Source organism: Azospirillum sp. VT-I1 (assembly GCF_055698305.1).
In genome coordinates, this window is record NZ_CP168802.1 from 532,111 (window position 1) to 589,781 (window position 57,671).

The window sequence follows — 57,671 nt, forward strand, 5'->3', positions numbered from 1 at the left end:
CCGCCACTGTCTGGCCGCGGCCGAGGCTTACGGGATGACGGCCGGGGACCGGCTGCTGCATTTCGCCTCCTTCGGCTTCGATGCGGCGAGCGAACAGATCCTGATGCCCCTGTTGGCGGGGGCCGGCGTCGTCCTGGGCGCCATGGCCGATACCACGCCGGAGCGGCTGGCGGCGCTGATCCTGCGCGCGAGAGTCACCATCGCCGACCTGCCGCCGGCCTATCTCGCCCACCATGCCGAGGCTCTGGCCGCGGCCATGCCTTGGCACTGCCTTCGCGCCTGCATCCTGGGCGGCGAGGCCTGGGACCTGTCTCTCGCCGGCCGGATCGCCGGCTGGACGGACCGGATCTTCAACGCCTATGGGCCGACCGAGGCGGTGATCACCCCGCTCGTCTGGCAAGCCGGCGGGGAACGCCAAGCCGGAACCGCCCCCATCGGCCGGCCGATCGGCGAGCGCCGGGCGCTGGTGCTCGACGCTTCGCTGAACCCGCTTCCGGCCGGCGCGGTGGGGGAACTGTATCTGGGCGGGTCCGGTCTGGCGCGCGGCTACCTGAACCGCCCCGGCCTGACGGCGGAGCGCTTCATCGCCGATCCCTTCTCCACCGACGGCGGGCGGCTCTACCGCACCGGCGACCTCGTGCGCCAGCGGGCGGACGGTGTGATCGAGTATGTCGGGCGCATCGACCATCAGGTGAAGATCCGCGGCTTCCGCATCGAGCTTGGCGAGGTGGAGGCGGTCTTGCGCGGCCATCCGGCGGTGCGGGACGCGGTGGTGGTGGCCAAGGAAGGGGCGGGCGGCAAGCGTCTGATCGGCTATGTCGTTCCCGCTGGTGAGGCAGACGGCGGCCTAGTCGAGCGGCTGCGCGCCGGACTGAAGGCGGCCCTGCCGGACTACATGGTTCCTGCCCACATCGTGGTGCTGGATCGCCTGCCGCTGACCCCCAACGGCAAGCTCGACCGCAAGGCCCTGCCGGAGCCCGAGGTAGCCGCGTCCACCGCGCAGGTTCTGCCGCGCAGTGAGGCCGAACGCGCCCTGGCTGTGCTGTGGTGCGAGCTGCTGCGGCTGGAGAGCGTCGGCGTCACCGACAACTTCTTCGAGCTGGGCGGCGATTCCATCCTCTCCATCCAGCTGGTCAGCCGTGCCCGCCGCCATGGCCTGACCTTCACCCCGCGCGACGTCTTCGAGCACCAGACCCTGGAAGCGCTCGCCCGCGCCGCCCGCAGCGACGGCGCCGCCGCTCCGGCCGCCGAGCAGGGCCCCGTCACCGGCGCCCTGCCGCTGACGCCGATCCAGCGCTGGTTCTTCGAGGAGCCCATCCCCAACCGCAGCCACTGGAACCAGTCCGTCCTGCTGCGCCTGCGCTGGCCGGTCGATCCGGCTCTGCTGGAGCGGGCGCTGACTGCCCTTGTCGCGCATCACGATGCTCTGCGGCTGGTCTTCGCCTCTGATGGAACGGCGCGGCATCTGGCGCCCGATGCGGTGCCGCCGCTGCTGTGGCACCGTGTCGCCGCCGATGCGGGAGCGCAGGAGCCACTGTGCGAGGAGGCGCAGCGCAGCCTGGACCTGGAGCACGACCCGCTGCTACGCGCCCTGCTGGTCGATCGTGGCGACGATGGCAGTCAGCGCCTGCTGCTGGCGATCCACCATCTGGTGGTGGACGGGGTGTCCTGGCGCGTTCTGCTGGAGGACCTGCAACTGGCCTGCAGCCAGTTGGAGCGGGGCGAGCCGGTGGCGCTGCCGCCCAAGACCGCCTCCTTCCAGTCCTGGGGCGAGGCCCTGCACCGCCATGCCGCCAGCGAGGCGTTGCGGGCGGAGCTGTCCTGGTGGCGCGACAGCCTGAGGGAGGCGCCGACCGGGCTGCCTGGTGTCAGTGAACCTGTACCGGTCGAGGCGCTGACGGTGGCAACGTCTGCGGTTGCACGGACCCGGCTGGATGCGGGCTGGACGAAGCGCCTGCTGTCGTCGGCACCTGCGGCCTACCGGACGCGGGTGAACGATCTGCTGCTGACGGCGCTGGCGCGGGTGCTGTGCCGCTGGAGCGGTGCGGCGTCGGCGCTGGTGCAGCTGGAAGGCCATGGCCGCGAGGAGTTGGTGCAGGGGATGGACCTCAGCCGCAGCGTCGGCTGGTTCACAACCGCCTATCCGGTGCATCTGCACCCCGGCGGGGAACCCGGTGCGGCGATCCGGGCGGTGAAGGAGCAGCTTCGGGCGGTGCCGGGCAACGGGCTCGGCTATGGCGTGTTGCGCCACCTCGGCGACGGGGAGGCGCAGGCAATGCTGCGCGCCCTGCCCGAGGCGCGGGTGACCTTCAACTATCTGGGCCAGTTCGACGGCAGTTTCGACGAGACTGCCCGCTTCGTGCCGGCCGACGAGCCGGCGGGCGCCCGCCTCGCTCCCGATGCCCCGCTCGGCAACTGGCTGAGCATCGACGGCCGGGTCTATGACGGCGAACTGGTGTTCGACTGGAGCTACAGCCGTGCGCTGCTGGCGCCGTCCGTGGTGGAGGGACTGGCGTCGGCCTATGCGGAGGAGCTGCGGGCGCTGGTGGCGCATTGCGAAGCATCGGCCGGCGGTCTGACGCCGTCGGACGTTCCGCTGGCCGGCCTGACGCAGGCGCAGCTGGATGCGCTCGCCCTGCCGGCGCGGGAGCTGGAGGACCTCTACCCGCTGAGCCCGATGCAGCAGGGCATGCTGTTCCATGCCCTGGAAGGTGCCGCGGAGGGGGAGAGCCCCTATGTGACGCAGCTTGCCGTCGATGTGGAGGGTCTGGACGAGACCCGCTTCGCCGCCGCCTGGGCCTGGGTGACGGCGCGGCATGCCGTGCTGCGCACCGGCTTCCTGTGGGGCGGCGAACTGACCGTTCCGCTTCAGGCGGTGTGGGAGCGGGTGGCCGACGCGGTGTCGGTGCTGGACTGGCGGGAGCGCGGGCTTGCCGGCGACGCGCTGGAGGAGGCCTTGCGGCTGCTGGCGCGGGAGGAGCGTGCCCGCGGCTTCGACCTTGCCCGTCCGCCCTTGCAACGTGTGGTTCTGGTGCGGCTTGGGCCGGGCCGGCACCGTCTGGTCTGGACCAGCCATCACCTGCTGCTGGATGGCTGGAGCAGCGCGCGTCTGGTGGCGGAGGCGCTTGGCCGCTATCGCGGGGCGACCGTCGCCGACGCACCCGGGCGTTACCGCGACTACATCGCGTGGCTGGGCCGGCAGGACGGGGCGGCGTCGGAGCGGTTCTGGCGCGAGCGCCTGTCGGGTCTGGAGGCGCCGACGCTTCTGGCGTCCTGCCTGCCCTGCCGGGCACCGCAGGCGGGGCATGGCGTGGTGCGGACGCAACTGGATGCTGCCGCGACGCAGCGGCTTCAGGCCTTTGCGCAGGCTCAGCGGGTGACGCTGAACACGCTGGTGCAGGGGGCGTGGGCGCTTCTTCTGCACCGCTACAGCGGGCAGGAGACGGTGGTGTTCGGGGCGACGGTGTCCGGCCGCCCGGCGGAGTTGGCAGGGGTCGAGGAGACGCTGGGCCTGTTCATCAACACGCTGCCCGTGGTGGAGCATCCGCCGTCTGGCGAGCCTGTGGGGGAGTGGCTTCGCGGGCTGCAGCGGCGGAACCTGGAGCTGCGCGAGCACGAGCACACGCCGCTGCACGAGGTGCAGCGCTGGGCCGGATCCCACCTCGGCACCGGCGGCGGCGCGCGGGCGCTGTTCGACAGCATCGTGGTGTTCGAGAACTATCCGGTCGACGAGGCGCTGAGGGACCAGACCGACGACAGCCTGAGGTTCGGCTCCGCCGAAACCGTCGACGACACCCACTATGCGATGACGCTGACGGTCCGGTCCGGCGGATCGCTTGATCTGGCTTTCGGCTACCGGCGCGACCTCTTCGACCCCGGCCCTGTGGAGGAACTGTCACAGCTGCTCGGCGGGCTGCTGGAGCGCATGGCCTCGCATGCCGAAACCCCCGTTGGGGCGCTGGAACTGCTTGAAGGCGTCCGCCGCCGCCGGATTCTGGAGGAGTGGAGCGGAAAGGAGGGACAGGACATGCCGCCGCCTTCCCCGCGCCTGCATCAGCTGATCGAAGCCCAGGTCCGCCGCAAGCCGGAGGCGACGGCTCTGGTCCATCCCGGCGGCACCCTGAGCTATGGAGACCTGAACGCCCGCGCCAACCGATTGGCCCGCCTGCTGCGCGCCGAGGGGATCGGGCCGGACGACCGGGTCGCCATCGCGCTCGATCGCTCGCCCGAGTTGGTGGTCGCCATCCTCGCGGTTCTGAAGGCGGGCGCGGCCTATCTGCCGCTCGATCCCGGTTATCCGGCCCAGCGCCTGGCCTACATGCTGGAGGATGGCGGAGCGGCGCTGCTGCTGACCTCCGAGGCTCTGCAGGACGGCATGCCCTGGCCCGCCGGTTTGCCGGCGGTCCGGCTCGACGCCGACCGGGACCGGCTGGCGGCGTTCGCCGACGACGACCTTCCGCCCATCGGCGCGTCCGACAATCTGATCTATCTGATCTACACCTCCGGCTCCACCGGCCGGCCGAAGGGGGCCGGAGTGACGCAGGCCGGATTCATGAACCTGATGCGCTGGTACTGCGACCATGTCGGCTTCGACGCCGACAGCCGTCTGCTGCTGATGAGTTCGCACGCCTTCGACCTGACTCAGAAGAACCTGTTCGCGCCGCTCCTGACCGGCGGTCAGCTGCACATGGCGGGCGACGGCTACGACCCGCAACAGCTTCTGGACTGGATCGCCCGGCACCGCATCACCGCGCTGAATGCCACCCCCAGCACTTTCCAGCCGCTGTTGGCGCTGGAACGGGACGGGGAACTGGAGTCCCTGCGCGATGTGGTCCTGGGCGGCGAACCGATCCGCACCGACGCGCTGCGCCCCTGGCTCGACCGGCGGCGTGGACCCAAGCCGCGCATCCACAACAGCTACGGTCCGACCGAATGCGCGGACGTGGTCGCCTTCCACCGTTGGGACGGCATCGCGGACGAGATCCCGACCGGCCGGCCGGTGCCCGGCCTTCGCCTCTACATCCTGGACGGCTACGGCAATCCGGTGCCGCCGGGGGTGGCCGGCGAACTGCACATCGGCGGCATCGGGGTCGGCCGCGGCTATCACCGCCAGCCGGGCCTGACCGCCGACCGCTTCGTCCCGGATCCCTTCGGCGCGCCGGGCGGGCGCCTCTACCGCAGCGGCGACCTAGCCCGCCATCGCGAGGATGGCGTGATCGAGTATCTCGGCCGCCTCGACCAGCAGGTGAAGATCCGCGGCCTGCGCATCGAGTTGGACGAGATCGAGGAGGCGCTGCGGGCGGAGTCGACGGTCCGGGAGGCGGCGGTCGCCGCGGTTGCCGGGCCGGGTGGCGGGCAGCTCTGCGCCTACATCGTCCCCGCTGCGGGGGACGACCGGCATGGCGACGCACTCTGGCCGCTGTTGCGCCGGCGGCTGGGGGAGCGGCTGCCCGACCATATGGTTCCCACCCTCTGGGTCCGGTTGGACCGGCTGCCTCTGACGCCCAGCGGCAAGCTCGACCGCCGGGCGCTGCCGCAACCCGAACTGCGGCAGCGGACCCATGCCCCGCCCTCCACCGATCTGGAGCGCCGACTGGCCGCGCTGTGGGAGGAACTGCTGCGGGTGGAGCGGGTCGGCCTCGACGACGACTTCTTCGAGCTGGGCGGCCATTCACTGCTGGCGGTCCAGCTAATCGCCCGTCTGCGCCGCGACTTCGGGGTCGCGCTGTCGCCCGGTCAGGTCTTCGGCAACGCCAGCCTGCGGGCTTTGGCGGCTTATGTCGCCGAGCGTCCGGCCGCGCCCGATCCCGGCAAGCTGTCGCGGATGAGCGCGCTGATGGACATGCTGGAATCCGGCTGACCGGCCGGACGCTGACCGGCCGGATCATGCAATGGAAAGGGGCGCATTCCGCCGGATGCGCCCCTCTCCCTTTCTGCGTCCCGTGCCGGGGGCATTACAGCGCCGGCTGCCGGTCCTCCACCACCTTGCCGGCGGTCAGCCGGAGCAGATGGTCGGCGACGTCGAAATAGCGGTCGTCGTGGGAGATCACGATGATGGTCTTGCCCAGCGCCTTCAGGCTCGGCAGCAGCTCGGTGTAGAAGATCCGCCGGAAGGTCGGGTCCTGATCGGCCGCCCATTCGTCGAACACCAGCACCGGCCGCTTTTCCGTCCAGGCCTGGAGAAGGGCCAGCCGCTTGCGCTGGCCGGTGGACAGGTCGGTTGTGCTGAACACCCCGTCGACCACGCTGACCTTGTGGGCGATCTCCAGCCGCTCCAGATAGGCCTGGGCGTCCTCCGGCACGCTGTCGCTCTTCTGGATCAGGTCGTCGAACAGGAAATAGTCGGAGAAGATGGTGGTGAAGAGCTGCCGGTAATCGTCGCGCGTCTCCGGCGTCACCGGCCGGCCGTCCAGCAGGATCTGCCCGTCGTGAGGGGGTAGAGGCCGAGCAGCATCTTGATCAGCGTGGTCTTGCCGCAGCCGTTCTCGCCGACGATGAACAGGATTTCGCCGCGGCCGACCCGCAGCGAGACGGGGCCGAGCACGAAGGGCTCCACGTCCGGGCCGGCCGGCGGGTAGACGTAGCGGGCATTGCGCAGCTCCAGCGTATCGATGGTCGCAGGCGGGCGGGCATCGTCCTTCATCAGCAGATGCGGCTCCGGCGAGGCGAACTCCGCCGACAGTTCCGCGATGCGGCGGAAGGCGATCTGGGCGCGGCTGACGATGGGCAGGGTGCCGATCAGATGCTCCAGCGGCCCCTTCATGTAGAGCAGGACCAGGACGAAGCCGCTCAGCGTTCCGCGGTCGGTGCTGGGCCACAGCACTTCGACGCCGAGCGCCACCCCGATGACGATAAAGAACAGCGTCGATCCGAACCCCTTGGCGATGACGAAAAGGTTGATCGACCGGATCTGGATGTCGCAGATGCGGTCGATGGTCCCGCGCAGAGCCTCGCTTTGCAACCGCAGCCGCCGCGGCCGGTTGATGCGCAGCTCCTTCGCCCCTTCCGCCAGCGACCGGTAGTGCTTCTGCAACTCGTCCTCGTGGGTGCGCGCCTCGTTGAAGCCTTCGAGGCCGCGGACGCGCGCCATGTACTGCACGGCGCTGCCGATCAGGATGGCAGCGGCCGTCGCCAGGAACATCGGCCATGACAGCAGGGCCAGATAGCAAAGGCTGCCCAGTGTGACGCTGAGCGAGACCGCCAGCGGCGCGAAGGCGAAGGCGAAATCGCTGATGGTGTCGACGTCGTGGGTCAGCACCGGGATCAGGCGGTGGCTGCGGTAGCGCTCCAGCTGGTCGATGGGGGCCGTCAGGATGCGGTCGCCCAGATCCCTGCGCAGCCGCGCGATGACCTTCTGCCCGATCCGGTTGGTGCCGATGTCGGACAGGACCGAACCGGCGAGCGCCAGGGCGCACAGCCCTGCGAAGGCGAGCAGGATTCCGACGCCCGGGCTTTCGCCGGCATGCAGGATACGGTTGATGGTGGCCAGCAGGCCGGTCACGCTGAGGCCGCCCAGCACCCCCAGCAGGGTGGCGGCGGTCAGCAGCGGCCAGAAGGGGCGGAGGAGCTGGAGCAGAGCGGCGAAGCTGGTGCGGGGTGGCGTCGGCATCGGGATTCCTGCGGGACGGGATCGAGGGCGGCCGGCACGAGTTCCCCGCCTTTGGGGGCGGATGCGCGCGGCCGTCCTGACTAGGACGAATGAGCGGCGCGAAACTGAAGCCGCTCCCGTTCCGAACCGCCGCCCCGATCCGGTCCGGCTCCTTTCCCCTGTCACAGAAGGTCGCAGGGCTCGCCGCAGACGCGGGGTTTCCCTGACCGGAGAGCTCGCGTAGAATCCACCCGATCCGGCTCGCCTTGCGGACCCGCCGTTGCTTGCCCTATAGCTGCCGAACGCCTTCCGGAGTCGAGCACGCCCGTATGCCTCCGTCAAATCCCTCAGACGACGACCGCGTGACCGAAGAGGCTGCGGACTGGTGCCTGCGCCTGCAATCGTCCGACGTCAGCGACGCCGACCGCGCCGCTTTCGAACGCTGGTGCCTGGCGGACCCGCGCCATCTGGCGGAATTCAACGCGATGCGGGAGATCTGGGGCCTGTCGGCCGGCCTGCGCCCGCGGGTGACCATGGCGCCTGTCCAGCCGGCGGCACAGCCTGCGTCGGGCGTCGGGCAGGCGGCTCCGGCGGCGATCGTCCGGCCTGCGTCGCGGCGGCGCTGGGCGATGGCGGCCTGCGTCGCGGCGTCCCTGGCGGCCTGCTGGCCGGTGGGCTGGTCGTTCGGCGTCCTGCCCGGGCGCGTCGATTTCTTCGTCGGCGGCGGCCGGCACCGCGTGGTCGAGCTGCCTGACGGTTCCACGGTGGACCTGAACGTCCGCACCACCCTGTTCTATGCCCAGTTCCGCGACCGGCGCAGCGTCCTCATGGACCATGGCGAGGCATTTTTCGCGGTGGCGCACGATGCCGGGTATCCCTTCACCGTCTTCACCGCCGGCCATCAGGTCCGGGTGACGGGGACCAAGTTCAACGTCTGGGCCAATGACGGCGACCTTGCCGTGACGCTGACAGAGGGCTCGGTCACCGTGGCGCCATCCGGGGCGTCATCCGGGGCGGCGGGGGAGAGCCTTTGCGGCTGACGCCGGGCATGCAGGGCCGTTTCGGCCGGGACAGCCGGTTCGGCAGCGTCGCGCGCGTCGATCCGCAGCGGATCCTGTCCTGGCGCGAAGGCAAGCTGGTGTTCGACAACATCACGCTGGCCGAAGCGGTCCCCCTGCTGAACCCCTATCTGTCGCAACCGCTGCGGCTGGCCGACCGCAGGGTCGGGGCAATGCGCATCGGCGGCGTGTACGACGTCGCCGACCTCGACCGTGTGGCGGCGTCGCTGCCGCGGGTGTTGCCGGTGACATTGGCGTCCAAAGACGGCGAACTCCTCGTTTCCGCCCGCTGAACCCGGCCCTGATCGGACACGGTCCATCGACCGCCGGCAATTCCATGCCTGCGGGGTAAATCCGCCCATCCCTCCTTCGTCACTACTGGAGACCGCGGCGCACCTGATGGTGCGGCCGCGCACAGTCTGGCCGCCCCGGTCGACCGTACCGGAAGCCCGGCGGCCGGATCAGCGTCAAGCCAGCCGGCGATGGGAAATTCCAGATGGTTGCTCAAGACTCCGTGGACCTGGTCCGCCGCTTCATCGGTCTGCCGGTGGAAAAGCGCAAGCTGTTCTGGCGCGCCATGCGCGACGAGGCCGTGGACCTTTCTCTTCTGCCGATCCCGGCGGACCTCGCCCCGGCCACGGAGGCACCGCTGTCCCACGCGCAGCGCCGGATGTGGGCCTTGTGGAAGCTCGACTCCGGAAGCGGCGCCAACAACATCTTCAGCGCGACGCGCCTGACGGGAGAGCTGGATCGCGCCGCCCTGTCCCGCGCCTTCGGACTTCTGCTGCGCCGCCACGCAGCATTGCGGACCGTGTTCCGCCAGAGTGACGGCGAACCGGTGCAGACCATCCTCGACGAGGCCGACTTCCGGCTTGCCGTCGACGACCTCGGCCATCTTCCGGCGGATGAGCGCGAGCAGGCCGCCCAACGCCTGATGGAGGAGGAGGCGCAGTCTCCCTTCGATCTGGAAACCGGCCCTCTCCTGCGCGCGCGTCTGGTCCGGCTGGCGGAGCAGGATCACCGGCTTCTGGTGACGATGCACCACATCGCCTCGGATGGCTGGTCGATGGCCGTGCTGATCCGGGAATTCGCCGAGCTTTACCGCGCCATCCGGCAGGGCGGACGGATCGACCTGCCGCCGCCGCCGATCCGCTACGCCGACTATGCCCTGTGGCAAAGGAACATGCTGGAGGCGGGCGAGGCGGAGCGGCAGCTTGCCTATTGGCTGGAGAAGCTGGGAGGAGACCGGGCACCGCTGGAGCTGCCCTCCGACCGGCCGCGGCCGGCACGGCAGAGCCACCGCGGCGCCGTTCTGCGCTTTACGCTCGACGCGGATCTGGCTGGAAGGCTGCGTGCCTTCGCCCGCGAGCGGGATGTGACGCCGTTCATGCTGCTGCTGTCGGCCTTCTCGCTGCTTCTCCATCGTCACAGCGGGCAGGGCGACATCGCCGTCGGCGTGCCGGTCGCCAACCGCGACCGTGCGGAGTGCGAGGGTGTGGTCGGCTTCTTCGTCAACACCCAGGTTCTGCGCCTGCGGATCGACGGGCGCGACCGCGTCGCCGACCTGCTCGGTCAGGTCAGGCAGACGGCGCTGGAGGCGCAGGCCCATCAGGACCTGCCCTTCGAACAGCTGCTGGAGGCGCTGAAGCTGGAGCGCAGCCTCAGCTACAACCCGCTGTTCCAGGTGATGTTCAACCACCAGCGCCGCGATGGCCGGGCCGCCACAGCGATGGATGGCTTGCGGGTGGAGCCGATGGCGCTCGACAGCGCCACGGCCAGCTACGACCTGACGCTCGACACCGTCGAGGAGGAGGGTGGCGGGATCGAGGCCTGCTTCACCTACGCGACCGACCTCTACGATCGTGATCGGATCGACCGGCTGCGCTCTCATTTCGAGACGCTGCTGTCGGGTCTGGTCGCGGATGCGGATCGCCGGGTGGGGGAGGTGCCGCTGCTGACGGCGCAGGAACAGGCGCAGTTCGCCGCCTGGAACGCGCCGGTCGCCGCCGAGCCCTTCGAGCCGGTTCACCAGCGATCGCCGCCCTCGCCGCCGCCCTTGCGGACCGGCCGGCGGTCATCGACGGCGGTCCCGACGCTGCCACCCTCAGCTTCGCCACGCTCGACCGCCGGGCCAACGCCCTGGCCGTCCGGCTGGTTGCGGCAGGGGTCGGGCCGGAGGTCCGCGTCGGCGTCGCCCTGCCGCGTGGTCCCGGCATGATCGTCGCCCTGCTGGCGGTGCTCAAGGCCGGCGGTGCCTATGTCCCGCTCGACGCCGCCTATCCGCGCGAGCGCCTCGCCTACCTGATCCAGGATGCCGGCATCGCCCTGCTGCTGACCGACGGCAGCCTTGCCGACCGCCTGCCCCTGCCGGACGGTCTGCCCAGCCTGCTGCTCGACCGCCTGCCGGTGGAGGAGGCCGACGCTCCGCCGCCGGTGGCGGTGCTGCCGGACAGCCTCGCCTATGTCATCTACACCTCCGGCTCCACCGGCCTGCCCAAGGGCGTCGCGGTGGCGCACGGGCCGCTCGCCATGCATTGCCGGGCCGTCGGCGCGCTCTATGCCATGACCCCGCAGGACTGCGAGCTGCACTTCATGTCCTTCGCCTTCGACGGCGCGCATGAACGCTGGCTGACCGCCCTGACCCATGGCAGCCGCCTGCTGGTCCGCGACGACAGCCTGTGGACGCCGGAACAGACCTACGCGGCCATGCACCGACACGGCGTGACGGTGGCGGCCTTCCCGCCGGTCTACCTGCAGCAGCTGGCCGAGCATGCCCGGCGCGAGCAGGCGGAGCGTGGAATGGCTCCGCCGCCGGTGCGGGTCTACTGCTTCGGCGGCGATGCGGTGGGCGATGCGGCGTTCGAGCTGGCCAAGGAGGCGCTGCGGCCGGAGCACATCATCAACGGCTACGGCCCGACCGAAACGGTGGTGACGCCGCTGATCTGGAAGGCCGGACGGGAGGACCAGTGCGGCGCTGCCTATGCGCCGATCGGCCTGCGGGTGGGCGACCGCAGCACCCATGTGCTCGACGGCCACCTGAACCCTGTTCCGCTGGGTGTGGTGGGGGAACTGTATCTGGGCGGGTCCAGTCTTGCGCGCGGCTATCTGAACCGCCCCGGCCTGACGGCGGAGCGTTTCGTCGCCGATCCCTTCTCCACCGACGGCGGGCGGCTCTACCGCACCGGCGACCTCGTGCGCCAGCGGGCGGACGGGGTGATCGAGTATGTCGGTCGCATCGACCATCAGGTGAAGATCCGCGGCTTCCGCATCGAGCTTGGCGAGGTGGAGGCGCGGCTGCGGTCGCAGCAGGGCGTGCGCGAGGCGGCGGTGGTCGCTCGCGACGGCACTTCCGGCAAGCGGCTGGTCGGCTATGTCGTGCCCGCCGGGGAGGGCGACGGCGGCTTGGTGGAACGGCTGCGCGCCGGGCTGAAGGCGGCGCTGCCGGACTACATGGTGCCGGCGCACATCCTGGTGCTGGATCGTCTGCCGCTGACCCCCAACGGCAAGCTCGACCGCAAGGCCCTGCCGGAGCCGGAGGTGGCCTCCTCGGCGGCCCAGGTCCTGCCACGCAACGAGGCCGAGCGCGCCTTGGCGGCTCTGTGGTGCGAGCTTTTGCGGCTGGAGAGCGTCGGCGTCACCGACAACTTCTTCGAACTGGGCGGCGACTCCATCCTCTCCATCCAGCTGGTCAGCCGCGCCCGCCGCCATGGCCTGACCTTCACCCCACGCGACGTTTTCGAGCACCAGACCCTGGAGGCGCTCGCCCGCGCCGCCCGCAGCGACGGCGCCGCCACGCCGGCCGCCGAGCAGGGCCCCGTCGCCGGCACGCTGGCGCTGACCCCGATCCAGCGCTGGTTCTTCGAGGAGCCCATCCCCAACCGCAGCCACTGGAACCAGTCCGTCCTGCTGCGCCTGCGCCGACCCGTCGATCCGGTGCAACTGGAGCGGGCACTGACTGCCTTGGTGACCCACCATGACGCCCTGCGGCTGGTCTTCACCGACGATGGAACGGCGCGACACCTGACGCCCGATGCGGTGCCACCGCTGCTGTGGCATCGCATCGCCGCCGACGCCGACGCGCAGGAGCGGCTGTGCGAGGAGGCGCAGCGCAGCCTGGCCCTGGAGCATGGCCCTCTGCTGCGCGCCATGTTGGTCGATCGTGGCGACGATGGCAGTCAGCGCCTGCTGCTGGCGATCCACCATCTGGTGGTGGACGGCGTATCCTGGCGCGTTCTGCTGGAGGACCTGCAGCTGGTCTGCAGCCAGCTGGAGCGGGGCGAGCCGGTGACGCTTCCGGCCAAGACCGCCTCCTTCCAGTCCTGGGGCGAGGCTCTGCGCAGCCACGCCACGAGTGTAGAGTTGAAAGCCGAACTCGGCTGGTGGCGCGACAGCCTGAGGGATGCACCGGCCGGGCTGCCCGGTGTGGTGGAGCCGGTCTCTGCGGAGGCGCTGACGGTGGCGACGTCTGCGGTTGCACGGACCCGGCTGGATGCGGGCTGGACGAAGCGCCTGCTGTCGTCGGCGCCTGCGGCTTACCGGACGCGGGTGAACGACCTGCTGCTGACGGCCTTGGCGCGGGTGCTGTGCCGCTGGAGCGGTGCGGCGTCGGCGCTGGTGCAGCTGGAGGGTCATGGCCGCGAGGAGCTTGTGGCGGGGATGGATCTCAGCCGCAGCGTCGGCTGGTTCACCACCGCCTATCCGGTGCATCTGCGCCCCGGCGAAGAAGCCAGTGCGGCGATCCGGGCGGTGAAGGAGCAGCTTCGGGCGGTGCCGGGCAACGGGCTCGGCTACGGCGTGCTGCGCCACCTCGGCGACGGGGAGGCGCAGGCCACCTTGCGCGCCCTGCCCGAGGCGCGGGTGACCTTCAACTATCTGGGCCAGTTCGACGGCAGCTTCGACGAGGCGACCCGCTTCGTGCCGGCCGACGAGCCGGCAGGCAGCAGCCAGGATGCTGGAGCGCCCCTGGGCAACTGGCTGACGCTGAACGGTCAGGTCTATGACGGCGAGCTGGTGTTCGACTGGAGCTACAGCAGCGCCGTCCTCGAGCCAGCGGTTGTGGAAGGGCTGGCGTCGGCCTATGCGGAGGAACTGCGGGCGCTGGTGGCGCATTGCGAGGCGTCGGCGGGCGGCTTGACGCCGTCGGACGTTCCGCTGGCCGGTCTGACGCAGGCGCAGCTGGATGCGCTCGCCCTGCCGGCGCGGGAGCTGGAGGACCTCTATCCGCTGACGCCGATGCAGCAGGGCATGCTGTTCCACGCGCTCTATGAGCCGGGCGGCGCCGCCTACATCAATCAGATGCGGGTGGATGTGGAGGGGCTGGACGTGGCGCGCTTCCATGCCGCCTGGCAGGGGGCTGTCGACGCGCATGACAGCTTGCGCGCCGGCTTCCTGTGGGAGGGATTGGACCAACCGCTGCAGGCGATCCGCCGCAAGGCGGCGGTGCCGCTGCGACTGGAGGACTGGCGCGGCGATGCGGAGCCGTCCGCCCGTCTGGAGACCCTTGCTGCGGCGGAGCGGCAGGCCGGCTTCGACCTTGCCGCGCCGCCGCTGCTGCGTCTGGCGGTGGTGCGCACGGGGCATGAGCGCCACCATGTGATCCTGACCAGCCACCACATCCTGCTGGACGGCTGGAGCAGCTCTCAGCTTCTGGGGGAGGTGTTGCAGCGCTATGCCGGCCAAGCGCCGGCGGCGGACGGCGGGCGCTTCCGCGACCATGTGGCGTGGCTGCAGGGCCGCGACCGGGCGGCGTCGGAGGCCTTCTGGCGCGCCCGCACCGCCGAACTCGACCAACCCACCAGGATCGTCTCCCTGCTGCCGTCCGGCTCGCAGGCGGACAGCTCGCAGGACCGGGAAGGGCAGGGCGAGCATCGCTGCGTCTTCACGGTGGAGGAAACCCGTCGCCTCACCGACCTCGCCCGCCATTGCGACGTCACGCTGAACACCCTGATGCAGGCGGCCTGGGCCGTCCTGCTGCGCCAGCATGGCGGACAGGACACCGTCGCCTTCGGCACCACCGTGTCCGGCCGCCCGGCGGATCTGCCGGGGGTGGAGCACCGGCTCGGCCTGTTCATCAACACGCTTCCGGTGATCCTGACGCCTCACCCGGCGCTGCCGGTGGCGGACTGGCTCCGCAAGGTCCAGAACCGCAATCTCGACCTGCGCGAGCACGAGCACACGCCGCTCGCCGACATTCAGCACTGGTCGGGCCAGACCGCCTCGGGCGATGCCGGCGGCGCCCTGTTCGACAGCCTGCTGGTGTTCGAAAGCTATCCGGTCGCTGAGGCGCTGCGCCGGGGAAGCCCGGACGGCCTGCGCTTCTCCCCGGTGATCGGCTATGAGCGGACCAGCTATCCGCTGACCATCGCGATCATGCCCGGCGACCGGCTGGAACTGCACCATCGCTACGACCGCGCCCATCTGACGGAGCCGGCGGTTGTGCGTGTCGCCGGCCATCTCCGCCGCCTTCTGCTGGCGATGGCCGATGCTCCGAGCCGACCGCTCGGTGCCCTCTCCGTGCTGGACGAAATCGACCGCGGGCTTATCCTTGGCGCCTGGAACCGGCGGGAGCCGATGGACGCCACGCCTTTGCCGCGTCTGTTCGAAGCCCAGGTCGCCCGCACTCCGGATGCCACTGCGGTGATCGCCGGCACGCGGAGCCTGAGCTATGCCGATCTCAACCGGCAGGCCAACCGGCTCGCCCATAGGCTGCGCGCGCTCGGCGTGGCACCCGGCGTGCCGGTCGCCGTCATGCTGGAGCGGACGGAGGTTCTGCCGGCCGGCCTTCTGGCCATCCTGAAGGCGGGCGGCGCCTATGTGCCGCTCGACCCCGCCTACCCGGCCGACCGCATCGCCTACATGCTGGCCGACAGCCGGGCTGCGCTTGTCCTGACGCAGCGCAGCCTGCTGCAGCGGCTGCCTGTGAGCGAGGATCTTCGCGTGGTGGCGCTCGACGACCCGGCGCTCGATCTGGAGAACGGCAGGGAGGACGACCCGCCGCCGTTGAACCGGGCGGAGGATGCCGCCTACGTCATCTATACCTCCGGCTCGACCGGCCGGCCGAAGGGCGTGGTGATCGAGCATCGCAATGCTGCCGCCCTCATCGATTGGGCATTGCGGCTCTACCGGCCGGACCAGTTGCAGGGGGTGCTGGCCTCGACCTCCGTCTGCTTCGACCTTTCGGTCTGGGAGTTCTTCGTCACGCTGAGCGCAGGCGGCCATGTGGTGATGGCCGACAATGCCTTGTCCTTGCCCGACTTGCCGGCCCGCGACCGCGCGCGCCTGATCAACACGGTGCCGTCGGCAATTGCCGGCCTCCTGCGCTCCGGCGGGATTCCGCCCGGTGTCCGCACCGTCAATCTGGCAGGCGAGCCGCTGTCCCAGTCGCTGGTGGACGAGCTCTATGCCGCCGGTATCGCCGACGTCTACGACCTCTATGGTCCGTCGGAGGACACGACCTATTCCACCGTGACCCGCCGCGAGGCGGGTGGCCGCGCCAACATCGGCCGCCCCATCGCCGGAACCCAGGGCTATGTTCTGGACGGCGACCTGAACCCGGTTCCGCTGGGCGTGGTGGGGGAGCTGTATCTGGGCGGGTCCGGTCTGGCGCGCGGTTATCTGAACCGTCCCGGCCTGACGGCGGAGCGCTTCGTCGCCGATCCCTTCTCCGCCGATGGCGGGCGGCTCTACCGCACCGGCGACCTCGTGCGCCAGCGGGCGGACGGTGTGATCGAGTATGTCGGTCGCATCGACCATCAGGTGAAGATCCGCGGTTTCCGCATCGAGCTTGGCGAGGTGGAGGCGCGGCTGCGGGCGCAGGAGGGCGTGCGGGAGGCGGCCGTGGTGGCACGCGAGGGCAGCGCCGGCAAGCGGCTGGTCGGCTATGTCGTGCCCGCCGGTGAGGCCGATGGCGGCTTCGTCGAACTGCTGCGCGCCGGGCTGAAGGCGGCGTTGCCGGACTACATGGTGCCTGCCCACCTCGCGGTGCTGGAACGCCTGCCGCTGACCCCCAACGGCAAGCTCGACCGCAAGGCGTTGCCGGAGCCGGAGGTGGCATCCTCCTCGGCGCAGGTGCAGCCACGCAACGAGGCCGAACGCGCCCTTGCGGCGCTGTGGTGCGAGCTTTTGCGGCTGGAGAGCGTCGGCGTCACCGACAACTTCTTCGAACTGGGCGGCGACTCCATCCTCTCCATCCAGCTGGTCAGCCGCGCCCGCCGCCATGGCCTGACCTTCACCCCGCGCGACGTCTTCGAGCACCAGACCCTGGAAGCGCTCGCCCGCGCCGCCCGCAGCGACGGCGCCGCCGCTCCGGTCGCCGAGCAGGGCCCCGTCACCGGCACGCTGCCGCTGACGCCGATCCAGCGCTGGTTCTTCGAGGAGCCCATCCCCAACCGCAACCACTGGAACCAGTCCGTCCTGCTGCGCCTGCGCGGCCCGGTCGATCCGGCCCTGCTGGAGCGGGCGCTGGCTGCCTTGGTCGCCCACCACGACGCCCTGCGGCTGGTCTTCGCCGCCGACGGAACCGCCCGGCACCTGTCCCCCGATGCGCTGCCGCCGCTGCTGTGGCATCGCATCGCCGCCGACGCCGACGCGCAGGAGCGGCTGTGCGAGGAGGCGCAGCGTAGCCTGGACCTGGAACAGGGGCCGCTGCTGCGCGCCCTGTTGGTCGAGCGCAGCGACGATGGCAGTCAGCGCCTGCTGCTGGCGATCCATCATCTGGTGGTGGACGGCGTGTCCTGGCGCGTTCTGCTGGAGGACCTGCAGCTGGCCTGCAGCCAGCTGGAGCGGGGCGAGCCGGTGACGCTGCCGGCCAAGACCGCCTCCTTCCAGTCCTGGGGCGAGGCCCTGCGCAGCCACGCCACCAGCGAGGCATTGCGGGCAGAGCTTGGCTGGTGGCGCGAGAGCCTGAGGGATGCACCAGTCGGGCTGCCCGGTGTGGTGGAACCGGTCTCCCCCGAAGCGCTGACGGTGGCGATGTCCGCGGTGGCGCGGACGCGGCTGGATGGCGACTGGACGAAGCGCCTGCTGGCGTCGGCACCTGCGGCCTACCGGACGCGGGTGAACGACCTGCTGCTGACGGCGCTGGCGCGGGTGCTGTGTCGCTGGAGCGGTGCGGCGTCGGCGCTGGTGCAGCTGGAGGGTCATGGCCGCGAGGAGCTTGTGGCGGGGATGGATCTCAGCCGCAGCGTCGGCTGGTTCACCACCGCCTATCCGGTGCATCTGCGCCCCGGCAGGGAGGCCGGTGCGGCAATCCGGGCGGTGAAGGAGCAGCTTCGGGCGGTGCCGGGCAACGGGCTCGGCTATGGCGTGCTGCGCCACCTCGGCGACGGGGAGGCGCAGGCAACGCTGCGCGCCCTGCCCGAGGCGCGGGTGACCTTCAACTATCTGGGCCAGTTCGACGGCAGCTTCGACGAGGCGGCCCGCTTCGTGCCGGCCGACGAGCCGGCAGGCAGCAGCCAGGATGCTGGAGCGCCTGTGGGCAACTGGCTGACGCTGAACGGTCAGGTCTATGACGGCGAGCTGGTGTTCGACTGGAGCTACAGTAGCGCCGTCCTCGAGCCAGCGGTTGTGGAAGGGCTGGCGTCGGCCTATGCGGAGGAACTGCGGGCGCTGGTGGCGCATTGCGAGGCGTCGGCGGGCGGCTTGACGCCGTCGGACGTTCCGCTGGCCGGTCTGACGCAGGCGCAGCTGGATGCGCTCACCCTGCCGGCGCGTGAGGTGGAGGACCTCTACCCGCTGACGCCGATGCAGCAGGGCATGCTGTTCCACGCGCTCTATGAGCCGGGCGGCGACGCCTACATCAACCAGATGCGGGTGGATGTGGAGGGGCTGGACGTTGCCCGCTTCCATGCCGCCTGGCAGGGGGCTGTCGACGTGCATGACAGCTTGCGCGCCGGCTTCCTGTGGGAGGGATTGGACCAGCCGCTGCAGGCGATCCGGCGCAAGGCGGCGGTGCCGCTGCGGCTGGAGGACTGGCGCGGCCATGCGGAGCCGTCCGCCCGTCTGGAGGCGCTCGCGGTCGAGGAGCGGCAGGCCGGCTTCGACCTTGCCGCGCCGCCCTTGCTGCGGCTGGCGGTGGTGCGCACGGGCGGGGAGCGCCATCATGTGATCCTGACCAGCCATCACATCCTGCTCGACGGCTGGAGCAGTTCGCAGCTTCTGGGTGAGGTGCTGCAGCGCTATGCCGGCCAAGCACCGGCGGCGGACGGTGGGCGCTTCCGCGACCATGTGGCGTGGCTGCAGGGCCGCGACCGGGCGTCGTCGGAGGCATTCTGGCGCGCCCGCACCGCCGAACTCGACCAGCCCACCAGGATCGCCGCCGGGCAATCCGATGCCGCCCAGGGACATGGGGCCCTCGAACTGGTCTTCGGCGAACGGGAGACCGTGCGACTGACCCGCTTCGCCCGTCAGAGTCAGGTCACGCTCAACACGCTGGTCCAGGCGGCTTGGCTGCTTCTGCTACACCGGCGGACCGGACAGGGCACCGTGGCGGCGGGCGTGACGGTCTCCGGCCGGCCGGCGGAACTGCCGGGCATGGAGCGGCAGATCGGCCTGTTCATCAACACGCTGCCGCTGGTCGGCACGCCGCATCCGGCCCTTACGGTGTCGGAATGGCTGGGCGATCTCCAGGCCCGTAATCTCGAAATGCGGGAGCACGAACACACGCCGCTGGCCGACATCCAGCGCTGGTCCGGCCATGGCGGCGAGATGCTGTTCGACAGCCTGCTGGTGTTCGAGAATTATCCGCTGTCCGAAGCGCTCGGCCGCGGAGACACCGGCGGCCTGCGCTTCGGCGTTCCGCAGAACCATGAACTCACCTCCGTTCCCTTGACCCTGCTGATGGGAGCCGGCGAGAGGCTGACGCTGACCTTCAGCCATTGGCGCGACCGGATCGGCGACGAGGAGATCCGCCGCCTCGCCGCACAGACCCGCCGGCTTCTGCTGGCCCTGACCGAGGATGCCGGGCGCCGCTTGGGCGAGATCGGTTTGCTCGACGAGCAGGGATGGCGGAGCTTCGCAGGCTGGAATGCGACGCATGACGACAGGTTGACGGCCGGCCCGCTCGTGCCGGACCTGATCGCGGAGCAGGCGCGCCTGCATGGCGAAGCTCCGGCGCTGACCTTCTGCGGGCGGACGCTGAGCTATGGCGCGCTGGAGGCGCAGGCGAACCGTCTGGCCCACCGGCTGCAGGCGCTCGGCATCGGCCCGGAGGTGACGGTCGGCGTCGCCGCCGAACGCTCGGCAGAGCTGGTCGTCGGCCTGCTGGCGGTGATGAAGGCCGGCGGCGCCTATCTGCCGCTCGACCCGGAACTGCCACCCGCCCGCCTTGCCGCCATGGCCGCGGACGGCGGCATCGCCCTGCTGCTCACCCAAAGCCACCTCGCCGGCAGGCTGGGCGGGGACGTGCTGCCGGATACCGTCCGCCTGCTGCTGCTCGACGCCGAGGACAGCGCCGGGCTGCCGGACACCCCGCCCGTGATCGGCCTGCGGCCGGAAAACCTCGCCTACCTGATCTACACCTCCGGCTCCACCGGCATGCCCAAGGGGGCCGGCAACAGCCATGGCGCCCTGCTGAACCGGCTGGCCTGGATGCAGAAGGCCTACCGGCTGGCGCCGGGCGAACGGGTTCTGCAGAAGACCCCCTTCGGCTTCGACGTCTCGGTCTGGGAGTTCTTCTGGCCGCTGATGGTCGGCGCGCATCTGGTGGTGGCCGCCCCCGGCGAGCACCGCGATGCGGCGCGGCTGGTGGCGCTGATCCGCGAACAGGCGATCGACACGCTGCATTTCGTGCCTTCCATGCTGCAGGCCTTCCTGGAAGAGCCGGGGGTGGAGGACTGCACCAGCCTGCGCCGGGTGGTGTGCAGCGGCGAGGCGCTGCCGGCGGCGCTGCAGGACCGACTGTTCGCCCGCCTGCCCGGGGCCGCCCTGTATAACCTGTACGGCCCGACCGAGGCGGCGATCGACGTCAGCCACTGGACCTGCCGGGCCGGGGAGAGCGGTGCCGGTGGCGGCGTCCCGATCGGTGTGGCGATCGACAATCTGCGGCTCTACGTGCTGGACGAGTGCCTGAACCCGCTTCCGGCAGGGGCGGTTGGCGAGCTTTACATCGCCGGCGTCGGTCTGGCGCGCGGCTATCACCGGCGGGCCGGGCTGACGGCGGAGCGCTTCGTCGCCGACCCGTTCTCGCCCGACGGCGGGCGGATGTACCGGACGGGCGATCTGGCGCGTCGTCGTGGCGACGGGGTGATCGAGTATGTCGGTCGCATCGACCATCAGGTGAAGATCCGCGGGTTGCGGATCGAGCTTGGCGAGATCGAGGCGGTCTTGCGCGGCCATCCGGCGGTGCGGGACGCGGTGGTGGTCGCCAAGGATGGCGCGGGCGGCAAGCGTCTGGTCGGCTATGTCGCGGCCGATGCGGATGCGGAGCTGCCGCGGCAACTGAGGGAGCATCTCGGCCGTGATCTGCCGGATTACATGGTGCCAGCGCACATTGTTGTGCTGGATCGCCTGCCGCTGACACCCAACGGCAAGCTCGACCGCAAGGCCCTGCCGGAGCCGGAGGTGGCATCCTCCTCGGTCCGGGTACAGCCGCGCAACGAGGCCGAGCGCGCCCTTGCGGCGCTGTGGTGCGAGCTTTTGCGGCTGGAGAGCGTCGGCGTCACCGACAACTTCTTCGAACTGGGCGGCGATTCCATCCTCTCCATCCAGCTGGTCAGCCGCGCCCGCCGCCATGGCCTGACCTTCACCCCGCGCGACGTCTTCGAGCACCAGACCCTGGAAGCGCTCGCCCGCGCCGCCCGCAGCGACAGCACCGCCACGCCGGCCGCCGAGCAGGGCCCCGTCACCGGCACGCTGCCGCTGACGCCGATCCAGCGCTGGTTCTTCGAGGAGGCGATCCCCAACCGCAGCCACTGGAACCAGTCCGTCCTGCTGCGCCTGCGCCGGCCGGTCGATCCGGCTCTGCTGGAGCGGGCGCTCACGGCCCTGGTCGCCCACCACGACGCCCTGCGGCTGGTCTTCGCCGCCGACGGAACCGCCCGGCATCTGTCCCCCGATGCGGTGCCGCCGCTGCTGTGGCACCGTGTCGCCGCCGATGCCGACGCGCAGGAGCGGCTGTGCGAGGAGGCGCAGCGCAGCCTGGAGCTGGAGCACGGCCCACTGCTGCGCGCCCTGCTGGTCGAGCGTGGCGACGATGGCAGTCAGCGCCTGCTGCTGGCGATCCACCATCTGGTGGTGGACGGGGTGTCCTGGCGCGTGCTGCTGGAGGACCTGCAGTCGGCCTGCAGCCAGCTGGAGCAGGGCGAGCCGGTGGCACTGCCGGCCAAGACCGCCTCCTTCCAATCCTGGGGCGAGGCTCTGTGCAGCCACGCCACGAGCGAGGCGTTGCGGGCGGAGCTGTCCTGGTGGCGCGACAGCCTGAGGGATGCACCGGCCGGGCTGCCCGGTGTGGTGGAGCCGGTCTCTGCGGAGGCGCTGACAGTGGCAACCTCTGCGGTTGCACGGACCCGGCTGGATGCGGGCTGGACGAAGCGCCTGCTGTCGTCGGCACCTGCGGCCTACCGGACGCGGGTAAACGACCTGCTGCTGACGGCACTGGCGCGGGTTCTCTGCCGCTGGAGCGGTGCGGCCTCGGCGCTGGTGCAGCTTGAGGGTCATGGCCGCGAGGAGTTGGTGCAGGGGATGGACCTCAGCCGCAGCGTCGGCTGGTTCACCACCGCCTATCCGGTGCATCTGCGCCCCGGCGGGGAGCCCGGTGCGGCAATCCGGGCGGTGAAGGAGCAGCTTCGGGCGGTGCCGGGCAACGGGCTCGGCTATGGCGTGCTGCGCCACCTCGGCGACGGGGAGGCGCAGGCAACGCTGCGCGCCTTGCCCGAGGCGCGGGTGACCTTCAATTATCTAGGCCAGTTCGACGGCAGCTTCGACGAGGCGGCCCGCTTCGTGCCGGCCGACGAGCCGGCGGGCGCCCGCCTCGCTCCCGATGCCCCGCTCGGCAACTGGCTGAGCATCGACGGCCGGGTCTATGACGGCGAACTGGTGTTCGACTGGAGCTACGGCCGCGCCGTCCTCGAGCCGGCAGTGGTGGAGGGGCTGGCGTCGGCCTATGCCGAGGAGCTGCGGGCGCTGGTGGCGCATTGCGAGGCATCGGCCGGCGGCCTAACCCCATCGGACGTGCCCTTGGCCGGCCTGACGCAGGCGCAGCTGGATGCGCTCGCCCTGCCGGCGCGGGAGGTGGAGGACCTCTACCCGCTGAGCCCGATGCAGCAGGGCATGCTGTTCCATGCCCTGGAAGGTGCTGCGGAGGAGAGCCCCTATGTGACGCAGCTTGCTGTCGATGTGGAGGGTCTGGACGAGACCCGCTTCGCCGCCGCCTGGGGCTGGGTGACGGCGCGGCATGCCGTGCTGCGCACCGGCTTCCTATGGGGCGGCGAACTGACCGTCCCGCTGCAGGCGGTTTGGGAGCGGGTGGCCGACGCGGTGTCGGTGCTGGACTGGCGGGAGCGCGGCCTTGCCGGAGATGCGCGGGAGGAGGCCCTGCGGGTGCTGGCGCGGGAGGAGCGTGCCCGCAGCTTCGACCTTGCCCGTCCGCCGCTTCAGCGGGTGTTGCTGATCCGGCTTGGGCCGGGCCGGCACCGTCTGATCTGGACCAGCCACCACCTGCTGCTGGACGGCTGGAGCAGCGCGCGTCTGGTGGCGGAGGCGCTGGGCCGTTATCGCGGGACGACCGTCACCGCAGCACCCGGGCGCTACCGCGACTACATCGCATGGCTGGGTCGGCAGGACGGGGCGGCGTCGGAGCGGTTCTGGCGCCAGCGCCTGTCGGGTCTGGAGGCGCCGACGCTTCTGGCGTCCTGCCTGCCCTGCCGGGCACCGCAGGCGGGGCATGGCGTGGTGCGGACGCGGCTGGATGCGGCGGCGACGCAGCGGCTTCAGACCTTTGCGCAGGTGCAACGGGTGACGCTGAACACGCTGGTGCAGGGGGCGTGGGCGCTTCTTCTGCACCGCTACAGCGGACAGGAGACGGTGGTGTTCGGGGCGACGGTGTCCGGCCGCCCGGCGGAGTTGGCCGGGGTCGAGGAGACGCTGGGTCTGTTCATCAACACGCTGCCCGTGGTGGAGCGTCCGCCGTCTGGCGAGCCTGTGGGTGAGTGGCTTCGCGGCCTGCAGCGGCGGAACCTGGAACTGCGCGAGCACGAGCACACGCCGCTGCACGAGGTGCAGCGCTGGGCGGGGTCCAGCCTCGGCACCGGCGGCGGCGCGCGGGCGCTGTTCGACAGCATCGTCGTGTTCGAGAACTACCCGGTCGACGAGGCGCTGAGGGAGCAGACCGACGACAGCCTCAGGTTCGGGGGGACGGATCGGGTCGATGTGACCGGCTTCGCCATGGATCTGGAGGTGTCGGTCGGGGAGGAGTTGGAGGTCAAATTCATCCACCGCCGCGACCTGATCGACGGCGAGCTGTGCGACCGTATCCGGGGTCATTTCGAGACGCTGCTGTCGGGTCTGGTCGCGGATGCGGATCGCCGGGTGGGGGAGGTGCCGCTGCTGACGGCGCAGGAACAGGCGCAGTTCGCCGCCTGGAACGCGCCGGTCGCCGCCGAGCCCTTCGAACCGGTCCACCGGCGCATCGCCGCCATCGCCGCCGCCCTTGCCGACCGGCCGGCGGTCATCGACGGCGGTCCCGACGCTGCCACCCTCAGCTTCGCCGCGCTCGACCGCCGGGCCAATGCCCTGGCCTATCGGCTGGTTGCGGTCGGGGTCGGGCCGGAGGTCCGCGTCGGCGTCGCCCTGCCGCGCGGCCCCGGCATGATCGTCGCCCTGCTGGCGGTGTTGAAGGCCGGCGGCGCCTATGTCCCGCTCGACGCCGCCTATCCGCGCGAGCGCCTCGCCTACCTCATCGAGGATGCCGGCATCGCCCTGCTGCTGACCGACGGCAGCCTTGCCGACCGCCTGCCGGTGCCGGACGGGCTGCCCAGCCTGCTGCTCGACCGCCTGCCGGTGGAGGAGGCCGACGCTCCGCCGCCGGTGGCGGTGCTGCCGGACAGCCTCGCCTATGTCATCTACACCTCCGGCTCCACCGGCCTGCCCAAGGGCGTCGCCGTTGCGCATGGGCCGCTCGCCATGCATTGCCGGGCCATCGGCGCGCTCTATGCCATGACCCCGCAGGACTGCGAGCTGCACTTCATGTCCTTCGCCTTCGACGGCGCGCATGAACGCTGGCTGACCGCCCTGACCCATGGCAGCCGCCTGCTGGTCCGCGACGACAGCCTGTGGACGCCGGAACAGACCTACGCGGCCATGCACCGGCACGGCGTGACGGTGGCGGCCTTCCCGCCGGTCTACCTGCAGCAGCTGGCCGAGCATGCCCGGCGCGAGCAGGCAGAGCGCGGAATGGCTCCGCCGCCGGTGCGGGTCTACTGCTTCGGCGGCGATGCGGTGGGCGATGCGGCGTTCGAGCTGGCCAAGGAGGCGCTGCGGCCGGAGCACATCATCAACGGCTACGGCCCGACCGAGACGGTGGTGACGCCGCTGATCTGGAAGGCCGGGCGGGAGGACCAGTGCGGCGCCGCCTATGCGCCGATCGGCCTGCGGGTGGGCGACCGCAGCACCCATGTGCTCGACGGCCACCTGAACCCTGTTCCGCTGGGTGTGGTGGGGGAACTGTATCTGGGCGGGGCCGGTCTTGCGCGCGGCTATCTGAACCGCCCCGGCCTGACGGCGGAGCGTTTCGTCGCCGATCCCTTCTCCACCGACGGCGGGCGGCTCTACCGCACCGGCGACCTCGTGCGCCAGCGGGCGGACGGGGTGATCGAGTATGTCGGGCGCATCGACCATCAGGTGAAGATCCGTGGCTTCCGCATCGAGCTTGGCGAAGTGGAGGCGCGTCTGCGGTCGCAGCAGGGCGTGCGCGAGGCGGCGGTGGTGGCGCGTGACGGCAGCGCCGGCAAGCGGCTGGTCGGCTATGTCGTTCCGGCCGATGAGGCGGACGGCGGCCTGGTCGAGCGGCTGCGCGCCGGGCTGAAGGCGGCGCTGCCGGACTACATGGTTCCTGCCCACATCCTGGTGCTGGATCGCCTGCCGCTGACGCCCAACGGCAAGCTCGACCGCAAGGCTCTGCCCGAGCCGGAGGTGGCCTCGTCCACCACCCAAGTGGCGCCACGCAACGAGGCCGAGCGCGCCTTGGCGGCTTTGTGGTGCGAGCTGTTGCGGCTGGAGAGCGTCGGCGTCACCGACAACTTCTTCGAGCTCGGCGGCGATTCCATCCTCTCCATCCAGTTGGTGACCCGTGCGCGGGCGCTGAAGCCGCTGGGGGTGTCCTTCAAGCTGCGCGACCTGATCCGCAAGCCGACCATCGCCGAACTGGCCGGTACGGCTTCGGACGGAAAGGCTTCGCAAGCCGGACCTTCGCCGATCATGGCTTTGAACCGGCAGATTGCCGGACAGCCGCCGCTGGTCTGCATCCACGCCGGTTTCGGCACGGTCTTCGACTACGAACCGCTCGCCCGCCGGCTGGAAGGGCGGCGGAGCGTGCTGGCGATCCAGTCGCGCATGCTGCTCGATCCGGCATGGCGGGACTGCTCGCTGGAGGAGATGGCGCGTGACTATGTCGACCTGCTGCGCGAGAGGCAGCCGCAGGGACCCTACGACCTGCTCGGCTGGTCGCTGGGGGGAACCCTTGCCGCGCTGATGGCCGCCGAACTGGAGCGCCGGGGAGACCGTGCGGCAGCTTGCCCTGCTCGATCCCTTCGTGCCGTCGCCGGAAATCGGCCGGCATGGGCTGGAGGACTGGCGCGACGATCTGGCCGGCTTCCTTTCGGTGATGCTGCCGGGTGTGGCAATTGGCCGTCCCGACGTCGCGACCGAGGACGCCACCACGGTCCGAAGCGTGATCGCCCAGGCGCTCGATACCCCCCGGACCGGCAACGCCGGAGGGCTGGGGGCTGCGATGGGGACGGAGGAACTGACCCAGGCCTTCCTGACAGCCCGCCATCTGAAGCGGCTGTCCGCGGCACAGCCTGCCTGCCTGCCGGTCGCCGCAGCCGCGCAGGGCTGGTGGATCGCCGGCCGCGATGCCGACCGGCGGCTGATGGAGGCGCAGCTTGGCGGACGCCCGCTGCCCTGGCGGGCGCTCGGCTGCGGTCACTTCGAGGCGCCGCGCGACGAAGGCTTCCTGACGGACATTACCGAGCATCTGGCGGGCATGCCGGAGGAACGGCCCGATGTCCCCACCACCAACCTTGCGGATGCGGCGGAATGAATGCGTCCAGCCGAACCCGGAGCAACGATCGATGCCTGTGAACCCCGATATCGCCGCCTTCCTCGCGCTTGCAGCGGGTGGGCGCGAGGACGGCAGGGTGAAGCCGATGCACGCGCTGTCGCCGGCGGAGGCCCGGCTCGCCTTCGAACGCACCTCCCGCATGATGGACCCCGGCGGGGAGCCGGTGGAGCGGGTGGAGGACCTGTCGATTCCCACCCGCGACGGTTCGATCCTGCCGGCCCGCCTCTATGCCGCCGGCCGGACCGCGGCCCCGGCGCCGGTGCTGCTTTTCTTCCATGGCGGCGGCTATGTCGTCGGCAGCCTCGAGTCCCATGACGGGCTTTGCCGGACCATCGCGGCGAAGAGCGGGGTTGCGGTCCTGTCGGTGGGCTACCGCTTGGCCCCGGAACACCGCTTCCCCACGGCGTTCGACGATGCGCTGGAGGCGCTGGACTGGCTTGGCAGGACAGGGGCCGGTCTGGGGCTCGACGGCGGCCGGCTGGCGGTGGGGGGCGACAGCGTCGGCGGCAGTCTTGCAGCGGCGGTCAGCCTGCGGGCCGCCACCGATCCCGGTCTGCCGCAGCCGCGTCTGCAGGTGCTGATCTATCCGGTGACCGATGCCACCGCCGACACCGATTCGCTGCGCCGGTATGGGGAAGGGCATCTGCTGGAGCGGGCGACGCTGGACTGGTTCTATCGCCAGTATGCCCGTGAGGATGCCGACCGGTGGGACGGCCGCTTCTCGCCCCTGCTGGCGGAGCTTCCGCCCGATGTCCCGTCGCCCCTGGCGCCGGCTCTGCTCGTGCTGGCCGAATGTGATCCGCTGGTGGATGAGGGGGTCGCTTACGGGCGCAAGCTGGCGATGGCCGGCGGAACGGTCGAGGTGGAAGTCTATGCCGGCATGACCCATGATTTCCTGCGCATGGGCGCCCTGGTGGACGAGGCCGAGGAGGCGCAGGATCTGATCGCCGACGCACTGCGCAGGTATCTGTGAGCGGTCGGCTGACCGCCGTCACCAGCTGTAGGACAGGGTCGCGAGGACCGCACGGCGGTTGCCGTAGAAAACGGAGTTCTCATAGAAGCCCGGGGAGAAATAACGCCGGTCGAACAGGTTGGTCGCGGTCACGGTGAAACTCGCGCCGTCGAGCGACGGGCCGAGCCGCCCCAGATCGTAGCCGAGGCTGACATCGACCAGCAGGTAGGAGGGAATGCGGATGCTGTTTGCCGCGTTGTAGGTTGCGCCGACATAGCGCATCCCCATGCCGGCGGTCAGGCCGCCGGCCGTTCCCTCGTCGATATGCCGCCGCAGCCAGACCGCGGCGGCATGACGGGGGACGGAGGCCACCCGTCTTCCGGTCTTGTCGGTACCGCCGGGATAGGGATTGTCGCGGGTGACCTGCGCGTCGGTGTAGCTGTAGGCCGCGGTCAATTCGGTCTCGGCGTCGAGCGCCGCCTTGGCTTCGACTTCGACGCCGCGCGACCGCACCTCGCCGGTTTGGATGGAATAGCCGGGATTGTTCGGGTCCGCGGTGGTGAGATTGCGCTGGACGGCACGGAACAGGGACAGGGTGAAGAGGCCGTCGAAGCCCTTGGGCCGGTAGCGCAGCCCGGCTTCCAGCTGTGCCCCCCGGCTCGGGGAGAAGGGGCGGCCCTGCACGTCGCTGTCGCTGTTCGGCTGGAAGGAGGTGGAATAGCCGGCGTAAGGCGTCACGCCGCTTTCGAAGCGGTAGGCCAGCCCGACGCGTTTGCTGAAGGCCCGGTCGAACTGTGTGGTTTCCACCAGCGGACCGCCGGACAGGCGGCCGATTCCGCCGCTGCGGCTCCAGTCCAGCCGCCCGCCGAGCGTCAGCCGCCAGTTGCCGGCGGCGATCTCATCCTGGGCATAGAGGCCGGTCTGGCGGATGCGCTCGGTCAGGTCGCGGGCGAGCGTCGCATCCCAAACATAGGGACCGCCATAGACCGGATCGAAGACGTCGAGTCCGTCGGCCACCGTTCCGTTCCGCCGCGTCTCGTGCGCCCGATGGCGGCCATGATCGATCCCGGCCAGCAGGCTGTGGCGCAGCGGCCCGGTGGCGGCGCTGCCTTGCAGGCTGGTATCCACCAGAAGGGTCGAACTGGTCTTTGGCCGGTCCTGCAGCCCGAAACGGTAGATGCGGTCCGCTTCCAGCAAGCCCGACGACGCCCAGCTCGACAGATAGCCGACGCGGCTGCGGCTGTAGCGCAGGGTCTGCTTGAGCGTCCAGTCATCGTCCAGCGCATGCCGGATGTCGTAGCCGGCCGACAGGGTGCGCGACCGGTAGGAACTCAGCCCCGGATAGCCGAGGAACAGGCTTGAATCCAGGCGGCCATAGGGATTGTCCAGCACCGTCCCCGATGCCGGAAAGCTCTGCTCCGCTCCCATCTTGCGGAAATCGAGATAGCTGGCGAGCAGCGTGACGTCTGTCCGCTCGCCGGCCGACCAGGACAGGGCCGGCGCGACATAGAGGCGATCGTCCGGCGTCCGTTCGACCTGCGTGCCGCTTCGCCGCGACAGCACCGTCAGGCGGTAGCGGAGCGCCCCATCGGCATCGATCCGGTCGCCGAGGTCGGCCGTGACCTGCCGCCGCTCATGGCTGCCGCCCTGCAGTTGGATCCGGCGAAGCGGAGTGCCGGTCGGCCGCTTGCTGGTCAGGGCGATGGCGCCGCCCGGAGGCATGGCGCCATAGAGCGTGGACGCCGGTCCCTTCAGCACCTCCACCCGTTCCACGCCGAAGGGCTCGTATTCCAGCCCGTAGGGATTGTAGCCGCTGCGCAGACCGTCGATCATGACGGATTCCGAACTCTGGCGGAAACCGCGGACGAAAACGTCGATGGCGCCCTGGCCGCCGGGATAGTCTATGGGGCGGACCCCGGCGCTGTAGGCGAGGGTGCCATTGATGTCCTGGACGTCGCGCTGGTCCAACTCCTCCCGCGTGACGATGGCAAGACCTTGCGGCAGATCCTCGACAGGGGGTGCGGTTTTGGCGGCGCTGCGGCTGTGGCTGGGGATCTGCGCCGCCTGTGTGGCCGGCGGCATGCGGCCCTCCACCGTCAGGCCCGGCAAGAAGCCGGGGTTCTCCTGCAGCCGGCCGATGGTCACCATCCGGTCCTGCATTTCAAAGGCGAGATCGGTTCCGCTCAGCAGGATGGAAAGCGCGACCGCCGGATCCATCCGGCCCGACAGGGCTCGCGACCGATGGTCGGACAGGATGTCGGGGCTATAGAGAATCTGCAGGCCGCTCTGCCGGCCGAAGACGGTCAGCGCCTCCCGAAGGGGGAGGGCGGGAATCTCCAGCGGCATCTCCCGCGGTGCCGGCCGTTCGATGGCCGCTGGAGCGGCAGACGGGTCAACGGTGATCGAAAGTGCATCGGCAGGCAGTGCCGTACAGCTGCCTGCAACGCAGCAGACCGTCAGCCAGCCCAGCCTGGGCCCTCTGCGGCAGGCACCGTGGCGTCGTGTGGTCGGGCGGAGCCCGGCAAGACGATCGGTCATCCAAAGCCCCTACAACGCACACTGGAAACCGCGCAGAGAAATTCTGCCGATTCCTTGTTTGCAAATGATTGTCAGTTGCATTAGCCTGCGGCTGCTTGTCAAGCAATAGGGATTGCAGCCCCGCCACGGCTTCACTCTGCACGAGGAACTCTCCATGCGACAGGTAGGATCCGCGGAAGGTCAGACCCTGTGCGACGTCTTCACCACGCACCGGCGCTCATTGATCGGCATTGCCGAGCGGATCACCGGTTGCCGTCACCATGCCGAGGATGTCGTCCAGGACGCCTTTCTCAAACTCCTGGGGGCGGAATCGACCAGCTCCATCCGGGCCAAGGCGGGCTATCTGATGATGGTCGTCCGCAACCTGGCCATCGATCATTACCGCCGGAAGGGCATGGAGTCACGTCTGCTTGCGTCGGAGGAGGAAGGGCAGGCGGTCAGTACGCCGGACGCGGCGTCGCCGGAAAGCGTGAACGTCAACCGCCAACTCCTGCAAACGCTCGAATCCGCCTTGGCCGATCTGCCGGAGCGCACCCGCTATGCCTTCGAAATGCACCGTATCCACGGCCACAGCCAGAAGGACATCGCGGCGACGCTCGGCGTATCGCCTACCCTGGTCAACTTCATGATCCGCGACGCGCTGGTCCATTGCCGTAAGACGATGAAGCGGATCGATCCCTGATCTTGAACGGGTGGGCGGGGCGCTTGTGCGAGTTGGCATTGGCGTTGCCGCATAAACCCGGTTGGTGGTGCGGGACGCCGGCGCAGCCGGTATAGAGATAACGAGCGTACCGGCTCCGTGCTGAATCGCCTGCAGGTGCCTTCCGGTGTCGTCTTCCTGAGCGTGCTGTGGCGCCTTCGGTTCACAGAACCGGACCGTTCACCGCCGCCGCCGGGCGGGGATCCCGAGTTGCGCGGCCATGAGGACGAGATCGGGCAATGACCGGGCACCCATCTTCTCCATCACGTGGCGCTTGTGCACCTTCGCCGTTATTTCCGAGAGACCGAGTTCCCCGGCGATCTGCTTGTTCATCAGACCGCCAATGGCGCAAGCCAACACCTCGCGCTCGCGGTCGGTGAGGGTGCCATAGCGGTCGGCAATCTCGCGCCGGGCCAGGTTCACGTCCAAAGCAGCGGTATCCGCTTCTATAGCCCGGCTGATCGCCTCCAACAGCACCTCGTCCTCGACCGGTTTGGTCAGGAACTCGATCGCGCCGCCACGTATGGCGCGCACGGTCATGGGAATCGTGCCGTAGCCGGTCAGAAAAATGATCGGCACGGTGCTGCCGGCATCCCGCAGCGCCTCCTGCACGGCAAGCCCGTTCTGACCCGCCAGCCGCACGTCGAGCAGCACGCAGCTTGGTCGGTGGGCGAGCGTCTTTTCGGCGAGATCATCGGCATCGGAATGTTCGACGGCGGTCAGGCCCGCGGTTTCGCAGAGCCTCTTCAGGGCTCTGCGCAGCGCCGGATCGTCATCGACGATATGGACGACTGGTTTCATGCCGGACAGTAAATCATGAACCATGCCGCGAACTGAACCTCGAAAGGCATGTCTCGAGGATGGCCGCATCGAACGGTTTGGTGAGATAGGTCGATGCTCCCGCGTCGAGCGCCCGCTGCCGGATCGCTTCGTTCGGATAGGCGGTCATGGCGATGACGGGAAGCGAGGGATGCCGTTCGGAGAGGGCCTGGATCAGGTCGATCCCCGTGACCCTCGGCATCTGGAGATCGGCCAGCACGCAGAACAGGTCCCCCACAGCACCGTATGACAGCAGGGACTCCGCACTGTCGAACAGCAGAACCTCGTAACCGATGGATAGGACGAGCCTTCGCAGCGCAGTCCGGATGAAGGGGTCGTCGTCGACGATCGCCACGACGTCGCGCGTCCGTCCGGTGTCAGCCATTGGCGATTGGAAGGGTGAAATGAAAGGCAGCCCCGCCTCCCGGAGCCTGGTCCACCCAGATGTCCCCGCCATGCGCATCGAGGCAGTTGCGGCAGATGGCCAGCCCCATGCCCATGCCGCCCGGCTTGGTCGAATGAAATGGTTCGAAGATCTGCGCGCGCCGTTCCGGCGCCACGCCCGGCCCGGTGTCGGTCACGTCGACGACGAGGGACGACTGCGCGAGGCGAAGGGTCACCGTGATGTCCCGCCGGCCCGGCCGGCCCCCCATGGCTTGCGCGGCGTTCAGCATGAGATTTACGAACACCTGCTGGATCTGCACCGGGTCGGCCATGGCGAGCGGAAGATCGTCCTGTGCGGCGAGGTGCACGACCGCACCGTGGGAGCGCAGGTCCGTTTCCACCAGCAGATTGGCATTGCGGGCCACCTGGACGATGTCGACCGGCGTGAAGGACCCCGGGGATTTGCTGAAGTGCGAGGTGATGCGTGCCACGACGTCGCGGGCGCGCGATGCCTGGGTGACGACGTCCTGCAGGGCGGCCGTCGCTTCCGCAACGTCCGCCGGGGTTGCCCGGAGCAGGCGTTGGGCAGCCTGGGCGTTTGCCAGAATGGCAGCCAGCGGTGAGTTGACTTCGTGCGCGACCGAGGCGCTGAAGGCATTGGCCGTTGAAATCCGCGAAGTCTTGGCGGCGTCGGCTTGAGCGGCGACAAGCCGCGCCTGCGCCTTCTTGTAGGCGGTGATGTCGACGGAAGTCACGACGATGTTCGAAAAGCCGGCAAGATCGCGCGGCAGCATGGCGGTGAAGAGCGTGTCGATCTCGACGCCTTCGGCGGTCGTCAGATGCGCCTCCGAGCGAAAGAACCGATCGCCGCGGCCGAAGGCAACCAGCCATTGCACGAAGGTCTGGTCGGTTTCGGGAAGCAGCCGGTCGAGCGGGCCGATGTAGACGTCCTTTCCGGGCGCCCCGGTCTCCTCCAGCGTGAAGGCGTTCACGTCACGGATCATCACGCGCGCCTTCAGTGCCCGGAGTTCGTCCGGATGGGTGGCGAAATGGCTCTCCAGATCGCTGACCCCCGCTCGGCGCAGCGCCATGACGGCCTCCGCGACGGCCGTCCAGTCCTCTCGCCACATGGAGATGCCGGCGCGCTCGAAAATCTCCCCGTATTGCCGCCGGCAATGCAGCGTCTCCCGCCTCAACCTCATCATCGACAGGACGGCCAGAACGGCGGACAGGAGTGCGGCCGCTCCGGTCAGGAGGGCTACGTCATGCCGTTCGGGCGGTTGCGAGGCGGAAACCGCCGCCAGGATCACCGGGGCGCAGACCAGCAGGGCGGAAACGGCGAAATCGTACGCGGCGATCGGCCATCGGCGCGGCGCCGTGGCGGTCATCCAAGCCGGCAGCACGTCGGGATCGGGCGGTGCCCCGGCAGAGGTCTCCGCAAGGCTTGGCCATCTGGAAAAGACTTGCCGCATTCACCTCGCCTCCGGATGAGAAGCAGTAGCAGCCCGGCGCCGCCACTTCTGCGATACGCCTGTATAGTGGCCGGGGGTGCCGGTGATTCCATAGTGCTCCAATGAACCTGCACGCGCACGGCACCTTCAAATTTCCCAACGCCGGTTTGGCAGCCACATCGCTCGGCCGTGGCTGGAACGGCGTCGCCGCGGAGTTGCGCTCTCACCCGGCCGGTGATTTGCCCGCGATCGTGCCGACCCAGATGGAGATCACGCTGGCCACGCGCCGCAGCCCCGGCGCCTTCGTCAGGCGCAAAGGGGCCGGCGTCCGCCAGCGCTCGGCCGTGGAGGAAGGCAACATCTGGCTGTGCCCGGTCGGGGTCGGCGAGGACGAGATCAGCATCTCCGCACCGCTCGACGAGATCCTGCACATTTACCTGCCGGCCGACCGGTTCGACGGGCTCGCCGACCTCTATGGCGATTCGCGCATCCGTGCGGATGCGATCAGATATCTTGCGGACCTGCGCGATCCGCTCATCCGGCAGATCGGCCTGTCGATCCGGGCGGAACTGCTGCAGGAAACCTCTGCCGGCCGGATGATGGTCGAGTCCGCCGCGCTGGCGCTGGCCGCCCGCGTTGCCCACGCCTACGCCCACGACCGCCCGGAGCCCTCGCAGACCCCACAGGAAGCGGATTGTCCGAAGCGGATCTCACGGGTGATCGACTTCATCCGCGACAATCTGGAACGCGACATCTCGGTCGGCGAACTCGCCACGGTCGCCTGTCTCAGTCCCTTCCACTTCGCCCGCATGTTCAAGCGGCTGACTGGCAAGACACCCCACGGCTTCGTCAGCGCCGAACGCTTTGCGCTGGCGCGGAAACTGCTCAGCGATCCCGATATGCCGCTTGTGACGGTGGCCCATCGGTCCGGCTTCTCAACCCAGGCGGCGTTCGGCACGGCCTTCAAGCGGGCGATGGGCTGCACACCCGGAGCCTATCGCCGCCGCCTTTCCTGAAGACCTCAAGGCGACAACCCCGCGAAAAACCTCCGCAGCTTCACGAAAGACCGGGGGGAAAAAAGGGCGACAGTGCCGATCAAATGCAGCCTGCCGTCGCAGGCTGCCCACGTCACCGACCTTTCCGCCATTCCGCCCTGCAGAACCTTCCGATGAGGAGCGCCGCATGGAAGAGGAACTGGAATTCGGCCCCTTCAGGGTCATACCGTCCCGGCGCATGCTGCTGCATGACGGGCAGGTGGTGCCACTCGGCAGCCGGGCAATCGACATCCTGATTCATCTGATCGCCCACGCCGGCGAGGTCCGCACGAACAGAGAAATCGTGAAGCATGTCTGGCCCGACACCGTCGTGGATGAGGCCAATCTCCGCGTGCATATTTCGGGCATCCGGCGGGCATTGAACGACACCCAGCGCCACCCCCGCTTCATCGCCAACATTCCCGGCAGGGGCTATGCGTTCATTGCGCCGGTGACCAGGCGGCGTGCGCCCGACGAGGCGGCGGAGGCCGACGACCCCACGCCCCGCCGCTTCACGGCGGCCCCCGGTACGGGGCGGGTTTTCGGACGGGAGAGCGTGGTCGAGACGATCTCCGCACAGCTCTGCCGCTCCCGGCTTCTCACCGTCGTCGGACCGGGAGGCATCGGCAAGACGACGGTCGCACGCGAGGTCGTCGCGCACGCTCCCTCGGACCTCCGCATCATCTGGGTCGATCTTTCTTCCGTGGGCGGTGGGGGCCTCGTGCCGACCGTGGTGGCATCGGCGCTCGGCATCCTTTCGCGAACCGACAACATTCTGCGCGAGATCGTTGCTCACCTGCGCCCGCACCCCACTCTGCTCATCCTGGACAGCTGCGAGCATCTGGTGGGCAGTATCGCGTCGTTCGCCGAGTGCCTGCTGGCCGAGACCCGGGATCTGCGCATTCTTGCAACCAGCCGCGAGCCATTGAGGGCCGCCGGGGAGCGTGTGCACCGCATTCCGCCGCTGGAGCTTCCGGCGACGGCGCTGACCGCAAGCGCGGCGATGGGTTCGCCCGCAGTTCAGCTCTTCGTGGAGCGCGCGGACGCCTGCCTCGGGCAGTACGAACTGACCGATGAAGACGCCCCCCATGTCTGCGACATTTGTGAAAAACTCGACGGCATCGCACTCGCCATCGAACTGGCGGCCGGTCGTCTGGAGACGATCGGCGTGAAGGCTCTGGCCCGATCCTTGTCCGACTGCTTTCGATTGCTGACCCGCGGCCGCCGGACCGCGCTGCCCCGTCATCAGACATTGAGGGCGACACTCGACTGGAGCTATATGCTGCTGCCCGAGCCGGAACAGGCCGCTTTGGGTGAAATGTCGGTCTTCCGTGGCCGGTTCAGTGAAGAGGCGGCGGCGGCCGTCGTTTCCGGAGGAAGTGCGGAAGCCGACCTCGCCGCGCTCGTGGCGAAATCGCTTGTCGTGGCGGACGCCTCCTCCAGTCCGACGGCCTATCGGCTCCTCGATACCACCAGGCTTTATGCATCGGAGAAGCTCGCCGAGACCGGTGATGCAGACACCGTCACGGCAAGATTGGCCGAGTATCTGCGAGCCACCTTGGAAAGTGCGGACCGCGAACTGTTGTCGGTACCGGTGGCCGATTGGACGCGCAACTATGCCCAACATACCGACGATCTGCGCGCCGCACTTGAATGGGCCTTCGCCGGACGGGGGATTTACGGCTGGGCGTGCGGCTCACCGTCGCCGCGCTGCCTTTCTTCTACCGGCTTTCGCTGCTGGACGAATGCCTGACCTGGGTCAGGCGTGCGATCGGCTACCTGGATGCCCATCCCGGCCTGGACGAGCGGAACCGCATGAAGCTGTATGCAGCACTCGGCTGGCCACGCATCCGTCCCGCGGGTGCGTCGGAACACGGCGTCGCGGCGTGGTCCAAGGCCTTGCGGATCGCCGAGGATATCGGCGACATCGACCATCAGCTCCGGGCGATCTGGGCACTGTGGGTCGATGCGATCAACCGTGCCGAACCGCGCCTCGGATTCACCTTCACGGATCGTTTCCGCGCCCTCGCCCCGTCCTCGCCCGATCCGGCCGATATGGTCATCGGCAAAAGGCTGTATGGCGCGACCCTGCACTGGCTCGGTCGCCACGCCGAAGCCCGGGATCACCTTCTGCAGATGCTCAGCGAATACGCCGCACTGCCGGCGAACTGCCATTCCGTGCGCTTCCAGTTCGATCAGACCGTTACGGCCCGCATTGCCCTGGCTCGCTGCAATTGGCTTCTGGGGGACGAAGAACAGGCCTTGCGCGAGGTGGAGGGTGCATTGGCCTATGCCGAGGACATCCGGCACGATCTCTCTCTCAGCAATGCCCTGGCGGAAGCAGCCTGTCCGATCGCGCTGCTCGCGGGATGCGATGATCTTGCGGTCCATTATGTGAGGCTCCTCAAGGACCATACGAAGGCCCTTTCGCTCGACGTATGGAACTGCTACGCCGCCTGCTTCGAGGCCGAGATCGCGCTCCGGAAGGGGCGTCCCGACGACTGCGCCCATCAGTTGAACGTGAACCTGCCGGCTCTCCGCAACAGCGGCTTCACATTGTTCCAGACGATCTTTCAATCCGTCACGGCGCGGGCACTCCGTGACCTGGGCAAGCATGCGGACGCGCTGAGGGTGATCGATGCCGCGATAGCGCACTGTGCATCCTCGGGAGAGCGCTGGTGCCTTGCCGAACTCCATCGCGTGAAAGGCACGATCCTTCTCGCCGATGGCCTGCCCCATGCCGGAGAGCGGGCGGGCGAAAGCTATCGGCAAGCGCTTGCCGAGGCGCGTCGGGATGGCGCCGTCGCATGGGAGCGTCGCGTGAATGCCGATCTGCAGGCGCTGCCCCTGTCCTGCCGGATGCCGGAGGAAGGTCGGGTCAGGGTGATCTCCTCCGCAGGACCCGGTCGGCTTTCGGAGCCTTCAGGTCTGAAGAGGAGGGAATTGTCCAGGATGAACAACCGGTCTCAGGCCCTCTGCCTGGCCCCATGTTCACCCGCGGAAGGCCCTTCGCGGGCTCTGCAGCAAGGGCGGGTTCGCTGACCTCAGACATCGTCCAACCCGGACAGCCACTGCGTGATCATCCTGCCGGCCGCCTCGTGCAGAGCCGGACCGATGGTGTGGGCGTCCCGTCGAAGGGCGGCCGGGTCGATTCCTGCGGCGGCCAGTTCGGCGGCATGACCGACGAGCCAGCGTTCGAACCCGTCGCCGCAATCCGCCTCGGCGTGGAACTGGAGCGCGAGAACCTCTCTTCCAATGGCAAAGGCCTGTTGCTCGACGGCATCGCTGGAGGCGAGGTTCGTCGCGCCCGCGGGAAGCGAATAGGTGTCGCCATGCCAGTGGAGCACCGGCGTTCCCTCCAGATGGCGCAGCGGGCTTTTCCGCCCGGCAGGGGTAAGGGAAACGGGCTTGAAGCCGATCTCCTTGATACCCGAAGGAAAGACGCGTGCACCGGCGGCAGCGGCGATCAACTGCGCGCCCAAACACACGCCGAGCAAAGGTCGCCGGGCCGCGAGCCTCGCGGCGATGAACGCCTGTTCCCGGGCCAGGAACGGATAGACCGCCTCCTCGTAGACCCCTATGGGGCCCCCCAGGACGACGAGCAGATCCGGATCCTGGAGATGGTCCGGCGGAAAGTTCGCATCTCCGACGTCGGCATAGCGAATCTCGTATTCCGCCTGCTCGAAGGGCAGGGCGAAGGTTCCGAGATCCTCGAAATGGACGTGCCGAAGCACCAGCGCGATTTTGGGCATGAATTACCTCTCCTCCGGCATCGATGACACGGACGCCGGCTCCGGAATCGGCACGGCTTGCTGTGGAGAGAGCCGGCGCGATTGCACTTCCGGTGGGAATGCGGATATTGGAGCTGCTCTCCTCTCTCCATTTGCCTGGAGGAAGAAGCATGCCGGTCCGCCGATGGCAGTCGGCGGACCGGCGCCCCTCGTCACTTGCCGGTGGCGACCTTGCCGGGAAGGCTGAGATTGCCCGACGCCACCTTGAACACGTTGTCGACGCAGAGCAGCGGCGAATGCAGGTTGCCGTTCACCTTGAGCCCGGCCGTGACGCCGTCGAACGACGCCCCACCGATGCCGCCGAGCAGGGACAGCGGGATCGAAACCTCGACCGCATCACCCTTGAACGTCGTCGGGTAGTCCGGACTGTCGATCAGCAGCGGAACCTTCGGCCAGGTGGGCGGAACCTTGGGCTTTTGACCATTCGGAATATCGGTCACCTTCAGTCCGCCCTTGCACGCCTTGTCTTCGTTCAGGACGACCCAGTGCGGGTGCCAGACGTCGCGGTTGCGTCCGCCATAGGCGGCGTCGTCGAAATCCGGATGGAAGGTGACGGCAAGGGCGACAATGCCCTGATCCCGTTCGAAGCCGATTTCACCGCTGTTCAGCGAGGTCGGCCAGACATAGGCGTAGACATCCGAACCTTCGAACTTGCCCGTGGCAGCCGGCTTGTCGGATCCGGCGGTGCCGCGCACGCGCGTCGTGAAGATGGCCTTGTCCTTCTTCGTGACGACGACGGTTTCGATGATATCGAACGACGCCGTCACGGCTTCGACGGGCTTGGCTTCGATCGGGTGGGAGTGAGCCGCACCGACCCACAAGGATAGCGTTCCGGCGGCGAGCGCCCCGGTCAAGAGCTTTGCGAACATGCTTATGCTTCCTTCCGTCTCTTTTGCCTGGAGGTTCGAGCTATCCTTTGTGAAAGGCGCCCCAAGTGGCAGCTTGGAGCGAAGGATCAGCCATGGAGTGGTCGCGGCACTCGATGCGGAGGTCCCGCTGGCCGAATGCCGCGTTCACGAAGGCGCAATGATGCGGCTTCGCCGCACCGGCGTGGGCATAGGGCCGGAAATGGCGGCAGCTCACGCACATGCGCTGGATGGGGATGGCGCCGGCGTCCTGCAGCCGCTTGATCATCGTGACCAGGGTCATCAGAAGATGCTCCTTGTCCGAATCCGAAAGCGTGCCCGCCGCCTGTTCCAGTGCCCCGGGTCCCGGATCGCCGGTCATGACCGCCGCGCTGCCCGCCTCGGTCAGGCAGACATCGACGGCGCGCTTGTCGACGGTCGAGGCGTGCTTGACGACCAGGGACTTGCGCTCCAGCGCGGCGATGGACTCGGTCGCGGTCGGCTGCGAGACGCCGAGCTGGAAGGCGATGTCCCTGACGGCCGCACCTTCGGCCCGGCCCATCAGATACTCGAGGATCGCATGCTGCGTCGGATTGAGCCCGGCGGCCCTGGCGCGGACCCAGTCCTCTGAGCGAAGGACCGAGTCCAGCCGCGAAAGGCCCTCGCGGATGCGATGTTCGATCGGTGTCGGGGTTTTCGGCGTCTCCATGGCTCAACCATATACATAGGAATCCTATATATCAAGCGGGTGCTGAGACGGATATCGGATGACTGCCATGCGCGGGCCGGATCAGCGGGCGCCGGTTCAGGCCGTGTATCTGGCAGCGGGCTGCTTCAATGACAGGTAAGGGGCCAGTCCCAGCCGGGCGTTCTCCAGGTCGGACCACAGTTGAATATCGGCCAGCGACGGAATGGTGACGACCTCGCCGCGGTCGAAGCCGACGAGCGCCGCATCGACCATGTCGCCGGCTTCCATGATCATCTCCGGCGGTATCGCCGCGATGTCGACGCCCGCGCGTTCGAACAGCTCGGTCCGCGTAAAGCCCGGAAGCACCGCCTGCACCTGCACGCCGTACGGCTTCAACTCCGCGGAGATCGCCTGGGTGAATGCGAGAACGAACGCCTTGCTGGCACAGTAGCTCGCATTGAACCGCTCGGGCATGAGGGCGACGACCGAGGCGATGTTGATGATCGCCCCCCGCCGCCGTTTCGCAAACGCCTGGGCAGCGGTCACAGCGAGGCTGTGCAGGACGTCGACATTGAGGTGGAGCATGCTGTCGAGCCCGCCCGGCTCGGAATCGAGCAGCGGCGCCTTCGGTGCGATGCCGGCGCAGTTGACCAGGAGCGTAAGCCCGTCGTCCTCCCGCAGCATCGTCAGCACCCGCTCGCGGTCGCCGTCGCTGGTCAGGTCGGCGGCCAAAGGGGTGACCGCGACGCCATGCTCCGTCATCAACCGTTCCGCGAGAGCGGCCAAACGGCCGTGGTCGCGGGCGACGACCACCAGGTCGTAGCCGCGCCGTGCGAGCCGTTCCGCATAGACGGCACCGATGCCTGACGAAGCTCCGGTGATGATTGCCTTTCCCATCGTCATTGCTTTCTCCTATTCCATCGCCGACATGGCGGTGTGTGCGATCGCTGCCGCCACGCCCGCGCCATAGGCCGGGTCGGCGATGCTGCAATTCTCGATGTGGCGCCGCTGGATATGGGGGGCGGCACCTGCTATCGACCGGGCGGTGTTCTCGAACAGGGCTTGGCGTTGCGACGGCCCCATCAGTCGGAACAGGTTGCCCGGCTGCTCCCAATGGTCTTCGGCGGTCCGGTGGTCCCAATGGGCCGCCATCCCCTCCAACGGCAGGGGCGGCTCCCCGGCGTCCGGATGCCCCGCCCATTCGCCGCCGCTGTTGGGAGCGTAAGACGGCGTGGCACCCAGATTGCCGTCTGTGCGCATGGCGCCGTCGCGATGGTAGCTGTGGAAGGGGCATTTCGGCGCGTTGACGGGGATTTGGCTGAAATTCACCCCCAGCCGGTAACGTTGGGCGTCGCCATAGGAGAACAGCCGGGCCTGCAGCATGCGGTCGGGGGAAAAGCCGATGCCGGGCACGATGTTGGCGGGGGAGAAGGCCGCCTGCTCCACCTCGGCGAAGACATTCTCCGGGTTGCGGTTCAGTTCCAGCACACCGACTTCGATCAGGGGATGGTCGCCTTGCGGCCAGACCTTGGTGAGGTCGAACGGATCGTGGCGGTGGGACGCGGCCTGGGATTGCGTCATCACCTGGATGGCCAGGGTCCAGCGTGGAAAGTTCCCGGCCTCGATGCTGTCGAACAGATCGCGCTGATGGGTTTCGCGGTCCTTGCCGATGGCGGCCTCGGCCTCCGCATCGGTCAAATTCTCGATGCCCTGCCGGCTGCGGAAATGGAACTTCACCCACACCCGCTCGTGGGCGGCGTTGATCATGCTGAAGGTGTGGCTGCCGAAACCATGCATGTGCCGATAGGAGCGGGGGATGCCGCGGTCGGACATGACGATCGTCACCTGATGCAGCGCTTCCGGCAGTAGGGTCCAGAAATCCCAGTTGTTGCCGGCGTTGCGCATGCCGGTGCGCGGGTCGCGCTTCACGGCATGGTTCAGGTCGGGAAAGCGCAACGGGTCGCGAAAGAAGAAGACGGGCGTGTTGTTGCCGACGATGTCCCAGTTGCCCTCCTCGGTGTAGAACTTCACGGCGAAACCACGGATGTCGCGTTCCGCGTCGGCCGCCCCGCGTTCTCCCGCCACCGTGGAGAAGCGAAGGAAGACGGGGGTTCGTTTCCCGACTTCGGCGAATAGCCTCGCCTTGGTGTAGCGGGTGATGTCGTGCGTCACCGTGAAGGTGCCGTAGGCGCCGGAGCCTTTGGCATGCATGCGCCGTTCCGGGATCACCTCCCGGTCGAAATGGGCCAGCTTCTCGAGCAGCCAGATGTCCTGCAGCAGCGCAGGCCCGCGGCGCCCTGCGGTCAGGATGTTCAGGTTGTCGGCGACCGGGGCGCCGTTGGCATGGGTCAGAAACGGCTTGGTCATGACGCTCGCTCCGTGTGACTGGCCTGCGGTTGCGGGTTTGTTGGGGAGATGCCGGTCTTCCGTTCACCGCCTGCGGCGGTCAGGACAGCGCGACGCAGCGATAGGCGGCGCCATGCCGTTCGGCGATTGCGAAGCCGGGGCTGGTCCAGTGATAGCCGAGCATGCGCAGCTTCTCCGCCGCCGCCCGCTCGATCAGACGGCTGCGCGTGGCGATGCCCTGCTCCTGGTCGGTGTCGAAGCCGAAGCGCCAGCGCGGATGTTCGAAGGACGCGACGACGTTCGTGATGGCGTCGCCGGTGATCAGCAGGCCGTCGTCGCCGGCCAGTTCCAGGGAGATATGGCCCGGTGTGTGGCCCGGTGTAGCGAGAACACGGATGCCGGACACCAGCTCGTCCCCGTCACGCAGGCGGACCAGCCGCCCGGCGATGGCTCCCAGGTCGCGGCGGGCACCCGGCACGAAACCGCTCAAGCCGGGATAACGCGCGGCCGGGTCCTGCTCCACCCAGAAATCCCACTCGGCCGCTGCCACGTGATAGGCGGCGTTGGGGAAGGACAGCGTCCCGTCCGGCCGCAGGATACCGCCCGCATGGTCGGGATGGGCGTGGGTCAGCACGACATGGGTGACGGATTCGGGAGCGATGCCGGCGGCCAGAAGATTGTCCCGCAGCCGTCCGGCCGTGGCCTGGAACTTGTCCCCCGATCCGGTGTCGACGAGGATCAGCGCCTCGCCGGTCCGGATCAGGGGGATGTTGACGGGAATGTCGGCTGTTCCCTGCCGTCCGCCCAGCCGCCGGATGATGTCGGCCCTCTCGGCCGTCGTGGCATCCGGCGCTATGACGGTATCGGGCAGGGTGATGAAGCCGTCGCTGAAGACGTCGATCTGGAATCTGCCGTGTCCGAACCGCCGCGGCGGGGCGGCTATGGCCTGCCCGGCCACCGTCGTGCCGGCCGCGGCCAGCGCGGCGGCCCCGGCAAGGAAAGACCGCCGCGGGACGGTGAACGGTACGGGTCGCTGGACCGGATGGACCATGGCTGCCTCCGTCGCTTCATGGTGGGTGGACTTCAGGCGGATCAATCCCGGATGAAGGCCAGCAGGTCGGCGTTGATCACGTCCGCGCGCGTGGTGGCCATGCCGTGATCGAAGCCCTCGTAAATCTTCAGGCTGCCATGTTTCAGCAGCTTGATGCCGAGCATCGCCGAGTCCGCGATGGGCACGATCTGGTCATCGTCGCCGTGCATCAGGAACACGGGCACGTCGATCGCCTTCAGATCCTCCGTGAAGTCGGTCTCGGAGAAGGCCTTGATGCAGTCGTACTGGGCCTTGATCCCGCCCATCATTCCCTGGCGCCACCAGTTGTCGATCACGCCCTGCGACACCGCCGCGCCGGGCCGGTTGAAGCCGTAGAAGGGGCCGGCCGGCACGTCGCGATAGAATTGCGCGCGGTTGGCGGCCACCTGCGCGCGGAAGCCGTCGAACACCTCGAGCGGAAGGCCGCCGGGATTCCGGTCGGACTTGACCATCACCGGCGGCACGGCGCCGATCAGCACGGCCTTCTTCACGCGCCCGGGCTCCGCCCGCGCCACATAGCGGGCGACCTCGCCGCCGCCGGTGGAGTGGCCGACATGGATCGCTCCCCTCAGCTCCAGCGCGGCGGCCAGCGCCTTCACGTCCTCGGCATAGGTGTCCATTTCATTGCCGGTGGCCGTCTGGGTGGAGCGGCCGTGGCCGCGCCGGTCATGCGCGACGACCCGGTAGCCCTTCGACAGGAAAAACAGCATCTGGCTGTCCCAATCGTCGGCCGACAGCGGCCAGCCATGATGGAAGACGACGGCCTGCGCCTCGCGCGGTCCCCAGTCCTTGTAGAAAATCTCGGTGCCGTCCTTGGTCTTGATCGTACCCATGATGTGCTCTCCTGCGTGGGAGGTACCGGCGATGGCCGGTCCGATGGGGAAAGGCCGCTCCGACGAGCCCGGCGGCAGTCAGGCCGATGCCGCCGGCCAGGACGTCGCGGCGGGTGGCGCCGGAGGCGGCGCAAGTCACCATGCTTTTCATGATGCGAAATCCCGCGGGTGCGCTCAGGCTGCGACGGCGACCTTGCCCAGGAACTCGTCCGTGGACGGCAGCGTGGCGTAGGCGAAGCCGAGAGCCGCCATGAAGGCGGCGTGGACGTGGGCCGCCGGTACGGTGATGCCACCAAACGCCAGATCGCGGGACGCGCAGGCATCGTGGACGACCGTCGCCTTGTAGCCGAAATCGACCGCGGCTCGGGTACAGGCATCCACGCACATGTGGCTCATGGCGCCACAGATGACCACCTCCTCCACGCCCCAGCCATCCAGCAGGAACTTCAGTTCGGTGTCGCGGAAGGAATTGATCTGGTGCTTCAGCACCACCGGCTCCCCCGGCCGGCTGGCGACGACGGGATGAATCTCCGCTCCTTTGGAGCCTGGAACGAAGAACGGCGCCTCGGCCGTGGCAAACTCATGCCGGATATGGACGACCGGCTCCTTCGCCGCACGGAAGGCGGCGATCAGCCGGGCGGCGTTGGCGGCGGCCGCCTCGACGCCGCTCAAGCTCCATTTCCCACCAGGGAAGTAGTCGTTCTGCAGATCGATGACGACAAGGGCACGCTTGGCCATTTCCTAATCCTCCAGGCTGGTGGCGTAAATGCCTGGAACGATCATGACCCGGCAGCGGAGGTCAGCCCTGTTAAACGTTGTAAATTCAGGTAGATTGTTGCAACGACTGCTGGCGGGTTGCAGGACGGGGGCGGTGGCGCAGGTCGGGCGCACATCTGTTCCGTCAGGTGTCGCGCCAAGTCTGAACGGACGATGCCGAAAGACGCCGGGTTACGATCCTGCCTCTCCGGCGCTGCGAGCCATAGCGCACCCTGGAGACCGTCGAGTTCGCCACCCTGGAACGGGTCGACCGGTTCAACCACCTGCGCCTGCTCGAACCCATCGGCAACATTCCTCATGCCGAAGCCGAGGTGCGCTACTATGCTCAAACCCGGGACGCCGCCATGGCGGCGTAACCCAAGCCGAATGGCCTCCGACAAACCCGGTGCGGTTCATTCGTTGTTCTTCTTCGCTCGTTCCTGCTTCGCTTTATCGTGATGCCACTTGATGGCGAAGAACATACCCGTGCCCAACACGATGATCTTGAACGGAAAGAAGACCAACGGGAACCAATCATACATTTTCAACATCTCCAGGCCATGACACCATCCAACGTCAGGGGAAACCGACGGCGATCATGTCGAGTGCTAGTCTTTACCTGCGGGCGGGGCAATAGGCGGCTGGGGCGGTGCGGCTGTACCGAAACGGGCTTCCTCGGCCTTGTAGACGTATTGGCTGGCCACCAGCCAACCCTTCAACGGCCGCAAGGGCGGAATACAGGTCAGCAGCAGGAACGGCAGGGTCGTGACGAGGTGCACCCAGTAAGGAGCCTCGAACCTTGCCTCGATCCAGAACGCTAAAATGACCGTGGGAATGCAGGCGAAGCAGATGACGAAGAAGGCGGGCCCGTCAGCCGGATCGGCGTAGGAGTAGTCCAGACCACAGACCTCGCAGTGGGAGCGCAGCGTCAGGAAGCCGCTGAACAGATGGCCCTGGCCGCAGCGTGGGCAGCGACCACGCAGGCCGGTGCTGAAAGGGGGAAGAGGCGGCCACTCCTGTGCGGATGACATCGCGTGTTCCTTCGGGAGGCAGCGGCAGGCAATGCCTACATGCAATAGGAAATCGTATGTTCCTCTGTAGCCTACAATGTCAACAAAAAATGCATGCAATGTGCCGGCAGAATTCATGCAACTGTGTAAGACGTGGCAGGTGCCTCGGCAAGAAGGTGGGCCAGTCAGCGCAACGCTTCGCGTGCACCCTGGCGGTCCATCGGAGCGCCGGCCACGACACGGACAGCTTCCGGCAGCGTCGACACGGCAAAATCATCGCTGCCGAAGATAGGTCGTCCCGCGCAGGCTCATGATGAACCCTCGGCATCGGCGCGCGATACGCATCAAACTCATATACATACAATGCGGCATTATATTTCTGAATTGTATGCATATGGCGGAAATGCATGCTCTCACTCACCAGCTCGCGAGGTTGGCAGGACGCCGAAAAATGGTTGATGCAGAGCCTGCCGCAGCTTTTCCGACGGGATCGGCGGCCGCCCGATTTTGTTGGAGTGCGGACCCTCGCTGCATTCTCCGCAAACGGAGAGAATCACCACCGGCCAGCCGGGAGCAGCCTTCATCCGCGTCCTGCCGCACGCGGCAACCGAGGCCGAACTGAACGACGACACGGTCGCGGCCCTGAAGGCGGCCGTCGAACGGCGTCAGGCCGGTCTCGAACGGAAAAGCGTTCCGCTGGGAGGAAAGATCTTCGCTGAACGGACGGACTGCTTCCTCGACCGCATCGAGACCTATTGGTCGATCTGGGGATGAGGCGGCATGGGGGTGATCGTCGTGCGACCTTTCGGCTCCGCGCCCATGTCCAAATCAAGGACGTCGCCATCGCGGCGTGACCCCAGCCGAATGGCCTCCGACGAGCCGGGAGCGGTTCAGTCAGGAAATCGGTTCGAACAGGCCGCCGCCGGCGTGGGCATTGCGTCCGAGCAGGATCGGACCGGACACCGCCACCGCAAAGGTCAGGCGCGCTTCCACCGCAAGGCCCCTGCCTTCGCAATCCGACAGGAAGCGGGTAACCTCGGCTTCGGGGGCAGGAATGCCTCGGCGATGGCATTCCATCCGCAGATCCTCGGCGATCTCCGCCGCGGCCGTCGCCTTGCGTTTGGGATGACGGGTCGGAAGATAGGGCGTCCGGCTGACCCAGACGCGTGCGCCCGGTTCGCTGCCGGCGTCGTCGGGGGATGGCGTCAGGTGCAGGATCCCGGCGTTGCCGGCTCGCAGCACCGACAGAGCGCCGGTGACGCGTGCGAAGGTCCGGCGCTCCTCCGCCGAGGGTGTCCATGACCGGTCCACTCGCCAAGGCGCCCAGGCGGTCAGCCGATCGAGCCGGCCGTCACCGTCGCGGTCCTCCGCAGTCAGGTAGAGGTGGCGGTGCCGTCCGGAACGAGCCGGACCGGGCCCCTCCTCGTGGCCGGAGAAGAGGGTCGTGACCGTTCCCCTTTCGCCGTCGCGAGCCAGGCTCATCAGCGCGCGGCGCAGAGCCTTCACGATCGTACCGGCTTGGTCGGCGGGAGGGCGGGCTGCCGGGTCGATGCCATAGGTCATGCACTCCGGCAGTGCTTCCGGCACCGGCACCAGCAGGCCCATCCCCAGGTAACGCCCGTCACCCACGACCAGAGGCCCGGCAACGGGGGCGGCGAAGCGTATCTCGGCGTGCCACAGGCTGATCGGCGCGAAGCGGGTGCCTTCGGCGAAGCGCTCCGCACGCTCGCCATGGCGGTACCAGGGCGCGCGCTGCACGCGCAGCCCGGTCACGCCCTGTGCAATGCCGGCGTGGCGGAGTGCCTGACGCAAGGCCGCCGTGGCTTCCGCCTCGGCGGCGATACGCCAACTTCCCGACAGGGGGTGCCCGGCGGGCGGGCGCGGGGGCGGCGAGCGGGCAGGGCCACGGGGGTGACCGTGCGCCACAGATGCGCCCCGCCCGCTGTCGCGCTGCCCGCTGCGATTCCGTAATGGCGCAACATGGAGCGGTCGTCGGCCGGGACGAGTTGGGAATGAACCACCCCATCCCCGTCGACGTCGACGGGCAGGCCGGTGAAGGCCCAGGCGAGGTCACGGGCGTCGAGCGGGCAATCCGGCGGCACCTCCACCAGCAGTCGGCGGATCGCCGGGTCGGTGTGGGCGGCTCCGTGCGAGGGCAGGGGCAGGATGCGCGGGCGCTGGGCCTTGTCGGCCTCCCCGGCGTTGCGGCCGACCAGCAGGCGTTCGATGCGCGCAGCCTCGGCGGGGAGGGCGCGGGTCAGGCGGTCCGCTGCGGCGTCACGCACAGCGGTGGCAAGGGCGGCGACGCGGGCCTGCGGCCAAGGGGCGAAAGCATCGGGCGCCTCCGCGGCGCGCAATTCGAACAGCAGGCGGTGCGGCGGCGCGTCGTAGGCCATCGGCGCGCAATCGGGCTTGGTCGGGCGGCGAAAGTCCACGACACGGTTGCGACCACGGCCCTGTGTCTGGAACTGGCGGGCGCGTTCGGCGTGACGGGCGTGCAGGCTGTCCAGCGAGCCGGGCACCGGGCAGAGCGGATCGCCCGGTCGGCCCGGCGTGCCGGAGGGGCGGAAGACCGCGCCGCCATGAGCGGCAATGCGGTTCTCAGCGCTCGGCCAATCGGTCAGTTCCGCGCTGGCGTAGGCAGCGTCGATGCCGTGACCCAGCGTGTGGAGACGGTCGGCGAGCGCGGCGATGCGGGCGGCATGGCCGCCATCCCCGGTATCATCCCCGGCACCGTCCCCGGCAATGGGCCAGACATAGAGGATCGCACGGTCGCCCCCCGGCACCGGATCTTCCAGCAGCGTGGGCTGGCGGCGCTTCGGGGCACGGATCTCCGACGTGCGGCGAGGATCGCCGGCCTTGGCGTCCAGGTCGTTGTTCGGCACGAAGTGCATCACCGCCCGGCCCGGACGGCGCGCGGGTGCGGCGATCAGCGGAGGCGGCAAACCTTCAAGCCAGCGGAAAGCAGCGTCCTTGCCGGCGCGGTCCTCGCCCGCCCATCGCCCGCCGTAAGCGCCGGCCACCAGCGCCTGGAACAGGCGGAAGGGGGCGGGCGGCCAATCGCCGACGCCGTGATAGCGCCCGGTCAGCAGATGGACCTCGATCAGCAGGGCGCCGCCCTTCCGAAGATCGACAGTCGGCATGGCGGACGGCCCCGTCACTGTTTGGCCTTCAGGTCGGCCTTGGCGCGCTCCTTTCCGAAGACGGCGCGGCGGTCGGAACCGACGCTGAAGCGCCGGGCGGCGGCCCGCGCGTAGTCCAGCGCCGCGTCGTGGGTCAGCGCGACGGAAACACGCCTGCCGCTGCGCTGGACAAGGGTCCATTCGGCGGGGGCGTCGGGGGCGGGGGTGAGCAGGCAGCCCTGGCGCAGATAGCCGTCCTGGTCCGCGGTCGCCGCCACCAGGGCCAGCCCCAGCACGTAGCGGCGGAGGGCCTCTCCGTTCTCGCCGCCGATCTGGCGCAGCGCCACGAGGTTGACGGTGACGTCGCGGCGGATGTCGCCCCGCGCCACGATGCCGCCCGGCACACCGGTCGCGGGAACGGGCACGAAGCCGCGCTGGGCCAGGGGCGACTTGTTGTTGTTCTCGGCCTTTTTCTTCTCGTCCTCGCTGAAGACGTCGAGTTTGGCGTAGTCAACCGGCGGGACATACTGGGCGGAGCGGGTCAGCACATCCACGTCCCAGGCGCGGATCACCGACTGCACCACGCGCGGCAGCTTCGCCTGGGTGTCGCGGCTGTCCCAGGCACCGAAGACCAGCGAGGTCGGGGCAAGCTTCGCGATGGGGCCGGCGTCGCCGGCGTCCTGAAAGCTCTTGAACGCCGCCTGAGCCTCCTCCGCAAGGTCGGAGCTGCGCACCAGCGCGTCGCCCAGCCGATGACCGGCGTCCAGGATCGAGACGGTGCGCTCGTTGCCGACGGCGATCTCCACCTGCGGGACAAGTTCGGCCAGCGGATTCTCCGGCTGACCGGACGCCGCCCGCTTGAACAGCGGCTCGATCCGGTTGGCCTGCGAGCCGACGCTGTCGATCTGCGCCACCCTGGTGCCGTCCGACAGCGTGTCGATGCAGTAGGGGTGCCGGTCGTCGGCATAGGTCGGCGGGAAGATCACCGCGCCCTCGCCCTCCACCGGGAGAAGCCGCTGGCTGAGATGCAGCGCCACCGGCCCGCGCAGCAGGTCGTCGGCCCAGCCGTCGAGGAGGTCGGAGGTCGGGGAAATGGCGTCGGTCATCGGAATGACTCCTCCTGGGCGTCGAGAATGCAACGGGCCTGCCCTTCCTGGCCGGGCCAGCCGAGGCGCATGGCGAAATGTCGGACGGGAAGGCCCATGATCCGGCCATCGACCGGCCGGCCGCCCAGCACTGCCCGCGCCAGCATGGTCGGCAGGCGGGCGTTCGAAACGGCGTAGCGGTAGGACAGCTTGTCTCTCGGGTCGGGGCGCTGCGGGCGGGCGTGCTCCAGGCCGATGGCGGCCAGCAACTCGACCAGCGGATAGCCGACCATGCGGATGGCGCCATGCTCGTTGGGCGAGAAGCCGACGTCGAGTGCCGTATAGTCACGCCGCCAGTCGAAGCGGAAACTGCTGCTCTGCGGGGCGGACAGGGCGAAGGGATCTCGCGCGGCCTCGGCCAGCGCGTTATCGCCGAGCCGGACCAGATCCAGCGCGTCGCGCGTCAGTGCCGCTCCAGAATAGCCGCCGGCTCCGGCCCAGAATTTCAGATTGTCGCGGCCCGACGCCGGTCCGTCCGCCCAGTGGCCGAGCGGGATCGCGACTCCGTCCGCGCCCACGAGGCGGGCGGGCAGGGCGCTGGGCGTGTCGGGCCGCGGACAGGGGAACAGGTTCCCCTCCACCGTCAGCGTCGCCACGCCCGGTTCCTTGGCGGCAAGACCCGACCCGGCGGGGGCGAGCGCCTTCACCTCGGCCTTGCTGAGAAAGCGCAGCACCTCCAGCACCGGGTCGGCGGGGCCGTCCACCGACAGGCGGAAGGTCACGCGCGTCTCCCGTCCGCTCCAGTGATAGGCGCCTTCGGCGGGACCGATGAGGATTTCGGCCGCCTCCATCAGGCCCAGGCAGGCGAAGACCTGTCCGGGATTGCGCAGGTCCACGGGGATGATCGCGTCGGCCATCAGGCATCTCCCCCATCCAGACGATTGTCCAGCAGGCGGGAGGCGCGCTGGTCGGCGGCACGCAGCAGGGCTTCCCAGCCGGCCAGCCCCCATGGGCCCAGGCGCCGTTGCAGCCGGGCGAAGCGCAGGGCGGCGTCGGCCGCCAGCGCCGCGTTGGCGGAGGGCGGCCGGTCGGGGTCGAGCGCGGCGATTTCCGGGCGGGCGAAGCCGTGGTGCGCCGCGATCAGGTGCAGCACAAGGTCGCGTTCCTCCTCGGTCAGGTCGGATCCGGTCAGGTCGGGGCGCCTGACCGCGTCGGCCAGCGAGCCGAACTCGTGCCGGTAGCCGCCGAGCAGGCGCGGGTTGCCGCCGCCCCTGGTCTTGGCGAAGGGGCGCCCCGCGGTCGGCGCGGCCATGGCGGCCTGCCACAGGGCGCGGTCCTTGCCCAGATCGTGCAGCCGGGCTGCCGTGGCCAGGATGCGGGTCCAGCGCTCCCGGTCGCCATCGGCGGCGGCGGTCCACAGGGCGTCGGCGATCCGGCGGGCTTCGCGTTCGGTCCAGCCGTGATGCTCGGCGAGGCTTTGCTCCCGGCGGGCGATGGCCGGATCGCCGCGGCGGGAGCCGGTGCCCGGACGGCGCAGGGTCCAGACCGACAGGGCCGGCACCTTGTCCTGGTCCTTGCCCGCGTCCCGGTCGGATTTGGGTGGCAGATCGAAGCGGTAGGCGAGCCTCCAGTCTCCGCCGGGATCGGGTTCCCCGGGGCCGGTGACGCGGTAGCCGATCTCCGCCAGAAGCCCGTCCGGCCAGCCGCCCTCGGAAGCGTCGTCGAGCGTCCCGGGACCGTCGGCGGCGTCCGCCTTTTCGTCCAGATGGCCGGTGGCGGAGAGGCCGCCCAGCGCCGCCGCCGCGACGATCATGTCGCCTTCGGCGATCCGTCCCCGCTTGCGGTCGAGTTCGGCGGCAAGCTGGCGCACGGTGAAGGTGGCCTTGACGGTGCGGGCGGGGCTCAGCAGGACCAGGGCCGGCGCCTCGTCCGGCAGGCCGGCGGCCTTCAGCCGGGCGGCGAGCACGCGGCGGATGCGCTCCACCGGCGCCTCCAGCCCTTCCAGCAGGTGGGGCGGGGCGGCGGTGAAGAAATCGTCCAGCTCCGCATCGCTTGGCGGTCCGTCGCGCCAGGGCAGATGGCGGCGCCACAGCAGCGTCGCCGACGCCTCCTCCTCCACCCAGCCGCGCAGCCAGGGACCGGGAGCCGGCCGGCCGGCATGATCCTCCAGCGCGGTCATCGCCCAGGCGTCCAGCGTCGCGCGGACAAGCGGTGGGTGCAGCGGGGCCGGTGCGGTGGCGGCGCGGACCAGGTCGGGATGCGCGCGCCGCAAGGCGAGCAGGGCGCGCGGGCTGGCGTCCAGGTTGCCGTCGTCGAGCGTCGGCAGGGCGCGCAGGGGGCCTCCAGCCGGGTGCGGGTTTCGGCGTCCATGTCGGGCGGCACCAGCACGGTCACGCGGGCGACGCGCCCCTTGCCGCCGGCCCGGTTGACCCGGCCCAGACGCTGGATCAGCCGCTCCACCGTCACCAGATCGCAAACCATGTGGTCGGCGTCCAGGTCGATCCCGACCTCGCCAGCCGCCGTCGCCATCAGCACGGCGGGACCGCCGGCCCCCTCCGCCCCATCGCCCTTCCGGCCATCGCCTTTTGGGCCGCCGCCCTTCAGGAAGCCCAAGGCCATCAGGGATGCGGTCAGGTCCTCGCGCTCGCGGATGCGGCGCTCGCCGGTCAGGAACTCGACGGAAGGGGCGCCCCCGGCGTTCGATTTTCCACCCGGTTTTCCGCCCAATTCGCTGCCGATCTTCAGCGCGTCGGCACGGCTGTGCGTGAAGACCAGCAGGCGTGCGCCGGGGTCCTCCGCAAGCAGGACACGCGCCGTTGCGGCCACGGACAGGGGGAGCGTTTTGGCCTCTGCCTCGGCGATGGTCAGGCGCTTGTCCGCGTCCAGCCGCTGGGCGGTCCAGTCGTCGCGGTCGCCATCTTCCAGCCGGAACACCCGCTCGCCGTCCGTGCGGCCCGTGGCGGACAGGGAGAGCACGCGCAGGGGCGGCAACGCCGCGGCGTCGCCGGCGGCGTCCCGCGCGGTCTCGTCGGCAACGGCGGCCAGCAGCGTTTCGAAGGGCGGGCAGAGATGGGCCTCGTCCAGCACGAACAGGCAGTCGGCGCCCAGCAGCCCGGCCTGGAACGGGCGCATGCGGCGCGACACGCCGTAGCCGGAAAACAGCAGGCGGGACCCGATCATGTCGATGGTGCCGACGACAATGGCCGGAGCGGTCGGATCCTCAAGCCAGCGGCGGTTATCGGCGTGCCGTCCGCGCAGCGTGGACACGGCCGGCGCCTGACGATCGGGGAGAGCCGCCGCCGCGCGCTCCGCCAGCCGGTCGGCGAGCGCCGTCGCCTGATCGACCACCGCCCGCCGGTCCACCACATACACCAGCCGCCGCGGCAGGGCGGCGCCGTTCGCCAGGGCGATCAGCCACAGCGCCATGACCGAGGTCTTGCCGAGCCCCGTCGGCAGGTCGAGTGCGTCCGGCACCATGCCGAGCGCCAGCCAATCCCGGTACAGCCGCCGCTGCCAGCGGTTGGGCTGGTGGCCGGTCAGCGTCTCGAAGGCAATGTCGAAATCGCTCATGGACGAGCCCTGTGGGAGTGGCGATGACGCACGTATAAAATGTTTCCCAACAATGATTGTTGATCTAGAGATGCGCTCTTGGAAGGTAAAGCGTCTTTTGGTCGCGGCTTGGAAGGGAATGCGCAGACTGTCGGCTCGACGCATGCCGCACAACACGCCGGTTCTACGATCGTGATGGGGTGGTTCTGCCGGCCCTCATTCTTCTTCTGGACCACGGCGAGTTCCGTGGGCTCGCGGCGGTGGAGTGGCTGCGCGATGTCGTGGTGGCGCACCTGCGCGCCCGCGCTGCCGAACCCTGCAGCCACTCTCACCGATCTCGATCGCTCCCGAACGCCGGATGCTCCCGCAGCGCCGGCCTTCCATGTGTTGGCTTCCCGCCGGCTTCAGGGGGCATGCGATCTCGCCTGGACCGGCGCGGCGGCGTTCCGCCGCTCGGATGCGTAAGCGTTTCCCTATGCGGGTAATCGACATTTTCTTGCAAACTCCATTGCTGCATGGACAGATGTTGCGGTCATCGACCAACGCAGTGGCAGGAGCGTCAGGAATGGAGCGGCAAGCAGGGCGGTTCGTCGTCGGAATCACCGATCACATGATCCCGCCTCCCGATCTGGAAGCCGCCGTTCTGGATGGCATCGCCGAGGTCGATTTCCTCGATTGCCGGCACGAGGAGGACCTCGATCCGGAGCGTCTGGCCCGATTGGATGCCCTGCTGGTGTGGAGCACGCGCATCGGCCCCGCCACGGTCGAGCGGTTGAAGCGCTGCCGGATCGTCGTGCGCTTCGGCGTCGGCTATGACCGCGTCGACGTCGCGGCGCTGGAGGCCGCCGGGATCCCGTTCTGCAACAACCCGGATTACGGGACGGAGGAGGTGGCCGACCATGCCGTCGCCATGATCCTGTCGCTGCAACGGCGCCTGTGGGAGCATGATGCCCGCGCCCGCGGCTATACGACGACATGGCAGGCCAACACGCTCACGCCGCTGCACCGTTCCAGCGCCGCGACGGTGGGCGTGGTCGGGGTCGGGCGGATCGGCACCGCGGTGGTCAACCGGCTGAAGGGCTTCGGCTACCGCATCCTGGGCTACGATCCGCTGCAGCCGGCCGGGCATGAGAAGGCGGTCGGCTACCGCCGGGTCCGCCGGCTGGAGGAGCTGCTGGCGGACTCCGACATCGTCACCTTCCATTGCCCGCTGAACGGCGAGACCCGCGGCTTGCTGAACGACGCGACCCTAGCGGCGATGAAGCCGGGGGCCATCCTGGTCAACACCGCGCGCGGCGAACTGTTCGCGGGGCTGGACCCGGTGGAGGCCGCTCTGCGCAGCGGCCGGCTGGCCGCCGTCGGGACCGACGTGCTGCCGGTCGAGCCGCCGGCCCCCCACCCGCTGCTCGACGCCTGGCGGGCAGGGGAGGGCTGGCTGGCCGGACGGCTGGTGGTGACCCCGCACAACGCCTTCCACTCCGATCAGGCGGCCGTGGAGATGCGGCGCAACGCGGCGGAGACGGTGCGCATGTTCCTGGAGGATGGGACGTTGCGGAACAGGATCCGCGCTTGAGCGACGTTGCGCGGGGGCAGGTGCAGGCCCCCGCTATCCCTCCAGCAGGCTCCCGACGTCCAGCCCGAGCCCGCCGCCGATGCGATGGAGCGCCGCGACCGTGTCGGGATCCAGTGCGATGCCCCGGTCCATGGCGGTCATACGGTGCAGCGCCTCCGGCTCGCCGGGGATGCTGACGCCGGCGCTGCCGGGGGCTGGGGGCGTGTCGGCGACATGATCGAGGACCGCGTCCGTCAGCGTCTGCCATTCCGGCCCGGCCACCCGGTTGGGGTCAATGACGAAGGCGAGCGCATTGTTGACCACGCGGCCCGGCCGCAGATTGTCCGGCAGGGCCGGCAACCCCCCGGCCAGCGCACCGGCCAGGATTTCACAGGCCAGCGCCAAGCCGTAGCCCTTATGCCCACCGAAGGGCAGGATGGCGCCGGTGGGCTCGGTGAACATCACCCCCGGATCGCGGGTCGGCCGGCCGTCCGGATCCAGCAGCAGGCCGTCCTCCACCTCCTTGCCCAGCGAAGAGGCGACGCGGCATTTGTTGGCGGCGATGGCGCTGGTGGCGAAATCCAGCAGAAAGGGCGCGTATCCCGGCGTGCCGGGCACGGCGATGCAGACCGGGTTGGTGCCCAGACGCGGCCGGCCGCCGCCATGGGGGCTGCCAGCGGCCGGCTGACCACATTGACGAAGAACAGCCCGATCAGCCCGGCCGCGATGCACTGCTCGCCATAGGAGCCGACGCGGCCGATATGATGGGCGTTGCGCAGGGCCAGGATGCATGCACCGCCGGCTTTGGCCCGTTCGATGGCAAGGTCGGTCGCCTCGCGCGCGATCACCTGCCCATAGCCGACATCGCCGTCCACCACCAGGAAGGGCGCCTCGTCGCGGACGATGCGGGCATGGCGGTTGGGCTGGAGATGGCCCAGTTCCAGGCTGCGGGAATAGACGGCGATCTGGCAGACGCCGTGGCTGGCATGGCCGCGGGCATCCGCCTCCACCAGATTGGCGGCGACGATGGCCGCCTCCTCCGCCGAGCTGCCGCTGCGGCGGAGAATGGCGTCGAGCGTCGCGACCAGCCGGTCCGGGCGGTAGCGGACCTCGCTCATTGAGCAGCGTCCTGAAATGCCGAATAGTCGATGGGTTGGGTGCGGTCGAGTGTCCGGTGCACCGGCGGCAGCGGGTATTTCAGGCCGGTGGCGCAGTTGAACAGGACGGCGCGCTCGTCCCGCCCGACCCGGCCGTCGGCCAGCGCCTGTTTGTAGGCGGCGTAGGTGGCGGCTCCTTCGGGGCAGAGCAGGAAGCCTTCCTCCCGCGCCACCTCGTTCAGCGCGGCCTGGATGGCGTCGTCGGGCACGGCGATGGCGAAGCCGCCGCTCTCGCGCACGGCGCGCAGGATCAGGAAATCGCCGACCGCCTGCGGCACGCGGATGCCGGACGCGATGGTGTGCGCATCCTCCCAGCGGGGGGCATGCTCTTCCCCCTGTTCCCAGGCGCGGACCATGGGAGCGCAGCCGGCGGCCTGGACCGCCACCATGCGCGGCCGCTTCGATCCGATGAAGCCGATGGCCTCCAGTTCGGCGAAGGCCTTCCACATGCCGATCAGGCCGGTGCCGCCGCCGGTGGGGTAGAAGATGACGTCCGGCACCTCCCAGCCCAGCTGTTCGGCCAGTTCCAGCCCCATGGTCTTCTTGCCTTCGATGCGGTAGGGCTCCTTCAGGGTGGAGACGTCGAACCAGCCGACCTTGGCCTTGCCCTCTCCCACGATCCGGCCGCAATCGTCGATCAATCCGTTGACACGGTAGACGGTTGCGCCCTGCAGCTCGATCTCCGACACGTTGACCTCCGGCGTGTCGGCCGGACAGAAGATGGTGGTGCGGATGCCGGCGCGGGTGGCGTAGGCGGCCAGCGCCGCCCCGGCATTGCCGTTGGTCGGCATCGCCATGTGCGTGATGCCGAAAGCCTTCGCCATCGATACCGCCATCACCAGTCCGCGCGCCTTGAAGGAGCCGGTGGGAAGCCGTCCTTCGTCCTTGACCAGCAACTCGGCCGCACCCAGCCGCTTCGCCAGCCGGGGCAGCGGGACCAGCGGGGTCACCGCCTCGCCCAGGCTGACGATGTCCTCCACCCGACGGACGGGCAGCAACTCGCGGTAGCGCCACAGATCCTGCGGGCGTTCGGACAGCGAGCTTTTGGT

Annotated in this window: 31 protein-coding genes and 5 pseudogenes (2 of these 36 only partly in view); 13 read left to right on the forward strand and 23 right to left on the reverse strand. The window is 69.2% G+C overall.

Features of this window, described 5'->3' with window-relative positions; translation table 11 throughout:
- Window positions 1–5,860: the 3' portion of an amino acid adenylation domain-containing protein gene (locus AB8P05_RS16440; RefSeq protein WP_472760109.1), read on the forward strand. Its footprint begins 2,096 nt before the window's first position; only the last 5,860 of its 7,956 coding nucleotides appear in the window; the start codon falls outside the window, past its left edge; the stop codon is at window positions 5,858–5,860.
- Window positions 5,861–5,954: 94 nt separating this feature from the next.
- Here the strand turns inward: AB8P05_RS16440 and AB8P05_RS16445 are convergent.
- Window positions 5,955–7,609: pseudogene (locus AB8P05_RS16445) on the reverse strand (cyclic peptide export ABC transporter).
- 341 nt (window positions 7,610–7,950) lie between these two features.
- Here AB8P05_RS16445 and AB8P05_RS16450 point away from each other — a divergent pair.
- The 5 genes and pseudogenes from AB8P05_RS16450 (at window position 7,951) to AB8P05_RS16470 (ending at window position 27,893) form a co-directional block, all read left to right on the forward strand.
- Window positions 7,951–8,628, forward strand: coding sequence for a FecR family protein (locus tag AB8P05_RS16450; protein ID WP_472759370.1), 678 nt, complete (start codon window positions 7,951–7,953; stop codon window positions 8,626–8,628).
- Window positions 8,619–8,939 (forward strand): FecR family protein, encoded by a 321-nt coding sequence (locus AB8P05_RS16455; RefSeq protein WP_472759371.1) that lies wholly within the window; start codon window positions 8,619–8,621, stop codon window positions 8,937–8,939. The genes AB8P05_RS16450 and AB8P05_RS16455 overlap by 10 nt, the downstream gene beginning before the upstream one ends.
- Before the next feature lie 377 nt (window positions 8,940–9,316).
- Window positions 9,317–10,564, forward strand: a pseudogene (locus AB8P05_RS16460) (condensation domain-containing protein); the annotation flags it as partial.
- Between the two features lie 158 nt (window positions 10,565–10,722).
- A complete protein-coding gene (locus AB8P05_RS16465; protein ID WP_472760120.1) occupies window positions 10,723–26,940 on the forward strand; it encodes a non-ribosomal peptide synthase/polyketide synthase in 16,218 nt (5,405 codons plus the stop codon).
- On the forward strand, window positions 26,931–27,893 hold the full coding sequence (locus AB8P05_RS16470) for an alpha/beta hydrolase (RefSeq protein WP_472759372.1): 963 nt from the start codon (window positions 26,931–26,933) through the stop codon (window positions 27,891–27,893). The genes AB8P05_RS16465 and AB8P05_RS16470 overlap by 10 nt, the downstream gene beginning before the upstream one ends.
- Window positions 27,894–27,911: 18 nt before the next feature.
- Here AB8P05_RS16470 and AB8P05_RS16475 read toward each other — a convergent pair whose 3' ends face one another.
- Complete coding sequence (locus AB8P05_RS16475) at window positions 27,912–30,218, reverse strand: TonB-dependent siderophore receptor (protein ID WP_472759373.1); 2,307 nt, start codon at window positions 30,216–30,218, stop codon at window positions 27,912–27,914.
- A 346-nt stretch (window positions 30,219–30,564) separates the two neighbouring features.
- On the opposite strand from AB8P05_RS16475, the gene AB8P05_RS16480 reads away from it, so the two are divergent.
- Complete coding sequence (locus AB8P05_RS16480; RefSeq protein WP_472760121.1) at window positions 30,565–31,092, forward strand: RNA polymerase factor sigma-70; 528 nt, start codon at window positions 30,565–30,567, stop codon at window positions 31,090–31,092.
- A 198-nt stretch (window positions 31,093–31,290) separates the two neighbouring features.
- On the opposite strand, the gene AB8P05_RS16485 is transcribed toward AB8P05_RS16480, so the two are convergent.
- Genes AB8P05_RS16485 through AB8P05_RS16495 form a run of 3 tightly spaced genes read right to left on the reverse strand, consistent with a single transcriptional unit; the run spans window position 31,291 to window position 33,785 of the window.
- Complete coding sequence (locus AB8P05_RS16485) at window positions 31,291–31,911, reverse strand: response regulator transcription factor (protein ID WP_455173519.1); 621 nt, start codon at window positions 31,909–31,911, stop codon at window positions 31,291–31,293.
- A 13-nt stretch (window positions 31,912–31,924) separates the two neighbouring features.
- A complete protein-coding gene (locus AB8P05_RS16490; protein ID WP_455173520.1) occupies window positions 31,925–32,284 on the reverse strand; it encodes a response regulator in 360 nt (119 codons plus the stop codon).
- Window positions 32,285–32,306: 22 nt separating this feature from the next.
- Window positions 32,307–33,785: a sensor histidine kinase gene (locus AB8P05_RS16495; protein ID WP_472759374.1), complete on the reverse strand. Its 1,479-nt coding sequence runs from the start codon at window positions 33,783–33,785 to the stop codon at window positions 32,307–32,309.
- Window positions 33,786–33,886: 101 nt separating this feature from the next.
- On the opposite strand from AB8P05_RS16495, the gene AB8P05_RS16500 reads away from it, so the two are divergent.
- The 3 genes from AB8P05_RS16500 to AB8P05_RS16510 all read left to right on the forward strand — a co-directional run bounded on the left by AB8P05_RS16500 (window position 33,887) and on the right by AB8P05_RS16510 (window position 37,840).
- Entirely contained in the window at window positions 33,887–34,780 is an 894-nt protein-coding gene (locus AB8P05_RS16500; protein WP_455173522.1) for a helix-turn-helix domain-containing protein, read from the forward strand.
- Between the two features lie 166 nt (window positions 34,781–34,946).
- Window positions 34,947–36,551: an ATP-binding protein gene (locus tag AB8P05_RS16505; RefSeq protein WP_472759375.1), complete on the forward strand. Its 1,605-nt coding sequence runs from the start codon at window positions 34,947–34,949 to the stop codon at window positions 36,549–36,551.
- Entirely contained in the window at window positions 36,488–37,840 is a 1,353-nt protein-coding gene (locus tag AB8P05_RS16510; protein WP_472759376.1) for a hypothetical protein, read from the forward strand. Before AB8P05_RS16505 ends, AB8P05_RS16510 begins: the two co-directional genes overlap by 64 nt.
- 2 nt (window positions 37,841–37,842) lie before the next feature.
- Here AB8P05_RS16510 and AB8P05_RS16515 read toward each other — a convergent pair whose 3' ends face one another.
- The 8 genes from AB8P05_RS16515 to AB8P05_RS16550 all read right to left on the reverse strand — a co-directional run bounded on the left by AB8P05_RS16515 (window position 37,843) and on the right by AB8P05_RS16550 (window position 45,129).
- Window positions 37,843–38,550, reverse strand: coding sequence for a glutamine amidotransferase (locus AB8P05_RS16515; protein WP_472759377.1), 708 nt, complete (start codon window positions 38,548–38,550; stop codon window positions 37,843–37,845).
- A 191-nt stretch (window positions 38,551–38,741) separates the two neighbouring features.
- The gene (locus AB8P05_RS16520; protein WP_455173525.1) at window positions 38,742–39,458 is read right to left on the reverse strand and encodes a hypothetical protein; all 717 of its coding nucleotides are present in this window, start codon (window positions 39,456–39,458) and stop codon (window positions 38,742–38,744) included.
- 40 nt (window positions 39,459–39,498) lie between these two features.
- On the reverse strand, window positions 39,499–40,143 hold the full coding sequence (locus tag AB8P05_RS16525) for a MarR family winged helix-turn-helix transcriptional regulator (protein WP_472759378.1): 645 nt from the start codon (window positions 40,141–40,143) through the stop codon (window positions 39,499–39,501).
- 96 nt (window positions 40,144–40,239) lie between these two features.
- Window positions 40,240–41,025: an SDR family NAD(P)-dependent oxidoreductase gene (locus tag AB8P05_RS16530; RefSeq protein WP_472759379.1), complete on the reverse strand. Its 786-nt coding sequence runs from the start codon at window positions 41,023–41,025 to the stop codon at window positions 40,240–40,242.
- Between the two features lie 9 nt (window positions 41,026–41,034).
- Window positions 41,035–42,489 carry a catalase gene (locus AB8P05_RS16535; protein ID WP_472759380.1) on the reverse strand — a complete coding sequence of 485 codons (1,455 nt, stop codon included), beginning with the start codon at window positions 42,487–42,489 and terminating at the stop codon, window positions 41,035–41,037.
- Between the two features lie 79 nt (window positions 42,490–42,568).
- Window positions 42,569–43,519 (reverse strand): MBL fold metallo-hydrolase, encoded by a 951-nt coding sequence (locus tag AB8P05_RS16540; RefSeq protein ID WP_472759381.1) that lies wholly within the window; start codon window positions 43,517–43,519, stop codon window positions 42,569–42,571.
- A 41-nt stretch (window positions 43,520–43,560) separates the two neighbouring features.
- Window positions 43,561–44,391, reverse strand: coding sequence for an alpha/beta fold hydrolase (locus AB8P05_RS16545; protein WP_472759382.1), 831 nt, complete (start codon window positions 44,389–44,391; stop codon window positions 43,561–43,563).
- 174 nt (window positions 44,392–44,565) lie between these two features.
- On the reverse strand, window positions 44,566–45,129 hold the full coding sequence (locus AB8P05_RS16550; protein WP_455173530.1) for a cysteine hydrolase family protein: 564 nt from the start codon (window positions 45,127–45,129) through the stop codon (window positions 44,566–44,568).
- Between the two features lie 245 nt (window positions 45,130–45,374).
- Between AB8P05_RS16550 and AB8P05_RS16555 the strand changes: the two are divergent.
- A pseudogene (locus tag AB8P05_RS16555) lies at window positions 45,375–45,524 on the forward strand (IS3 family transposase); the annotation flags it as partial.
- 36 nt (window positions 45,525–45,560) lie between these two features.
- Here the strand turns inward: AB8P05_RS16555 and AB8P05_RS16560 are convergent.
- On the reverse strand, window positions 45,561–45,689 hold the full coding sequence (locus tag AB8P05_RS16560) for a hypothetical protein (protein ID WP_472759383.1): 129 nt from the start codon (window positions 45,687–45,689) through the stop codon (window positions 45,561–45,563).
- 66 nt (window positions 45,690–45,755) lie between these two features.
- Window positions 45,756–46,178, reverse strand: a complete 423-nt coding sequence (locus tag AB8P05_RS16565; protein ID WP_472759384.1) for a DUF983 domain-containing protein — start codon at window positions 46,176–46,178, stop codon at window positions 45,756–45,758.
- A gap of 489 nt (window positions 46,179–46,667) precedes the next feature.
- On the opposite strand from AB8P05_RS16565, the gene AB8P05_RS16570 reads away from it, so the two are divergent.
- Entirely contained in the window at window positions 46,668–46,931 is a 264-nt protein-coding gene (locus AB8P05_RS16570) for a hypothetical protein (RefSeq protein ID WP_472759385.1), read from the forward strand.
- Between the two features lie 120 nt (window positions 46,932–47,051).
- Here the strand turns inward: AB8P05_RS16570 and csb2 (AB8P05_RS16575) are convergent, their stop codons facing one another.
- The 6 genes and pseudogenes from csb2 (AB8P05_RS16575) to AB8P05_RS16600 form a co-directional block, all read right to left on the reverse strand.
- Window positions 47,052–47,762 carry a type I-G CRISPR-associated protein Csb2 gene (gene csb2, locus AB8P05_RS16575; RefSeq protein ID WP_472760122.1) on the reverse strand — a complete coding sequence of 237 codons (711 nt, stop codon included), beginning with the start codon at window positions 47,760–47,762 and terminating at the stop codon, window positions 47,052–47,054.
- A 39-nt stretch (window positions 47,763–47,801) separates the two neighbouring features.
- Window positions 47,802–49,300, reverse strand: a pseudogene (csb2, locus tag AB8P05_RS16580) (type I-G CRISPR-associated protein Csb2); the annotation flags it as partial.
- 14 nt (window positions 49,301–49,314) lie between these two features.
- Complete coding sequence (gene cas7g, locus AB8P05_RS16585; RefSeq protein ID WP_472759386.1) at window positions 49,315–50,385, reverse strand: type I-G CRISPR-associated RAMP protein Csb1/Cas7g; 1,071 nt, start codon at window positions 50,383–50,385, stop codon at window positions 49,315–49,317.
- Window positions 50,382–51,281 carry a type I-G CRISPR-associated protein Cas8g2 gene (gene cas8g2 / locus AB8P05_RS16590; RefSeq protein WP_472759387.1) on the reverse strand — a complete coding sequence of 300 codons (900 nt, stop codon included), beginning with the start codon at window positions 51,279–51,281 and terminating at the stop codon, window positions 50,382–50,384. The genes cas7g and cas8g2 overlap by 4 nt, the downstream gene beginning before the upstream one ends.
- Window positions 51,281–52,543, reverse strand: a complete 1,263-nt coding sequence (locus tag AB8P05_RS16595) for a hypothetical protein (protein WP_472759388.1) — start codon at window positions 52,541–52,543, stop codon at window positions 51,281–51,283. Before AB8P05_RS16595 ends, cas8g2 begins: the two co-directional genes overlap by 1 nt.
- Window positions 52,540–53,934, reverse strand: a complete 1,395-nt coding sequence (locus AB8P05_RS16600; protein WP_472759389.1) for a DEAD/DEAH box helicase family protein — start codon at window positions 53,932–53,934, stop codon at window positions 52,540–52,542. The genes AB8P05_RS16595 and AB8P05_RS16600 overlap by 4 nt, the downstream gene beginning before the upstream one ends.
- A gap of 544 nt (window positions 53,935–54,478) precedes the next feature.
- On the opposite strand from AB8P05_RS16600, the gene AB8P05_RS16605 reads away from it, so the two are divergent.
- Entirely contained in the window at window positions 54,479–55,486 is a 1,008-nt protein-coding gene (locus AB8P05_RS16605; RefSeq protein WP_472759390.1) for a C-terminal binding protein, read from the forward strand.
- 33 nt (window positions 55,487–55,519) lie between these two features.
- On the opposite strand, the pseudogene AB8P05_RS16610 reads toward AB8P05_RS16605, so the two are convergent.
- Window positions 55,520–56,583 (reverse strand): annotated as a pseudogene (locus tag AB8P05_RS16610) (malate/lactate/ureidoglycolate dehydrogenase).
- On the reverse strand, window positions 56,580–57,671 hold the 3' portion of the coding sequence (locus AB8P05_RS16615) for a threonine synthase (RefSeq protein ID WP_472759391.1). 189 nt of this gene lie beyond the right edge of the window; only the last 1,092 of its 1,281 coding nucleotides appear in the window; its start codon lies beyond the right edge, outside the window — the gene reads right to left on this strand; it ends in the stop codon at window positions 56,580–56,582. Before AB8P05_RS16615 ends, AB8P05_RS16610 begins: the two are co-directional and overlap by 4 nt.

Excerpts from the sequence above, each read along its gene's own strand:
- AB8P05_RS16470 (WP_472759372.1), top strand. The coding sequence starts at position 26,931 with ATGCCTGTGAACCCCGATATCGCCGCCTTCCTCGCGCTTGCAGCGGGT.
- AB8P05_RS16475 (WP_472759373.1), bottom strand. The coding sequence starts at position 30,218 with ATGCCGCTGGAGATTCCCGCCCTCCCCCTTCGGGAGGCGCTGACCGTC.
- AB8P05_RS16480 (WP_472760121.1), top strand. The coding sequence starts at position 30,565 with ATGCGACAGGTAGGATCCGCGGAAGGTCAGACCCTGTGCGACGTCTTC.
- AB8P05_RS16485 (WP_455173519.1), bottom strand. The coding sequence starts at position 31,911 with ATGAAACCAGTCGTCCATATCGTCGATGACGATCCGGCGCTGCGCAGA.
- AB8P05_RS16495 (WP_472759374.1), bottom strand. The coding sequence starts at position 33,785 with ATGCGGCAAGTCTTTTCCAGATGGCCAAGCCTTGCGGAGACCTCTGCC.
- AB8P05_RS16500 (WP_455173522.1), top strand. The coding sequence starts at position 33,887 with ATGAACCTGCACGCGCACGGCACCTTCAAATTTCCCAACGCCGGTTTG.
- AB8P05_RS16505 (WP_472759375.1), top strand. The coding sequence starts at position 34,947 with ATGGAAGAGGAACTGGAATTCGGCCCCTTCAGGGTCATACCGTCCCGG.
- AB8P05_RS16515 (WP_472759377.1), bottom strand. The coding sequence starts at position 38,550 with ATGCCCAAAATCGCGCTGGTGCTTCGGCACGTCCATTTCGAGGATCTC.
- AB8P05_RS16520 (WP_455173525.1), bottom strand. The coding sequence starts at position 39,458 with ATGTTCGCAAAGCTCTTGACCGGGGCGCTCGCCGCCGGAACGCTATCC.
- AB8P05_RS16525 (WP_472759378.1), bottom strand. The coding sequence starts at position 40,143 with ATGGAGACGCCGAAAACCCCGACACCGATCGAACATCGCATCCGCGAG.
- AB8P05_RS16530 (WP_472759379.1), bottom strand. The coding sequence starts at position 41,025 with ATGACGATGGGAAAGGCAATCATCACCGGAGCTTCGTCAGGCATCGGT.
- AB8P05_RS16535 (WP_472759380.1), bottom strand. The coding sequence starts at position 42,489 with ATGACCAAGCCGTTTCTGACCCATGCCAACGGCGCCCCGGTCGCCGAC.
- AB8P05_RS16540 (WP_472759381.1), bottom strand. The coding sequence starts at position 43,519 with ATGGTCCATCCGGTCCAGCGACCCGTACCGTTCACCGTCCCGCGGCGG.
- AB8P05_RS16545 (WP_472759382.1), bottom strand. The coding sequence starts at position 44,391 with ATGGGTACGATCAAGACCAAGGACGGCACCGAGATTTTCTACAAGGAC.
- AB8P05_RS16550 (WP_455173530.1), bottom strand. The coding sequence starts at position 45,129 with ATGGCCAAGCGTGCCCTTGTCGTCATCGATCTGCAGAACGACTACTTC.
- AB8P05_RS16560 (WP_472759383.1), bottom strand. The coding sequence starts at position 45,689 with ATGTATGATTGGTTCCCGTTGGTCTTCTTTCCGTTCAAGATCATCGTG.
- AB8P05_RS16565 (WP_472759384.1), bottom strand. The coding sequence starts at position 46,178 with ATGTCATCCGCACAGGAGTGGCCGCCTCTTCCCCCTTTCAGCACCGGC.
- csb2 (WP_472760122.1), bottom strand. The coding sequence starts at position 47,762 with ATGGGCCTGCTGGTGCCGGTGCCGGAAGCACTGCCGGAGTGCATGACC.
- cas7g (WP_472759386.1), bottom strand. The coding sequence starts at position 50,385 with ATGACCGACGCCATTTCCCCGACCTCCGACCTCCTCGACGGCTGGGCC.
- cas8g2 (WP_472759387.1), bottom strand. The coding sequence starts at position 51,281 with ATGGCCGACGCGATCATCCCCGTGGACCTGCGCAATCCCGGACAGGTC.
- AB8P05_RS16595 (WP_472759388.1), bottom strand. The coding sequence starts at position 52,543 with ATGACCGCGCTGGAGGATCATGCCGGCCGGCCGGCTCCCGGTCCCTGG.
- AB8P05_RS16600 (WP_472759389.1), bottom strand. The coding sequence starts at position 53,934 with ATGAGCGATTTCGACATTGCCTTCGAGACGCTGACCGGCCACCAGCCC.
- AB8P05_RS16605 (WP_472759390.1), top strand. The coding sequence starts at position 54,479 with ATGGAGCGGCAAGCAGGGCGGTTCGTCGTCGGAATCACCGATCACATG.